This window comes from Nocardia sp. NPDC050718 (assembly GCF_040654235.1).
Classification (GTDB): Bacteria; Actinomycetota; Actinomycetes; order Mycobacteriales; family Mycobacteriaceae; genus Nocardia.
Window position 1 is genome coordinate 54,346 of record NZ_JBFAHQ010000009.1, and the last position, 55,738, is coordinate 110,083.

The 55,738-nt window shown below is 70.5% G+C and carries 51 protein-coding genes (2 of these 51 running past the window's edge); 24 read left to right on the forward strand and 27 right to left on the reverse strand.

Annotated elements, in window-relative coordinates; genetic code table 11:
- Both AB0H54_RS29775 and AB0H54_RS29780 read right to left on the reverse strand, forming a co-directional pair.
- A protein-coding gene (locus AB0H54_RS29775) for a hypothetical protein (protein WP_357349831.1) crosses the window boundary here: on the reverse strand, positions 1-730 show its 5' portion. It extends 278 nt beyond the left edge of the window; 730 of the gene's 1,008 nt are visible here — the first part of the coding sequence; it begins with the start codon at positions 728-730; its stop codon lies off the left edge, out of view.
- A 134-nt stretch (positions 731-864) separates the two neighbouring features.
- Positions 865-2,280, reverse strand: coding sequence for an amino acid permease (locus AB0H54_RS29780; protein WP_357349833.1), 1,416 nt, complete (start codon positions 2,278-2,280; stop codon positions 865-867).
- A 146-nt stretch (positions 2,281-2,426) separates the two neighbouring features.
- Here AB0H54_RS29780 and AB0H54_RS29785 point away from each other — a divergent pair, with 146 nt between their 5' ends.
- Complete coding sequence (locus AB0H54_RS29785) at positions 2,427-3,419, forward strand: LLM class flavin-dependent oxidoreductase (protein WP_357349835.1); 993 nt, start codon at positions 2,427-2,429, stop codon at positions 3,417-3,419.
- Positions 3,420-3,431: 12 nt separating this feature from the next.
- On the opposite strand, the gene AB0H54_RS29790 is transcribed toward AB0H54_RS29785, so the two are convergent.
- Positions 3,432-4,259 (reverse strand): NADPH-dependent oxidoreductase, encoded by an 828-nt coding sequence (locus tag AB0H54_RS29790; protein WP_357349837.1) that lies wholly within the window; start codon positions 4,257-4,259, stop codon positions 3,432-3,434.
- Between the two features lie 133 nt (positions 4,260-4,392).
- Here AB0H54_RS29790 and AB0H54_RS29795 point away from each other — a divergent pair, with 133 nt between their 5' ends.
- Complete coding sequence (locus AB0H54_RS29795) at positions 4,393-4,998, forward strand: pyridoxamine 5'-phosphate oxidase family protein (RefSeq protein WP_357349839.1); 606 nt, start codon at positions 4,393-4,395, stop codon at positions 4,996-4,998.
- Between the two features lie 9 nt (positions 4,999-5,007).
- Complete coding sequence (locus AB0H54_RS29800) at positions 5,008-5,754, forward strand: M50 family metallopeptidase (RefSeq protein ID WP_357349841.1); 747 nt, start codon at positions 5,008-5,010, stop codon at positions 5,752-5,754.
- Here the strand turns inward: AB0H54_RS29800 and AB0H54_RS29805 are convergent.
- Both AB0H54_RS29805 and AB0H54_RS29810 read right to left on the reverse strand, forming a co-directional pair.
- A complete protein-coding gene (locus tag AB0H54_RS29805) occupies positions 5,745-6,227 on the reverse strand; it encodes a gluconokinase (RefSeq protein ID WP_357350041.1) in 483 nt (160 codons plus the stop codon). The genes AB0H54_RS29800 and AB0H54_RS29805 overlap by 10 nt on opposite strands.
- A 122-nt stretch (positions 6,228-6,349) precedes the next feature.
- On the reverse strand, positions 6,350-8,389 hold the full coding sequence (locus AB0H54_RS29810) for a CocE/NonD family hydrolase (protein ID WP_357349843.1): 2,040 nt from the start codon (positions 8,387-8,389) through the stop codon (positions 6,350-6,352).
- A 254-nt stretch (positions 8,390-8,643) separates the two neighbouring features.
- Here AB0H54_RS29810 and AB0H54_RS29815 point away from each other — a divergent pair, with 254 nt between their 5' ends.
- Positions 8,644-9,444: a VOC family protein gene (locus AB0H54_RS29815; RefSeq protein ID WP_357349845.1), complete on the forward strand. Its 801-nt coding sequence runs from the start codon at positions 8,644-8,646 to the stop codon at positions 9,442-9,444.
- Positions 9,445-9,477: 33 nt separating this feature from the next.
- Here AB0H54_RS29815 and AB0H54_RS29820 read toward each other — a convergent pair whose 3' ends face one another.
- Positions 9,478-10,896 carry an O-antigen ligase family protein gene (locus AB0H54_RS29820; RefSeq protein WP_357349847.1) on the reverse strand — a complete coding sequence of 473 codons (1,419 nt, stop codon included), beginning with the start codon at positions 10,894-10,896 and terminating at the stop codon, positions 9,478-9,480.
- A gap of 216 nt (positions 10,897-11,112) precedes the next feature.
- Here AB0H54_RS29820 and AB0H54_RS29825 point away from each other — a divergent pair, with 216 nt between their 5' ends.
- The gene (locus AB0H54_RS29825) at positions 11,113-11,475 is read left to right on the forward strand and encodes a cupin domain-containing protein (protein ID WP_355281977.1); all 363 of its coding nucleotides are present in this window, start codon (positions 11,113-11,115) and stop codon (positions 11,473-11,475) included.
- A 4-nt stretch (positions 11,476-11,479) separates the two neighbouring features.
- Here the strand turns inward: AB0H54_RS29825 and AB0H54_RS29830 are convergent, their stop codons facing one another.
- Both AB0H54_RS29830 and AB0H54_RS29835 read right to left on the reverse strand, forming a co-directional pair.
- Positions 11,480-13,381, reverse strand: coding sequence for an alkyl sulfatase dimerization domain-containing protein (locus AB0H54_RS29830; protein ID WP_357350043.1), 1,902 nt, complete (start codon positions 13,379-13,381; stop codon positions 11,480-11,482).
- A 225-nt stretch (positions 13,382-13,606) separates the two neighbouring features.
- Entirely contained in the window at positions 13,607-15,229 is a 1,623-nt protein-coding gene (locus tag AB0H54_RS29835) for a helix-turn-helix domain-containing protein (RefSeq protein ID WP_357349849.1), read from the reverse strand.
- A 132-nt stretch (positions 15,230-15,361) separates the two neighbouring features.
- Here AB0H54_RS29835 and pruA point away from each other — a divergent pair, with 132 nt between their 5' ends.
- The 4 genes from pruA (at position 15,362) to AB0H54_RS29855 (ending at position 20,119) form a co-directional block, all read left to right on the forward strand.
- Positions 15,362-17,014, forward strand: coding sequence for an L-glutamate gamma-semialdehyde dehydrogenase (gene pruA / locus AB0H54_RS29840; RefSeq protein WP_357349851.1), 1,653 nt, complete (start codon positions 15,362-15,364; stop codon positions 17,012-17,014).
- A complete protein-coding gene (locus AB0H54_RS29845) occupies positions 17,014-17,973 on the forward strand; it encodes a proline dehydrogenase family protein (RefSeq protein WP_357349853.1) in 960 nt (319 codons plus the stop codon). Before pruA ends, AB0H54_RS29845 begins: the two co-directional genes overlap by 1 nt.
- Positions 17,974-18,045: 72 nt before the next feature.
- Complete coding sequence (locus AB0H54_RS29850; RefSeq protein WP_357349855.1) at positions 18,046-19,473, forward strand: amino acid permease; 1,428 nt, start codon at positions 18,046-18,048, stop codon at positions 19,471-19,473.
- Between the two features lie 34 nt (positions 19,474-19,507).
- Complete coding sequence (locus AB0H54_RS29855; protein ID WP_357349857.1) at positions 19,508-20,119, forward strand: helix-turn-helix domain-containing protein; 612 nt, start codon at positions 19,508-19,510, stop codon at positions 20,117-20,119.
- On the opposite strand, the gene AB0H54_RS29860 is transcribed toward AB0H54_RS29855, so the two are convergent.
- Positions 20,102-22,168, reverse strand: a complete 2,067-nt coding sequence (locus AB0H54_RS29860) for an AMP-binding protein (protein ID WP_357349859.1) — start codon at positions 22,166-22,168, stop codon at positions 20,102-20,104. The genes AB0H54_RS29855 and AB0H54_RS29860 overlap by 18 nt on opposite strands.
- Here AB0H54_RS29860 and AB0H54_RS29865 point away from each other — a divergent pair.
- Both AB0H54_RS29865 and AB0H54_RS29870 read left to right on the forward strand, forming a co-directional pair.
- Entirely contained in the window at positions 22,152-22,484 is a 333-nt protein-coding gene (locus AB0H54_RS29865) for a hypothetical protein (protein WP_357349861.1), read from the forward strand. The two genes, AB0H54_RS29860 and AB0H54_RS29865, sit on opposite strands and share 17 nt — an antisense overlap.
- Positions 22,481-25,063 (forward strand): ATP-dependent Clp protease ATP-binding subunit, encoded by a 2,583-nt coding sequence (locus AB0H54_RS29870; RefSeq protein WP_357349863.1) that lies wholly within the window; start codon positions 22,481-22,483, stop codon positions 25,061-25,063. Before AB0H54_RS29865 ends, AB0H54_RS29870 begins: the two co-directional genes overlap by 4 nt.
- Before the next feature lie 54 nt (positions 25,064-25,117).
- On the opposite strand, the gene AB0H54_RS29875 is transcribed toward AB0H54_RS29870, so the two are convergent.
- The 4 genes from AB0H54_RS29875 to AB0H54_RS29890 all read right to left on the reverse strand — a co-directional run bounded on the left by AB0H54_RS29875 (position 25,118) and on the right by AB0H54_RS29890 (position 29,171).
- Positions 25,118-25,510 carry a hypothetical protein gene (locus AB0H54_RS29875; protein WP_357349865.1) on the reverse strand — a complete coding sequence of 131 codons (393 nt, stop codon included), beginning with the start codon at positions 25,508-25,510 and terminating at the stop codon, positions 25,118-25,120.
- A gap of 120 nt (positions 25,511-25,630) precedes the next feature.
- Positions 25,631-26,407 carry a carbohydrate-binding protein gene (locus AB0H54_RS29880; RefSeq protein ID WP_357349866.1) on the reverse strand — a complete coding sequence of 259 codons (777 nt, stop codon included), beginning with the start codon at positions 26,405-26,407 and terminating at the stop codon, positions 25,631-25,633.
- 445 nt (positions 26,408-26,852) lie between these two features.
- The gene (locus tag AB0H54_RS29885) at positions 26,853-27,569 is read right to left on the reverse strand and encodes an N-acetylmuramoyl-L-alanine amidase (protein ID WP_357349868.1); all 717 of its coding nucleotides are present in this window, start codon (positions 27,567-27,569) and stop codon (positions 26,853-26,855) included.
- 363 nt (positions 27,570-27,932) lie between these two features.
- Positions 27,933-29,171, reverse strand: a complete 1,239-nt coding sequence (locus tag AB0H54_RS29890; RefSeq protein WP_357349871.1) for a cytochrome P450 — start codon at positions 29,169-29,171, stop codon at positions 27,933-27,935.
- Between the two features lie 200 nt (positions 29,172-29,371).
- Here AB0H54_RS29890 and AB0H54_RS29895 point away from each other — a divergent pair, with 200 nt between their 5' ends.
- Complete coding sequence (locus tag AB0H54_RS29895) at positions 29,372-29,920, forward strand: helix-turn-helix domain-containing protein (RefSeq protein WP_357349873.1); 549 nt, start codon at positions 29,372-29,374, stop codon at positions 29,918-29,920.
- A 7-nt stretch (positions 29,921-29,927) separates the two neighbouring features.
- Here the strand turns inward: AB0H54_RS29895 and AB0H54_RS29900 are convergent, their stop codons facing one another.
- Genes AB0H54_RS29900 through AB0H54_RS29920 form a run of 5 tightly spaced genes read right to left on the reverse strand, consistent with a single transcriptional unit; the run spans position 29,928 to position 33,836 of the window.
- The gene (locus AB0H54_RS29900) at positions 29,928-31,133 is read right to left on the reverse strand and encodes a cytochrome P450 (RefSeq protein ID WP_357349875.1); all 1,206 of its coding nucleotides are present in this window, start codon (positions 31,131-31,133) and stop codon (positions 29,928-29,930) included.
- Positions 31,130-31,732, reverse strand: a complete 603-nt coding sequence (locus AB0H54_RS29905) for an ATP/GTP-binding protein (protein WP_355281946.1) — start codon at positions 31,730-31,732, stop codon at positions 31,130-31,132. The genes AB0H54_RS29900 and AB0H54_RS29905 overlap by 4 nt, the downstream gene beginning before the upstream one ends.
- Positions 31,707-32,057 carry a DUF742 domain-containing protein gene (locus AB0H54_RS29910; protein WP_218717406.1) on the reverse strand — a complete coding sequence of 117 codons (351 nt, stop codon included), beginning with the start codon at positions 32,055-32,057 and terminating at the stop codon, positions 31,707-31,709. The genes AB0H54_RS29905 and AB0H54_RS29910 overlap by 26 nt, the downstream gene beginning before the upstream one ends.
- Positions 32,057-32,467, reverse strand: coding sequence for a roadblock/LC7 domain-containing protein (locus AB0H54_RS29915; protein ID WP_355281944.1), 411 nt, complete (start codon positions 32,465-32,467; stop codon positions 32,057-32,059). Before AB0H54_RS29915 ends, AB0H54_RS29910 begins: the two co-directional genes overlap by 1 nt.
- Complete coding sequence (locus tag AB0H54_RS29920; protein WP_357349878.1) at positions 32,445-33,836, reverse strand: sensor histidine kinase; 1,392 nt, start codon at positions 33,834-33,836, stop codon at positions 32,445-32,447. Before AB0H54_RS29920 ends, AB0H54_RS29915 begins: the two co-directional genes overlap by 23 nt.
- 283 nt (positions 33,837-34,119) lie before the next feature.
- On the opposite strand from AB0H54_RS29920, the gene AB0H54_RS29925 reads away from it, so the two are divergent.
- The 3 genes from AB0H54_RS29925 (at position 34,120) to AB0H54_RS29935 (ending at position 37,275) form a co-directional block, all read left to right on the forward strand.
- Positions 34,120-34,551: an SRPBCC family protein gene (locus tag AB0H54_RS29925; protein WP_357349880.1), complete on the forward strand. Its 432-nt coding sequence runs from the start codon at positions 34,120-34,122 to the stop codon at positions 34,549-34,551.
- Positions 34,552-34,673: 122 nt separating this feature from the next.
- Positions 34,674-35,606, forward strand: coding sequence for a family 2A encapsulin nanocompartment shell protein (locus tag AB0H54_RS29930; protein WP_357349882.1), 933 nt, complete (start codon positions 34,674-34,676; stop codon positions 35,604-35,606).
- Positions 35,578-37,275, forward strand: coding sequence for a family 2A encapsulin nanocompartment cargo protein cysteine desulfurase (locus AB0H54_RS29935; protein WP_357349884.1), 1,698 nt, complete (start codon positions 35,578-35,580; stop codon positions 37,273-37,275). Before AB0H54_RS29930 ends, AB0H54_RS29935 begins: the two co-directional genes overlap by 29 nt.
- 57 nt (positions 37,276-37,332) lie before the next feature.
- On the opposite strand, the gene AB0H54_RS29940 is transcribed toward AB0H54_RS29935, so the two are convergent.
- Positions 37,333-38,859, reverse strand: a complete 1,527-nt coding sequence (locus AB0H54_RS29940; RefSeq protein WP_357349886.1) for a DHA2 family efflux MFS transporter permease subunit — start codon at positions 38,857-38,859, stop codon at positions 37,333-37,335.
- Positions 38,860-38,921: 62 nt separating this feature from the next.
- A complete protein-coding gene (gene dapA, locus AB0H54_RS29945) occupies positions 38,922-39,815 on the reverse strand; it encodes a 4-hydroxy-tetrahydrodipicolinate synthase (protein ID WP_357349888.1) in 894 nt (297 codons plus the stop codon).
- Positions 39,816-39,885: 70 nt separating this feature from the next.
- On the opposite strand from dapA, the gene AB0H54_RS29950 reads away from it, so the two are divergent.
- Complete coding sequence (locus tag AB0H54_RS29950) at positions 39,886-40,779, forward strand: LysR family transcriptional regulator (RefSeq protein ID WP_357349890.1); 894 nt, start codon at positions 39,886-39,888, stop codon at positions 40,777-40,779.
- A gap of 63 nt (positions 40,780-40,842) precedes the next feature.
- Here the strand turns inward: AB0H54_RS29950 and AB0H54_RS29955 are convergent, their stop codons facing one another.
- The 4 genes from AB0H54_RS29955 to AB0H54_RS29970 all read right to left on the reverse strand — a co-directional run bounded on the left by AB0H54_RS29955 (position 40,843) and on the right by AB0H54_RS29970 (position 44,745).
- On the reverse strand, positions 40,843-41,760 hold the full coding sequence (locus AB0H54_RS29955) for an ABC transporter substrate-binding protein (protein WP_357349892.1): 918 nt from the start codon (positions 41,758-41,760) through the stop codon (positions 40,843-40,845).
- A gap of 31 nt (positions 41,761-41,791) precedes the next feature.
- A complete protein-coding gene (locus AB0H54_RS29960) occupies positions 41,792-43,231 on the reverse strand; it encodes an MFS transporter (RefSeq protein ID WP_357349894.1) in 1,440 nt (479 codons plus the stop codon).
- A gap of 180 nt (positions 43,232-43,411) precedes the next feature.
- Positions 43,412-44,023 carry a GntR family transcriptional regulator gene (locus AB0H54_RS29965; RefSeq protein ID WP_357349896.1) on the reverse strand — a complete coding sequence of 204 codons (612 nt, stop codon included), beginning with the start codon at positions 44,021-44,023 and terminating at the stop codon, positions 43,412-43,414.
- Positions 44,023-44,745, reverse strand: coding sequence for a GntR family transcriptional regulator (locus AB0H54_RS29970; protein WP_355281914.1), 723 nt, complete (start codon positions 44,743-44,745; stop codon positions 44,023-44,025). Before AB0H54_RS29970 ends, AB0H54_RS29965 begins: the two co-directional genes overlap by 1 nt.
- A 160-nt stretch (positions 44,746-44,905) precedes the next feature.
- Between AB0H54_RS29970 and AB0H54_RS29975 the strand changes: the two genes are divergently transcribed.
- Genes AB0H54_RS29975 through AB0H54_RS30000 form a run of 6 tightly spaced genes read left to right on the forward strand, consistent with a single transcriptional unit; the run spans position 44,906 to position 51,014 of the window.
- Positions 44,906-45,898, forward strand: a complete 993-nt coding sequence (locus AB0H54_RS29975) for a BMP family protein (protein WP_355281912.1) — start codon at positions 44,906-44,908, stop codon at positions 45,896-45,898.
- Between the two features lie 7 nt (positions 45,899-45,905).
- Positions 45,906-47,465 carry an ABC transporter ATP-binding protein gene (locus tag AB0H54_RS29980; protein ID WP_357349898.1) on the forward strand — a complete coding sequence of 520 codons (1,560 nt, stop codon included), beginning with the start codon at positions 45,906-45,908 and terminating at the stop codon, positions 47,463-47,465.
- Positions 47,462-48,607, forward strand: a complete 1,146-nt coding sequence (locus AB0H54_RS29985) for an ABC transporter permease (protein ID WP_357349899.1) — start codon at positions 47,462-47,464, stop codon at positions 48,605-48,607. The genes AB0H54_RS29980 and AB0H54_RS29985 overlap by 4 nt, the downstream gene beginning before the upstream one ends.
- The gene (locus AB0H54_RS29990) at positions 48,604-49,530 is read left to right on the forward strand and encodes an ABC transporter permease (protein WP_357349901.1); all 927 of its coding nucleotides are present in this window, start codon (positions 48,604-48,606) and stop codon (positions 49,528-49,530) included. Before AB0H54_RS29985 ends, AB0H54_RS29990 begins: the two co-directional genes overlap by 4 nt.
- A 30-nt stretch (positions 49,531-49,560) precedes the next feature.
- Positions 49,561-50,541: an ornithine cyclodeaminase family protein gene (locus tag AB0H54_RS29995; protein WP_357349903.1), complete on the forward strand. Its 981-nt coding sequence runs from the start codon at positions 49,561-49,563 to the stop codon at positions 50,539-50,541.
- Complete coding sequence (locus tag AB0H54_RS30000; RefSeq protein ID WP_357349905.1) at positions 50,538-51,014, forward strand: nucleoside deaminase; 477 nt, start codon at positions 50,538-50,540, stop codon at positions 51,012-51,014. The genes AB0H54_RS29995 and AB0H54_RS30000 overlap by 4 nt, the downstream gene beginning before the upstream one ends.
- A gap of 38 nt (positions 51,015-51,052) precedes the next feature.
- On the opposite strand, the gene AB0H54_RS30005 is transcribed toward AB0H54_RS30000, so the two are convergent.
- The 3 genes from AB0H54_RS30005 to AB0H54_RS30015 form a co-directional block, all read right to left on the reverse strand.
- Positions 51,053-52,408 (reverse strand): MFS transporter, encoded by a 1,356-nt coding sequence (locus tag AB0H54_RS30005; RefSeq protein ID WP_357349907.1) that lies wholly within the window; start codon positions 52,406-52,408, stop codon positions 51,053-51,055.
- Between the two features lie 111 nt (positions 52,409-52,519).
- Entirely contained in the window at positions 52,520-53,806 is a 1,287-nt protein-coding gene (locus AB0H54_RS30010; protein WP_357349909.1) for a DUF6596 domain-containing protein, read from the reverse strand.
- 8 nt (positions 53,807-53,814) lie between these two features.
- The gene (locus AB0H54_RS30015) at positions 53,815-54,234 is read right to left on the reverse strand and encodes a YciI family protein (protein WP_357349911.1); all 420 of its coding nucleotides are present in this window, start codon (positions 54,232-54,234) and stop codon (positions 53,815-53,817) included.
- A gap of 242 nt (positions 54,235-54,476) precedes the next feature.
- Here AB0H54_RS30015 and AB0H54_RS30020 point away from each other — a divergent pair, with 242 nt between their 5' ends.
- Entirely contained in the window at positions 54,477-55,256 is a 780-nt protein-coding gene (locus AB0H54_RS30020; protein WP_357349913.1) for a crotonase/enoyl-CoA hydratase family protein, read from the forward strand.
- A 5-nt stretch (positions 55,257-55,261) separates the two neighbouring features.
- A protein-coding gene (locus tag AB0H54_RS30025) for an SDR family oxidoreductase (RefSeq protein ID WP_357349915.1) crosses the window boundary here: on the forward strand, positions 55,262-55,738 show its 5' portion. The gene runs 360 nt beyond the window's last position; only the first 477 of its 837 coding nucleotides appear in the window; it begins with the start codon at positions 55,262-55,264; the stop codon falls past the right edge of the window.

Below are 55,738 nucleotides of genomic sequence, written 5' to 3' on the forward strand. Positions count from 1 at the left end.
TCGCGCCGAGCCCGCGTTCGGCGATGGTCCACCACACCGGCGCTTCCGGTTCGCCCGCGCCGACGCGCGTGTGCCAGGCCAGCACCCGGTCGCGTTCGGCCTCGGCGGCCGCGCGGGTCTCGTGCAGGGAGACCTGCCTGCGGACCGGGGCGTTGCGGGAGCGGGTGGTGCCCGCCGCGCCGTCGATCACCAGGATCCAGCGCGCGCCAACGGCGTCGTCGCGGCGGGCCGAGACCCGTTTGGCCAGAGCGAGTCCCGGTGTCGCGCCCAGCTGATCGGCCGCCTCCTCGATACTCGCGACCAGCCCGAGCGAGCGCAGCAGCTCGGCGGCCGACAGCTCCGAGGTCCCCAGTTCCTGCGCCAGCGCCGTCATCGGCGTGCGCCGGCGCCAGCCGATCCGCGCGCAGTGTTCGTGCCGGGTGAACCACAGGCCGCTGCGGGTGCGGCGGTGCTGATCGACCACCACCGCCCACCAATCCCATTCCGGCTCGGCCACCAGCCGACCGCGAATCCAGCGTTCCCGTTCGGCCGTCGGCACCCGGTCCTCGGGTGGCACGAAGTTGCGCAGGGCCGCGCGCACCGCGGATTCGGTGCGCCCCACCGTCTTCGCGGTGCGCGCCAGGTCGGCCCCCGCGCGCAGATCGTCGGCCAGGACCCGGTATTCCGATTCCCGCCAGGTGGTCCCATGCCTGCTCGGTGGCTGCAGATCGCCCCGGTCGTCGTCACTCATCCCCGTGCCCCCGTTCTCGCACCGCCCGGCCACACTCGCCCCGGGCTCGTTTGTGTGACCCTTCGACGATACCGGTGGGGTATGACAGAAAACGCTTGTCTGCCAGCGGCTTTCCAGCAAACAGGGGGTCGCGGTCAGCCGGTGTGCGCGACGCCGCGGCGGCCGAAGGCGTAGTAGCCCAGGCACACCAGCGCCGCCCAGACCGCCCCGACCACCAGCGCGGTGCGCCCGCCGTCGGTCCACAGCAGCAGCACCACGACCAGACCGAGGAAGCCCAGTGCGGCCCAGGTGGTCACGGGCGCGCCGGGCAGCCGGTAGTCACTGGCGGGCAGCTCGCCGGCCCGCACCTTGGCGCGATACTTCAGGTGGCACACCAGGATCACGCCCCACACCACGATGATGCCGACGGTACTGACCGAGGTGATGTAGGCGAACGCCTTGTCCGGCGAGACCAGGTTGACCACGACACCGATCACCATCGCCGCCGCCGAGGCGCAGATGCCGGTGAAGGGCACCGACTGCTTGCTCAGCTTCGCGAAACCGCCCGGCGCCTCGTCCCGCAGCGCGAGGCTGCGCAGCATCCGCCCGGTGGAGTAGATGCCGGAGTTGCACGACGACAGCGCCGCGGTGAGCAGCACGAAGTTGATGATGCCCGCGGCGGCCGGAATGCCGATCTGCTCGAACACCTCGACGAACGGACTGCGGCCCGCGTGGAAGGTACGCCAGCTCGCCACCGACATGATCACCACGAGCGCGCCGACATAGAACAGGCCGATGCGGAACGGCAGGGTGTTGATCGCCTTGCGCAGCGTGGCCTTCGGATCGCGGGCCTCCCCCGCCGTCACGCCCACCAGTTCGACACCCACGTAGGCGAACACGACGATCTGCAGCACCAGCAGGGTCTGCCCGAAGCCGTGCGGGAACACGCCGCCGTCGGCCCACAGGTTGGTCACCGTCGGGTTCGTGGCGTGGCCGAAGCCGAACACCAGCACGCCGATGCCGATCAGGATCATCGCCAGGATCGCGGTGACCTTGATGGCCGAGAACCAGAACTCGCCCTCACCGAAGATCCGCACCGAGATCAGGTTCGCGGCGAACAGCACCGCAAGCACCACCAGCGCGGTCACCCACTGCGGGATGTCGAACCAGTACTGCACGTATTTGCCAGCGACGGTGATCTCGGCCATGCAGGTCGACACCCACACCGCCCAGTACGACCAGCCGGTCGCGAAACCGGCGAAGCGGCCGAGGAATTCGTGCGCGTATTCGGCGAAGCTGCCCGACACCGGCCGATAGGTCAGCAACTCACCGAGCGCGCGCATGATGACGAAGATGGCCAGGCCCGCGGCCAGATAGGCCAGGATCAACGACGGCCCGGCCTGCTCGATCGCGGCGCCGGAGCCGTAGAACAGGCCGGTACCGATCGCGCCGCCGATGGCGATCATCTGGATGGTGCGCGGGCTCAGGCCGCGCGCGTAGCCCTCCGATTCGGTCGTCGGAGTGGGCGCCTGCACGGCTGCGGTGGATAGCCCGGGGCCGTCAGCTGACATGGATCGTGTCCTTCCGTCGCGTCGATCAGTCCTGCACGCTACCGCCCGGCAACCGTGGCACCGGTCACCCCCACCGGGGCGCGGAAATACCCGCCGTCCCGCCCGGGTTGCCTCTTGCGGGGGTCGGATCACTGTCGAGGAGGCTCATGAGCGCGGTCACGCTGTCGGTTCTGGATCTGGCGCCGGTACAAGCCGACGTGAGCGCGGGCGAGGCACTGCACGCGACGACGCGGCTGGCCCAGCACGCGGAGGAACTGGGCTTTCGCCGATTCTGGGTGGCCGAGCACCACAACATGCCCGGCATCGCCAGCTCCGCACCCGCGGTGGTGCTGGCCCATCTGGCCGCCTCGACCTCGCGTATCCGGCTCGGTTCGGGCGGGGTGATGCTGCCCAACCATCCGCCGCTGGTGGTGGCCGAGCAGTTCGGCACGCTCGAGGCATTGCATCCCGGCCGGATCGATCTGGGCATCGGCCGCGCGCCCGGCACCGATCCGGTGACCGCGCGCGCCCTGCGCCGCAGCGCCGAGGGGCTCGGTGGCGAATCGTTCCCGCGTGAACTCACCGCGCTGATCGGGTTCTTCCGCGGCGCCGACGCCGAAGGCATCGTCGCCAGTCCCGGCCGCGGCGCCGAACCGGAGGTGTGGCTGCTCGGCTCGAGCGGCTACAGCGCCCAGGTCGCCGCGGTGCTCGGGCTGCCGTTCGCGTTCGCCCATCACATCGCCCCGGAGAACACGGCCCCCGCGCTCGCGCTCTATCGCGACAACTTCCGGCCCTCGGACACGTTGAGCGAGCCCTACACGATCGTGGCCGCCTCGGCGATCTGCGCCGACACCGATGCCGAGGCCGACCGGCTCGCCGCGCCCCGCGATCTCGCCTTCGCCCAGCTGCGCGCGGGCCGCCCGCAGGCGCTGGCCACCCCGGAACAGGCCGCGGCCTTCCCCGGCAGCGACGCGGAGCGCCGCTTCGCCGCGCAGCGCAAGGCCGGTCAGCTCCAGGGTTCGCCGGACACGGTGCGCGCGCAGGCCGCCGCACTGCTCGCCGCCACCTCGCCCGACGAGCTCATGCTCAACACCCTGGTCTACGACATCGACGCCAGGATCCGTTCGCTCGAGCTGAGCAGCAAGGCGATCAACGGCTGAGCCCGGATCGGCTCAGAGCAGCCGGAATCCCCTGGTACGCAACGACTCCCGGAGCCGGTGGCGGCCGTTGAGCGAAGCCACCGTGGCGAGCCGGGCCAGCACCCGCTCGGTCCACGAGAACGGCAGACCCTGGTCGGAGTAGATCTCGCCGATGCGCTCCTCGTAGGCGTCGATCGCCGCGGGCTGACCGGCCAGGTCGTAGGTCTCCTGGTGCAGCACGGCGGCCTGCGGCAGGCGCGGCTTCACCCGGGTGCCCTCGGCAGGGTCGGGATGGCCGACGACCAGACCGAACACGGCGAAGACGTGGTCGGGCAGCCCCAGTTCGGCGGCCACTCGCTCGGGATCGTTGCGCAGCGCGCCGATGTAGACGGTGCCGAGCCCGAGGGATTCGGCGGCGACCACCGCGTTCTGCGCCGCGAGCGCCGCGTCGACGAAACCGACGTAGCTGGATTCGAGATAGTCGGCGCCCTCGAGCGGCACCCCGCGATCGTCGGCGAGCTGACGCAGCCGGGCGAAGTCGGCCGTCCACACCAGCAGCACCGGGGCCTGCACGATGTGCTCCTGACCGCCCGCGATCTCGGCCAGGCGGGCCTTGCGCGCCGGATCGCGCACCTCCACGACGCTCCACACCTGCAGGTTCGACGAGGTCGCCGCGGACTGCGCGGCCGAGACCAGCAGCCGGATCGTCGCGGGCGACACCGGATCTGGCAGGTACCGGCGCACCGATTTGTGGCTGTGCAGCACCTCCAGCACCGGGTTCCACTGTTCGGGAACCTCGGCCGCCGGATCGGCGTAGCGCTGCTGCACGAGGTGGACGGGGCTGGGGGCGGTCTGCGTCATCCCGCCATCGTCGCCGCACCGGCCCGGCGCGTCTGCGGTAACCCTCACCGTGAACCGAACGGAGGTCCCGGGACGGCCGATCGATACAGTAGGGAGGGGGAGCCCGCCGACGGGTGGGACGAGGGAGCGCGTCATGGGCAAGATCTTCGACCGGATCGACGACAAGTTACGGGCCTTCATCGGCGCGCAGCCGATCTTCTTCGTCGGCACCGCGCCCTCCGACGGCGGCCACGTCAACGTCTCCCCCAAGGGCTATCGCGACACCTTCGCCGTGCTCGACGAGCACACCGTCGCCTACCTGGACCTGTTCGGCAGCGGCGCGGAGACGATCGCGCACCTGCGCGACAACGGGCGGATCACCGTCATGTTCTGCTCGTTCGCCCGCACCGCCCGGATTCTGCGACTGTTCGGCACCGGCCGGATCGTCCGGCCCGACTCGACCGAATTCGACACGCTGCGTACGCGATTCGGCACCGAGCACCCGGGTATCCGGGCGATCGTCGTGATCACGGTGGACCGGATCGCCGACTCGTGCGGGTGGTCGGTGCCCTACCTGGAACTGGTCGAGGAACGGTCCATCCTGGACGAGGCGCACGCGCGCCGCACCGACGCCGATTTCGCCCGCCGGATCGCCGGCGACAACGCCACCAGCATCGACGGACTGCCCGCGCTGGAACCGGATCACCCGCTGCCGTCCCAGGTCACGCGGGAACGCACGCCGCACGCCGTGGACGGCTAAAGTGCGGCGGTGAACACCGGATCCGCCAGCTCGCTGCTCGACCGTCTCCTCGCCACCCAACCCGCGCCCGCCTGGTGGCTGGTGCTGGCCACCGCCGCCGTCGCGCTCGTCCTGGTCGGTTACCGGCCGCTGTGGCGGCTCACCAGGGCCGCGGTCACCGTGGCGCACGAGGGCGGGCACGCGCTGGTCGCCCTGCTCACCGGCCGCAGGCTGCACGCGATCACCCTGCACACCGACACCTCGGGCCTGACCGTGTCCAGCGGGAAGCCGACCGGTCCCGGCATGATCCTCACCGCGGCCGCGGGCTACCCGGCGCCCGCGCTGCTCGGGCTCGGCTACGCGGCGCTGCTCGGCTCGGGCCGGGTGACGCTGATGCTGTGGGCGACCCTGCTCATGCTGGCCGCCGTCCTGATCAAGGTCCGCAACATCTACGGACTGCTGACCGTCGCCGTACTCGGCGCGCTGGTGTTCGGGGTGTCCTGGTTCGGCACCGACCAGATGCAGGCCGCGTTCGCGTATCTGGCCGCCTGGTTCCTGCTGGCCGCGGCGGTCCGCCCGGTGATCGAACTGCAGCGCAGCCGCCGCAGGCAGCCCGGCCACACCGCCTCCGACGCCGACCAGCTGGCCCGGCTCACCCATCTTCCCGCCCTGCTGTGGGTGGGGCTCTTCACCGTCCTGTGTCTGGCCGCGCTGGTCGTCGGCGGAGCGCTGCTGCTGGCGCCGGTGCAGCAGCTGCACCCGCTGCTTCAGCGGTGAGCGGCGTGCCAGGCCGCGACGGCCTCGGTGACGAGGAGGGTCGGCGGTTCGAGCGCGTTCAGGGTGATGCCCGCTTCGTCGGGCTGTAGCGGTTCCAGCGTGTCCAGCTGGGAGTCGAGCAGGGCCGTCGGCATGAAGTGGCCGAGCCTGCCGGTCATCCGGCGCAGCAGTTCCTCACGGCCCGCGGCCAGGTGTACGAAGTAGGTGTTCGGCGCGCCACGGCGCAGCCGGTCCCGATACGCGCGACGCAGCGCCGAGCACGCGGCGACCCCACCGGATTCCTGATGCTCGCCCAGCCAGCCCGCGACGATATCGAGCCACGGGGCGCGATCCTCGTCGGTCAGCGGGATGCCCGCCGCCATCTTCTCGATATTGGCGATGGGATGGAAGTCGTCACCCTCGGCATAGGGCACCCGCAGCCGTTCGGCCGTGAGCGCGCCGACGGTCGTCTTGCCACACCCGGACACGCCCATCACCACGATGACGGGTTGCACCACACCGACCTCCTCGTCCGAGCCACTGCCCTCCAGGCTCACACACCGGGCCGGAACCGGGTCAGGGAAACGCCGAACCGGTGATCGATTCCAGCGCAGGCTCAGGGAATGGGACGGTCGGTGGGCAGGTTGACGAAGCTCGGCGCGGCCGGGTCCAGCCGCAGGTGCTGGGGTTCCATCCCGCTGGCGTTCAGCATCGGCCGGAACGGCAGCGCCTTGGGCGCGTTGCCCGCGTAGACATCGATGCGCAAGCGGTGTCCGGGCGCCAGGACCGCCTGGGTCGGGATGACAGCGACGTCGAGATCGGTGGGCGCGCCCGGCACCACGGGCAGCAAATGGTCGACGGTGAGCGGGTTGAACGGTGCGGTGAGGTCGCCGTTGACCGAGCGTGCGCTGCGCCGTTCGTCGATGGCGCGCATCGACGTGGTGAGCTGGCCGGTGGTCAGCACGGTCGAGGTGCCGTCGGGCGCCACATCGTTGACGGTGACGTTCCAGAACCCGTCGGTGGTGTCGTGCACCGTGTTGAGCCGCACGTTGATCGGACCCGAGATCACCGTCTGCTCGGTGAGCGGGGCACTGGTGAAGGTGAGCGCGTTGCGTTCGGCGATCCGGGAGTCCTTCGCGCAGGTATCCAGCGCCGCGGCCATCCCCGCCGAGCCCTGGGCCGCGTCGCGGGAGCACATCGTGCTCAGACCCGGCGCGACGGTGAGGTTCTCGGTGCCCGACGGCCCGGTGGCACTGAGCGATCCGTCGTGCAGGCTGTCCTCGGTGCTGCCGCTGGGCGCCGCCGAGAAATAGACGCGGCGGTGCGTGACGCCCGGCATCGGGAACTCCGGCAGCGTGATCCAGCTGCCGCCCTGCTGTTTCACCGTCACCGGGCCGAAGCCGTCCACGCCGCTGTCGATGTCCTTGAGCCACTTGTCGAACCATGCCCGCTGCAGCACGTCCAGTCGCGGCGGCGCGCCCGGAACACCGGTTCCCGCACCGGGATTGGCGTGGTAGGTGTCGCCGACGACGAGCTGCTTGCGGCCCGCGGGCAGCGGGATCTGCTCGTAGAGTTTGGTCGCGCTGTTGGCGAAGATGTCGTGCCAGCCGCCGTAGACGAACGTCGGCACGGTGACCTGCTCCGGACGCCCCATGATCGCCTCGCGGAACGCGGAGGTGTCGTCGAGGGCGCCGTCGAGCGCGGGCGGCATGTTCGACAGCGACGGGGTGAGCAGCGACTGGGCGAGCAGGTCGAAATTGGTGGTCGGATCGGCGAGACGATCGTGGAACCAGGTCCAGTCGAAGGTGCCGTCGGCCATCGAGGCCACATCGGGCACGAGCTTGAGCTGGTTCACCGAGTTCAGCCACAGCGGCAGGAAGGTGGTGCCGACACCGCCGCCGGGCGCGACCACATCGCGCATCAGGTCGCTGCCCGGTTCCACGGGGAAGATGGCCTGCAGCGCGGCGGGCGCGTTCTCGGCCGCGCGCAGCTGGTTGATGCCGGAGTAGGAGCCGCCGCTCATCCCGATCCGCCCGTTCGACCACGGCTGCTGGGCCGCCCAGTCGATCACCTCGCGGGTGTCGAGTTGTTCGCGCGCGCCGAGGGTGTCCCATTTGCCTTGCGACAGCCCGGTTCCGCGCACGTCGGCGACGACGACGGTGTATCCGCTGCTGATCAGCTTGCGGTCGACACCGAGCATGGTCTGGATCATGCCGCCGTCGAGCGCCTGCATCAGGTCGCCGAACCCGCTGATCGGCGTGGCCGACAGGTTCAGCCTGCGCACGATGTCGACGGCGGTGGCCTGCAGGCCGGGGACGGCGGCGGCGGATTCGATCAGGCCCGTCATCAGTTTCGAGTAGGGCGTCAGGCTGACGATCGTCGGCAGCGGCCGCTGCTCGATCTCGCCCGACGCGTTCGCGGGCCGGTAGATGTCGGCCTTGAGCACGACACCGTCGCTCATGGTGATCTGCGTGCCGCGCTCCACCCGCACCTCGGGGTAGGCGGCAGGCCCGTCGTGCAGGGCCGTCCAGCGCGCCGCGGGCGGTTCGGCCGGCTCACCCGCCGCCGGACCGCCGCCACATCCGAGCACGACCGTCACCGCGAGGATCGTCACCAGCATCCGGACGAGCCCGCGTTCGGAACCTCTCACTGCCATTGTGTGTCGCTCCCCGACCGGTTCGTTCGTCTCCACTGTTGACCTAGCCGCCGCACGATCGAGCGCGGAAACTGTAACAGGGGTAACGACCCGAGGCGGCCAGCGTCGGCCCGCTCGGACTGTCGCAGTGAAGACGTGTTGTTCCAGTTCAGCGCGTCGCGGGGTCCACGCGGCTGTCGGTGGCCGGTGGTTGACTGTCACCTGCCGGCGCGGATCCGGCCGGCTTCCATCCATCGCCGAGGAGGACGTTCGACATGCCCACACGTGACGAAGCTTGGCCGCAGGGCACGCCCTGCTGGATCGACTGTCAGGTCGACGACACCACCGCCGCCCGCGACTTCTACAGCGCGCTGTTCGGCTGGGACATCCAGGACAGCCCGGCGGAGGCGGGCGGGTACCTGATGGCCATGCTCGACGGCAGGCCCGCCGCCGGGATCGGACCGAAGCCCGACGGGATGCCGATGCCCTCGGCCTGGACCACCTATTTCGCGGCCGCGCGCGCCGACGAGATCGCCGAGAAGGTGAGCAAGGCGGGCGGCCAGGTGTTCATGCCGCCGTTCGACGTGCTCGACGTGGGCCGCATGTTCATCGGCGCCGACCCGACCGGCGGGGTGTTCGGCGTCTGGGAAGCCAAGGCGCACACCGGCGCCGGGGTCTACAACCAGCACGGCGCCTACTGCTGGAACGAACTGCACACCGGCGGCTACGACCGGGCGCACGACTTCTACAACACGGTGTTCGGCTGGCACTACACCGAGATCGGTGACGGCGAGAACTTCGTCTACTCCACCTTCGCGCTGCCCGGCGAGACGCACACCATCGGTGGAGTGATGGACGCGTCCGCGCTGGGCACTCCCACCTACTGGCTCACCTGGATCCAGGTCGACGGTGCCGACGCGGCCCTGGCCAAGGCCACCGAGCTGGGCGCGAAGGTGATCATGGGCCCCGACGACAGCCCGTTCGGGCGGATGGGCATCGTGCAGGCACCCCAGGGCGAGGTGTTCGGCGTCATCGATCCCGCCGAGGCCGTGGGTGAGGTCCCCACCGGTTCCTGAGGCCGGAGACCGGGACCGCGGCGCCCGCCGCGGTCACCAGGTGCCACGGGGAGTGGGCACGAACCCCGGGCCCGCGCGGCCCCGGTCCGGTTCGGGCGCACGGGCTCTCGGCAGGGTCCGGGTGATGTCGCGGGGCAGCGGCATCGTCTCGTCGAACAGCGACACCGCGCGCCAGGGTTGCGCGTCGATCGCCGGTTGCGCCTGTCGTCGCCGGGTCTCGTCGGTGACGAGGACGGCGGCGATCGCGGCCGCCGCGAACGCGATCCGCTGGGTGTTGGCGGGATGGTCGCCGAGGCTGATCACCAGGAAACCGCACAGTCCGGCCGCCGTGGCGGGCGCCGTCATCGATCCGGCGGCGCTCGCCGTCACGGCCGTCCAGGTACCGACGACGGTGATCGCCAGCATCGCCAGGAACCCGCCGACGCCGGCCTCGACCGCGAAGTTCAACCACAGGTTGTGCGCGTGCTGGAACTGCTCCGTGCTGTCGACCGCCGCGGTGAGGTGGGCGCCGGCGCGGGCCGGTCCGACACCCTGCGGACGGTCGGCGGCCAGCCGCGCCGCGGCCGTCCACACGTCCGCCCGCACGCCGACCTTCCCGCGGGTCACGAGGGCGACCAGGACCGGCCCGGCGACGAGCGCGGCGCCGAGCGGGATCATCCACGGCACCCAGCGATCGGTCGTCGCGTGCCTGCCGGGCCGCAGCCGCCGCAGGAAGACGTACACCGCCAGCCCCGCGATCGCCGCGATCACCCCGCCACGCGATCCGGTGAGCAGCACCCCCAGGTACCCCAGCACGACCAATCCGCCCGCGACCAGCCGCGACCGCATGTCCGCCAGCGAGGCGGCGCCCGCGGCGGCCACCGGCAACAGCAGCACCAGGTAGGCGGCCAGCAGATTCGGGTTCGCGAAGGTGCCGACCGCGCGGATCATGGTGTCGGGACCGCAGATGTCGGCGGATCCGTCGATCGCGCCACGGCAGAAGCCGGTCGGGGTCTCCTGCACGATCTGCTGCAACGCGACGATGCTCGCGATCGTGGTGCAGGCCAGCGCTAGCAGGGCGATCGCGGGCCAGGAATCGGGCACCACCCGGCGCACACCGACCGCCAGGTAGTAGACCGCCACCACGGTGAGCAGGCCGCGCCACGACGACCACGGTTGTCCCGCCAGCTGATTGGCCACCGCCGAGGCGACGAGCAGCAGCGCGATCGGCAGGTCGAACGCGGTGCGGAACCGGGATTCGCCGGTCAGCGCCACCGCCAGCAGCCCGACGAGGACGACCAGCCGGGTCGGGGTCACGATCCAGGTGATCGGTTCGTCGGGCAGGATGTCGGCGACGCATTCGAGTGCGATCGCCGCCAGGCACAGCAGCGCGGTCGCGCGCGCGGCGACGACGTGCGGGGCCGCGCGCGGGGCGGGCCGCGCGACGTCGGCCGCGGCGCGGGGATAACTCATCCGTCAGGTGTCCCGCACCGGAGTTTCGGGACGGCCACGGACAGGCGTTGTCCGGATGACAGTTGACGCCGGGTCAGCTGAACCGACGTTTCGCTTGCGAACGGTCCCCCACCGGCGAACCATTGACTGTGCGGTGGCTGCCGTCGTGGGCCGAGCGCGCACACGCGCCCGGTGGACCCGACCCGTCGGCCACCTCCGACGACCCAGGAGCCGATGATGTCCGCCCTGACGCGCAAGAATTTCGACGCACCCGAGGAAACCAGGCCCTTCGAGCAGGACAAGGGCAAGCTCGATCTCGTGAATCTCGACAGCGGACCGGTGGGCCGGGCCGTGTTCGAACCGGGCTGGCGCTGGTCGCTGCACGTCAAGCCGATCGCGGGGACCGAGAGCTGTCAGGCACCGCACATGGGCTACTGCCTGTCGGGGCGGATGGTGGTGGTGATGGACGACGGCGAGCAGCAGGAGTTCGGGCCGGGCGACCTGATGGTGGTGCCGCCCGGTCACGACGCCTGGGTGGTCGGCGACGAAGCCTGCGTGATGCTCGATTGGCAGGGCGTCGCCGACTACGCCAAGCGGTAACCGCTCACGGCGTCACGATGGCGAAGTTCGGGTCCGGCTTGTCGATCAGGCCGGGCAGCTTCGTCAGCGCGGTGATGTCGCCCTCGATGACGATGTCGCCGCTGAGCACTTCCTTCTTCAGATCGCCGCCGCCGGCCAGGCTGCGGATCAGCACGGGCCTGGTCAGGGTGAGGGTGGCGTCCGGCGCGGGCAGTTCGTCGCCGGGGAACCGGTCGTAGTGCACGAGCACGCCGTTGCGCAGTTCCACGCGATGGGTTCGGTTGCCCTCGTCGCTGATCCGCCAGTCGCTGGTGGTCCGGACGTCCCAGGCCTTGGGCCCGTCGATGCGCAGCGCCATCGCGTCGAACACCTGCTCCACGCTCAGCGCCGCCGCCAGCGCCGCCGAATTCGCCGCGGTCGGGGTGCCGAAGGAGCCGTTGCGCAGTTCGTAGGCGCCGCTGAGGTAGAAGTTGCGCCAGGTGGCGTTCTCGGCGCCGTAGGCCAGCTGTTCGAACGCGCTCGCCTGCAGGGCTTTCGCGGTGCCGTTGTCGGGATCGGCGAAGATCGCGTAGTTCAGCAGCTGCACCGCCCAGCGGAAGTCCGCGGCGTCGTAGGCCCGCTGCGCCTGCTGGAGCACCGCGGCGGTGCCGCCCATGGCGTCGACGTGACGGCGGGCGTTCTCCACCGGCGGATGCTCCCAGAGGTGGGCCGGGTTGCCGTCGAACCAGCCCATGTAGCGCTGGTAGACGGCCTTCACGTTGTGGCTGACCGAGCCGTAGTAGCCGTGCGTCGACCAGGCGGCGGTGAGCGCGGGCGGCATCGTCATCATCTCGGCGATCTCGGCGCCGACGTAGCCCTTGTTCAGCAGCCGCAGCGTCTGATCGTTGAGGTAGGCGTACAGATCGCGTTGCAGGGACAGGAATTCCACGACCCGGTCGGTGCCCCAGATCGGCCAGTGGTGGGAGGAGAACACCAGCTCGCAGCGGCGGCCGTAGCGGTTGATCGAATCGGTGAGGTACTTCGCCCAGACGTGCGGGTCACGGACCAGCGCGCCGCGCAGGGTGACGATGTTGTGCATGGTGTGCGTGGCGTTCTCGGCCATGCACAGGATGCGGCGGTCGGGGAAGTAGATGTTCATCTCCGCGGGCGCCTCGGTGCCCGGCGTGAGCTGGAAGACCATCCGCACGCCGTCGACCGTCTCGGTCTGATCGGTGTGGGTGATGTCGCGGGTGGGCGGGATGAGACTGACCGTTCCGGTCGAGGTGGTCTGCCCCAGACCCGAACCGATCTGGCCCTTCGGTCCGCGGGGCAGGGCGGCGCCGTACATGTAGGCGGCGCGGCGGGCCATCGCGGTACCGGTGTAGATGTTCTCGGCGACCGCGTGTTCCAGGAAGCCGGCCGGCGCGAGCACCGGGCAGCGCCCCGCCGTGACATCCTGCGGGGCGAGGACGCCGTAGCTGCCGCCGAAGTGGTCGATGTGGGAGTGGGTGTAGATCAGGCCGGTCACCGGCCGGTCACCGCGGTGCTTGCGGTACAGCGCCAGGCCCGCCGCCGCGGTTTCGGCGGAGACGAGCGGGTCGATCACCACGACGCCGGTGTCGCCCTCGATCAGGGTCATGTTCGACAGGTCGAGGCCGCGGATCTGGTAGTAGCCGGGCGCGATCTCGTAGAGCCCCTGCTTGACGGTGAGCTGGGACTGCCGCCACAGGCTCGGGTTCACCGATTGCGGACAGGCACCGGCGAGGAACTCGTAGGAGTCGGTGTCCCACACCACCTTTCCCGCCGCGTCGGTGACCTTGCCCGGCTCGAGCGAGGCGATCCAGCCGCGATCGGCGTCGGCGAAATCGGCGGTGTCGCCGAAGGGCAGGGTGTCGGTCAGCGCGCGATTGGCGTCGGCGACGGACTTCGTCGGGTCGGTCTGCGTCATCGACGGGCTGACCTCGCCGCTGTCGTCGCCGCAGCCGGTGACGGTGAGGCCGACGGCCAGCGCGGCGGCCGCCCCGGCTCCGACGCCGAGCATCCCGCGGCGCGACACCTCGAACCGATCCGTGTTCGTCCCGTCCACCACTACATCCTCACTCAGGTGATCACTTCCCCGCCGCACGAGCGGTGCGACCGGCGCCGCTATTGCAGCATAACTGCAATAACTGAGTTACGGCTGAGCAATCGGCACAGCGGCCAGCTGGATCTCGAGCAGCAGCCGGTCGGCGGGGTCGGTCAGGTCGATCCCGAGCACGGCCTCGGCCCGGCGCAAGCGGTAGCGCAGCGTGTTCGGATGCACGCGCAGCGCGGCCGCCGCGGCGCTCACCTCACCGTGCGCCCGCAGATAGGCCAGGACCGACCCGCGCAGCTCGGCGGCGTGTTCGCGGTCGTAGGCGTCGAGCGCGGCCAGCCGGGGATCGTACAGATGCGGCCGGTCCCGGACCAGCTCGACGATCTCGGCCAGCAGCACGGCCGTCCTGGCCTCGGCCAGCGTGGCGACCCGGCTGCCCGACGCCGCGGCCGCCGGGCTGTCCAGCACGCGATCGACTTCGGCGCGGGCACCCGCGACGGCCGTCAGCCCCGCCACCGGCGCCGCGACGGCCGCGCGCACCACCAGCCCGCGCGCCTGTTCCAGCTGCGCGACGAGCTTGCGCAGCCAGGAGCCGACGCCACGCTCGGAGTGATAGGACGGCAGCAGCACATACACCCGGTCACCGATCGCCTCGGTCACCGAGTCGTCGCGAAAGGCGCTGGCGTGCAAGCGGATCAGGCCGCTGGAGGCGGTGAGGTCGGCGACCGGGCCGACCGGGGCGAAGCCGATCACCGCGGCGGGACCCGCGGTCGGCAGGTGTAGCGCGGCGGCGACGGACGGGACGTCGACACCGTCGCCGTGGGCGCCGAACAACCGGCGCACCAGCAGGGCCTCGGTCGACGGCGCGTCCAGCCCGCGCGCGATGATCCGCGCCGCGACCGCCGACGCGCCACGCAGCACCTGCGCCGCGTCCGGCCGCAGCGGGCGGTCGCCCTGCTGGAGCCAGATGGTGCCGAGCACCCGCTCGGGGGTACCGCGCCGGATGCCGACCACCAGCCTGCGCCGGATGTCGAGTTCGGGGTGTTCGGGCACGTCGACGACCTCGTCGCTGCGCCACACCCGGTCGAAGACCCCCCATTCCCGCAGGATCCGCAGGTAGTCGCCCGGTCCTTCGCGACCGAGGATGGACCGGATGCGCAGCTGGTCGGCGGAGGCGTCGGAGGCGGAGTAGGCCAGCACATGCGACTGCGGGTCCTCGATGGACACCATGCCGCCGGTCTCCTTGGCGACCACCTGCGCGAGGCCGAACAGGTCGGTGTCGGGGGCGAGCAGGTCGTGCTCGTCGGCCGCGGCGCGCTGGCCGGGCGAGCGTGCCAGCATCCGGCGCACCAGCGCGAACACCTGGTCCCAGCGGGCCTGCCGGTGCACGTGCACCAGCGCCAGCCCGGCCGCCGACGCCGCGGCCCGCACGGCGGGCGAGTCGTTGGCGCTCTTGGTCATCAGCACGCGGGGGCGCTGGCCGGGATCGCGGGCGGCCACGCCCCGCAGCCAGCGCACGGTCGCCTCGGCATCGACACCGACCAGCAGATACACCGTCGGCAGCGCCCCCTCGGTCTCGAGCTGGTCGGGCAGATCGGCGGGCTCGGCGAGCGCGACCGAGCGCAGCGGCACCGACTCCCCCGCCGGCGCGTCGACCAGCGTGGCGACGGTGTGGTCGAGGGCGGCGATCAGCTCGCCCAGCGTCGTGGCGTCGTCCGGCATCACAGACCTCCCGGCTTTGTCCGATCGGATGAACCGGCGCGGCGTTCTTCGTCCGATCAGCCGATTATGCCGCGTCACCGCCGGTGTTGACTACGTCACATCCCGCCACCACTCGACGCAGGAGCCGCCCTCATGGACGCCATCGCGACCACTCCGCCGCCGGTCAACGAACCGGTCGGCAGCTTCGCCCCGGGGACCCCGGAGCGTGCCCGGCTGCGCACCGCCCTCGCCGATCTGTCCGCGACCCCCACCGACATCCGGCACGTCATCGACGGCCGCCACCTGCCCGGCGACGGCCCGGCCGTCGACGTCGTCCAGCCGCACCGGCACGCCGCCGTCCTCGGCACCCTGCACGACGCGACCGCCGCCGAGGCCGCCGCCGCGGTCGAGGCGGCTACCGCGGCGGCACCGGCCTGGCAGGCGATGTCGTTCGACGATCGCGCCGCGATCTTCCTGCGCGCCGCGGATCTGCTGGCGGGACCCTGGCGCGAGACGATCGCGGCCGCGACCATGCTCGGCCAGTCCAAGTCCGCCTACCAGGCCGAGATCGACGCGCCGTGCGAACTGGTCGACTTCTGGCGCTTCAATGTCTCCTTCGCCCGCCGCATCCTGGCCGAACAGCCGATCTCCGCGCCCGGGGTGTGGAACCGGATGCAGTACCGGTCGCTGGAGGGTTTCGTCTACGCGGTCACGCCGTTCAACTTCACCGCCATCGCGGGCAACCTGCCGACCGCGCCCGCGCTGATGGGCAACACCGTGGTGTGGAAACCGGCCCGCACCCAGGCGGTCGCCGCCTACCTGACGATGCGGCTGCTCGAGGCGGCGGGACTGCCCGCCGGGGTGATCAACCTCGTCCACGGTGCGGGACCGGCGATCTCGGAGGTCGTCCTCGCCGATCCCCGGCTGGCGGGCGTGCACTTCACCGGCTCGACGGCCACCTTCCAGCACCTGTGGCGCGAGGTGGCGCAGCGGATCGACCGGTACCGCACCTACCCGCGGCTCGTCGGTGAGACCGGCGGCAAGGACTTCGTGCTGGCCCACCCCTCGGCCGACCCCGCGGTCCTCACCACCGCCCTGCTGCGCGGCGCGTTCGACTACCAGGGGCAGAAGTGCTCGGCCGCCTCGCGCGCGTTCGTCCCGCGCTCGGTGTGGGCGGCGATGTCGGAGGACCTGATCGAGCGGACCGCCGCGCTGCGCTACGGCGACGTCGCCGACTTCACCAATTTCGGTGGGGCACTGATCGATCGACGCGCCTTCGACCGCAATACCGCCGCGCTGGAGCGAGCCAAGGCGACACCCGGACTGACCGTGGTGGCCGGGGGCCACAGCGACGACAGCGTCGGCTGGTTCGTCGAACCGACCGTCGTCGTCGGTGACGATCCCGCCGACGAGATCTTCCACACCGAATACTTCGGCCCGATCCTGGCCGTGCACGTCTACGACGACCGCGTCCCCGACGGCTTCACCGCCGCCATGGATCTCGTCGACCGGGGCAGCGCCTACGGGCTGACCGGCTCGATCATCGCCGAGGACCGGGCCGCGATCACCGCCGCCACCGAGCGGCTCACCTTCGCCGCGGGCAACTTCTACATCAACGACAAACCGTCCGGCGCCGTCGTCGGCCAGCAGCCGTTCGGCGGCGGGCGCGCCTCGGGCACCAACGACAAGGCGGGCTCGGCGCAGAACCTGCTGCGCTGGACCTCCGCGCGCACCATCAAGGAGACCTTCACCCCGCCGACCGAGCACCGCTATCCCCATCAGGCACCCGACCCGGAGGTCCGCTGATGTCCGCCGTCCTGCGCTCGACCCTGCTCGCCGCCGCCCGCTCGCCGCGACTGGAACGCGCCGTCACCCGGCTGCCGGTCAGCCGGGACGTGGTGGCCCGCTTCGTCGCGGGCACCACCGTCGACCAGGCAGTGCGCGCGGCCGAAACCCTGCTGCGCTCCGGCCGTTTCGTCAGCGTCGACTATCTCGGCGAGGACACCACCGATCTGGCGAGCGCGGAATCGACCGTCGCCCAGTACCGCACACTCATCGCCGCGCTCGGCCGGCTCCCCCAGGCCGAGGTGGCGGCGGGCGCCGTGCGGCCGCTGGAGGTGTCGGTGAAACTGTCGGCGCTGGGCCAAGCCCTGCCCCGCGACGGACACGCGATCGCCCGCGAGCACGCGCACCGGATCTGCGCGGCCGCCGAGGCCGCGGGCCTGTGGGTCACCGTCGACGCCGAGGACCACACCACCACCGACTCGACCCTCGAGATCGTGCGCGAGCTGCGCGCCGACTACCCGTGGCTGGGCACCGTCCTGCAGGCCTACCTGCGCCGCACCGAGGACGACTGCCGCGCGCTGGCCGGTCCCGGCTCGCGGATCCGGTTGTGCAAGGGCGCCTACGACGAACCCGAATCGGTGGCCTTCCGCGACCGCGCCGAGGTCGACGCCTCCTATCTGCGCTGCCTGGCGATCCTGACCGCGGGCGCGGGGTATCCGATGATCGCCTCGCACGATCCGGCGGTGCTCGCCGCCGCCGGGGTCGCGGTGCAGTCGGCGCAACGCAAGACCGAGGAGTACGAGTTCCAGATGCTGTTCGGCATCCGCGCCGACGAACAGCAGCGACTCGCCGACGCGGGCAACCACGTTCGGGTCTATGTCCCCTACGGTGACCAGTGGTACCGATATTTCATGCGCAGGCTGGCCGAACGGCCCGCCAACCTGGGGTTCTTCCTGCGCGCGCTGGTCGGCGGGCGCTGAACAATATTCACTCTCGGCGCCCGCGGCCCCGACGTGGCGGTGTACTGGTGTGCGTCGACGGAAGGAACGCGAATGTCTTTCGCAGAGTTGCGCGCCCAGATGCTGCGCCGCAAACCCCTCGTCGAGGTCGAGGACGAGATCCCGAGCGACGAGCGGCTCGCCAAGTCGCTCGGGCTGTGGCAGCTGACCGCGATCGGCGTCGGCGGCATCATCGGCGCGGGCATCTTCACCCTGGCCGGGTCGGTCGCCCACTCGGTCACCGGTCCCGCGGTCTTGATCTCGTTCCTGATCGCCGGCGTGGCCAGCGCGGCGGCGGCGTTGTGTTACGCCGAGTTCGCGGGCATGGTGCCCAAGGCGGGATCGGCCTACACCTACGGCTACGTCTCGCTCGGTGAGCTGGCGGGCTGGTTCATCGGCTGGGACCTGCTGCTGGAGTACATCGCCGTGGCGGCGGTGGTCGCGATCGGCGTGTCCGGCTACTTCGGGTTCCTGCTCGACCAGATCGGCCTGACCCTGCCCGAGTGGATGCTGGGCGCGCCCGACACCGGCGACGGGCGGGTCGTCGACCTGTTCGCCGTGCTGTTCTGCCTGGGCACCGCGTGGGTGCTCTCGCGCGGGATCGGCAGCGTCGGCCGGTTCGAGACCGTCGCGGTCGGGATCAAGGTCGCGCTGGTCGTGCTCATCGTCGTGCTCGGTGTGTTCCACATCGACAGCGCCAACTACGACCCGTACTTCCCGTTCGGCGTCGGCGCGGTGTGGACGGGCGCCGCGACGGTGTTCTTCGCCGTGTTCGGCTACGACGCCATGAGCACCGCGGCCGAGGAATCCGTCGACGGGCGCAAGCACCTGCCCAAGGCGATCATCTACTCCCTGGCCATCGCCATGGTGCTCTACGTGCTGGCCACGCTGGTGCTCACCGGGATGCAGAAGTACACCGAGATCAGCCCGACCAGCGGGTTCTCCACCGCGTTCGAGGCGGTCGGGATGCCGGGCGTCGCCAACATCATCGCCGTCGGCGCGATCGTCGGCATCGTCACCGTGGTGCTGACGTTCATGCTCGGCGTCACCCGGGTGTGGTTCGCGATGAGCCGCGACGGGCTGCTGCCCGCGTGGTTCGCCAAGACCCACCCGACCCGCAAGGTGCCGACCAGGGTGACCTGGATCGTCGGCGTCGGCGCGGCGATCCTGGCCGGCGTGCTGCCGATCAACACCGTCGCCGAGCTCACCAACATCGGCATCCTGATGGCCTTCATCGTGGTGTGCGTCGCGGTGATCGTGTTGCGCCGCACCAGGCCCGACGCGCCGCGCTCGTTCCGGCTGCCGTTCATGCCGGTGATCCCGCTGGTCGGCATCGGGTTCTCGGCGTACCTGATCTACTCACTGCCGTGGGAGACCTGGCTGCGGTTCCTGGCGTGGCTGGTGGTGGGTCTGATCGTCTACTTCGGCTACTCGCGCACGCATTCGGTGATGAACCGCACGGCGGTGCCGCCGAGCGAGTGACCCGGGGCCGGGCGGTCTGTGCTGTGATGGGCCGATGAGTTCAGGGCACGAGGCCGCGGCGGCGGGCGAGCACACGGCGCGCCCGCCGCGTCGGCGCCGCGATCCGGAGAAGACCCGCGAGGCCATCATCGACGGGCTCCTCGCCGCCCTCATCGACGGCGATTTCGCGCCGACCACGCGCACGATCGCCGCCAGGGCGGGCACCTCCGAGCGCAGCATCTTCGTGCACTTCGCCGATCGGGAGGCCCTGCTCGTCGCCGCGGTCGAGCGCCAGTCGGCGACGGTCGAGGCCTGCCTGGTCACCCCCGACCCCACCCTGCCACTGGCGGAGCGGATCACGCTGGCGGTCCGGCAGAGCTCGGCCATCTTCGACCTGCAGCGGTCCCCGCGCCTGCCCGGTCTGCAGGAATCCCGCTCGGTCGCCGCGATCGACGCGCGGATGCGGCGCACCGACGACCGTATCCGCGACACCCTGGCGGCCCTGTTCGCTCCCGAGCTGGCCGGTGACGACGAACTGCTCGACCTGGTCGAGGGCGCGCTGGCCTGGCCCGCCCACCACCACCTGCGGGATCGGCGCGGCCGCTCGCGCGAACAGGCCGCGGCCGCGATCGAGCGGGCGGTGCGGCGGCTACTCGCTCAGGGCTGACTCCGGGCGCACCAGCACCCGCTTGAGGATCTTGCCGGTCTCCCCGCGCGGCAGCGCGGACAGGAAGGTGACATCGCGCGGGACCGAGAAGCGGCTGAGCCGGTTGCGGATGTAGGTCCGGACCATGTCCGAATCCAGGCCAGCCCCTTCGCGTTTCACCACGAACGCGGCCAGCCGCTGCCCGAACTCCCGATCGGGCACGCCGACCACGGCCACCTCGGTGATCTGCGGCAGATGGGCCAGCGCCTCCTCGACCGGCCGCGGGAAGACGTTCTCGCCACCGGAGATGATCATCTCGTCGTCGCGGCCCGCGACGAACAACCGGCCCGCGGCGTCGAGATAGCCGAGATCGCCGGTGTCGAGCATGCCGTCGGCCTCCTCCGGCGGCGCGGCGTTGACATAGCCGTCGAAGAGCATGTGGTTGGCGACGAAGATGTGCCCGGTCGCGCCGACCGGCACCGGGCGCAGGTCGGGACCGAGCACGGCCACCCGGGTGCCCAGCGGCGGGCGGCCCGCCGTGGTCGGCGAGACCCGCAGGTCGGCGGGCGTGGCGACGCTGGCCCAGGACACCTCGGTCGAGCCGTACACGTTGTAGAGCACGTCGCCGAAGGTGTCGAGGAAGCGCAGCACGGTGGCCCCGGCCAGCGGCGCGCCGCAGCTGACGACGTGACGCAGGCTGGACAGATCGAAGCTCGCGCGCACCTCGTCGGGCACGTCGAGCAGCCGCTCGACCATCGTCGGGACGACGATCAGCGTGGTGATCCGGTGCTCGACGATCGCGCGCAGGCAGGCGAGCGCGTCGAAGCCGTCGGTCAGCACCACGGTCGCGCGCAGGGCCGTGCTCAGCTGCAACCCGGCCAGGCCCCAGGTGTGGAACAGCGGCGCCGGGATGAGTACGACCTCCTCGACCCGCATCGGGATCCGCGAGAGCAGGGCCGCGATGGTGCCGAAGCCCTTGGGGTGCGGGCGGCGCGCGCCCTTCGGTGAGCCGCTGGTTCCGGAAGTGAGCACGATCAGCCTGCCGGGATGGGCGGGCACCGGAAAATCGTTCTGCGCCAAGGTGATCAGGCCGTCGATGGTGGTGCGTTCCGGGTCCGGCGGCTGGTCGTCGGTGGTGAACCGGGGCACGTCGCTGTGCAGGTAGCGGATCAGGGTCTCCAGCTGCCCGTCGACGTAGACCGCGCTGAGGCGGTGCCGCTGCACGATCTCCTCGATCCGCCGCCCCGACAGCCCGGCGTTGAGCAGGGCCACGTCGACACCGAGTTTGCCCGCCGCGACCATGGTTTCGACCATGCCCGCGTGATTGCGCGCGAGCAGGCCGATCGCGTCACCCGCGCGCAGGCCGAGGGAGTACATCGCCCCGGCCAGCGCGGTGGACCTTTCGTCGACCTCGGCGAAGGTGCGTGTGCCGTGCGGATCGATCACCGCGAGGCGCGTCGGCGTGTGCGCGGCGCCCGCGGCGTAGCCGCCGGCCAGGTTGAAGCCCCACTTCGCCAGGGAGCGAAGCTGTTTCACGATCGAGACGGGTTCCGGGCGCATCAGCCCGGTGGCCGCGATGCTGCGCACCACCCCGGTATTGCGGCGCACCACCGAGCGCTCGGCGTTGATCACGATCGAGGATCTGGTGCCCGCGATGATGTCGGCGGTGCGGCGCAGTCCGGCCTTCACCCAGTCGGTGACCGCGGAGTTGCTGCGCGCGCCGAGCATCGGGTGCACCCTGGCCGCGGCGAACAGGGTGATGTCGAGGCGGGTGCGCTGCTCGTCACCGCGCAGGCGGATCGCGGCGAAACTGCCCAGCGCGGAGCTGCGCAGCTCGAAACTCTCGTACCAGCGCCCGATCTCGAGCACGAACTCGTGGGTCTCGATCCCCGTGCTCGCCGAGCCGACCCGCACCTGCCAGACCACCGAACCGTCGGGGCGCTCGACCCGTTCGCAGCTGCCGATGCCGGTGAACATCCGCGGATAGCTCTGGGGGTCCAGCAGGACGTCCCACAGTGATTGACGCGAGATCGTGAAATCCGCGGTGACATCGATGACGTCGGTGACCAAACTCCGTGCTCTTCCCGTCGGCCTGTTCGACCAGTCGGTCGGCGGGCAAAAATGGGCGCCACGGTCGATACCGCCGCGCGGGTCGTCACGCTACCCGCCCGTGCCGTTCCTCGATCAAGAATCAGACAAAACCGGTGGTTTCGGGCCGCTTCGGCCGGACTTTGGTTTGCGCGCCACACCTCACGACATTGCAGATGTGAAACTGTCCAATCGCTTGCACCCCATCGGAGGATGCCGAAGTATTGCTAGCAGTACCGACCCGATCTGCATGAGTCGCCGCGCGAGCGGCACGACGAGCGAAGAGGTGTGGACATGACAGCCAGCTGGCCAGGTAGTTCGATGAACTCGTTCGATGACATCTTCCAGCGATTCTTCGGCCCCGGGATGTCGGCCAAGCCCCCCGTGCAGCGCATCGACCTGGGCAGACTGATGACCGACAACGCCAAGTTGCTCATCGGTTCGGCGCGCGAGGCGGCCCAGGAATGGGGCAATCCGGAGATCACGCCCGAGCATCTGCTCTACGCCGCCACCGAATCCGAGCCGGGCCGCAGCATCGTCGCCGAGCTCAGCCTCGACCCCGACCAGGTTGCCGAGCAGATGCAGGACTTCCTCGACACCGGTTCGCCCAGCGAGAACGACCTCGCCGACATCACCCTGAGCCCCGGCACCAAGATGGCGCTGCGCGCCGCCCAGCGCCAGGCCGCCCAGTCCGGCAGCAGCTACATCGGCCCCGAGCACATCCTGCTCGGCATCGCCTCGCTCCCCGACTCGGTCGCCGCGCAGGCCCTGATGGCAGGCATCGCCGCCACCCAGAGCGGCAACTCCTCCGGTCCGGCCACCACGGGCGCGCCCACCAAGCGGCAGCAGCAGACCGACACGCCGACGCTGGACGAATACGGCCGCGATCTCACCGCGGAGGCCCGCGAAGGACTCGTCGACCCGGTGGTCGGGCGGGCCGAGGAGATCGAGCAGACGATCGAGATCCTCTCGCGGCGGCGCAAGAACAATCCGGTGCTGATCGGTGACCCCGGTGTCGGCAAGACCGCCATCGTGGAGGGCCTGGCGCAGCGGATCGTCAACAACGATGTGCCGTCCACGCTCGCCGACCGCCGGGTCATCGCGCTCGATGTCGGGACGCTGGTGGCGGGCAGCAAGTATCGCGGCGAGTTCGAGGAGCGGCTCACCAAGATCCTCGACGAGGTCCGCGCGCACAAGGACGAACTGATCGTCTTCATCGACGAACTGCACACCATCGTCGGCGCCGGTGGCGGCGGCGAGGGCTCGATGGACGCGGGCAATCTGCTCAAGCCCGCGCTCGCCCGCGGGGAACTGCACGTCGTCGGCGCGACCACCATCGACGAGTACCGCAAGTACATCGAGAAGGACGCGGCGCTGGAGCGCCGGTTCCAGCCGGTGATGGTGTCGGAGCCCTCGGTCGAGGACACCATCGAGATCCTGCGCGGCCTGGCCGACGTCTACGAGGAGCACCACCAGGTGCGCTACTCCGACGAGTCGCTGGTCGCGGCGGCCCAGCTCTCCGACCGCTACATCACCGATCGGTTCATGCCCGACAAGGCGATCGATCTGATCGACCAGGCGGGCGCGCGGGTCCGGCTGCGCTCGGGCACCCCCGATCCGGAGGTGAAGGCCAGGGACGAGGAGATCGCGCGGCTGTACCGGGAGAAGGACGCCGCCGTCGACAACGAGGACTACGAGAAGGCCAACGCCATCAAGGCCGATATCGCGGCCAAGGAGGAGGAGCTCGAGGAATCCGGGGTCCGCTCCGGCGAGCCCGAGGTGGCGGTCGTCGACATCGCCGAGGTGATCTCCCGGCAGACCGGCATCCCCGTCGCCGACCTGACCGCCGAGGAGAAGCAGCGCCTGCTCCAGCTCGAGGACGTCCTGCACAAGCGGGTGATCGGGCAGGACGAGGCGATCGTCGCGGTGGCCGAGGCGGTGCGCCGGGCCAGGGCCGGGCTCAAGGATCCGAACCGGCCGATCGGCTCGTTCCTGTTCCTCGGCCCGACCGGTGTCGGCAAGACCGAACTCGCGAAAGCCCTGGCGGAGGCCGTCTTCGGCGACGAGGACCGGCTGATCCGGTTCGACATGAGCGAGTTCCAGGAGAAGCACACGGTCTCCCGGCTCGTCGGCGCGCCGCCCGGATACGTCGGCTACGACGACGCCGCCCAGCTCACCGACAAGGTGCGCAGGCAGCCGTACTCGGTGATCCTGTTCGACGAGGTCGAGAAGGCGCACCCCGATGTGTTCAACGTGCTGCTGCAACTGCTCGACGACGGCCGGGTCACCGATTCCAAGGGCCGCACCGTCGATTTCAAGAACACCATCGTGATCATGACCTCCAACATCGGCTCCGACCTGATCCTGAAGGCACCCGAGGGCGATCTGGATTCGATCGTGCCCGAGCTCGAAGAGCGGCTGCGCGGGCACTTCCGGCCCGAGTTCCTCAACCGCATCGACGAGCAGATCGTGTTCCATCGGCTGGACAAGACGCAGCTGGAACGGATCGTGAACCTGATCCTGGACAAGACCCGGCGCATGCTCGCGGCCCAGGACATCGGGCTCGAGATCAGCGACTCGGCGGTGGACTGGCTGGGCGATCGCGGGTTCCAGCCCGAGTTCGGCGCCCGGCCGCTGCGGCGCACGGTGCAGAAGGAGCTCGACAACCGGATCTCGCGGCTGCTGCTCGACGGCGGGCTGGATCCGGGGGCGACGGTGCTGGTCGACACCGCCGGTGACGATCTCGTCGTCACCGCCCAGGCCCCGGCGAACACCGCGGATACCAACGGATCGGCCCCGAAGCAGCAGGCCGCGAAGCCCGCCAAGAAGTCGGCGAAGAAGGGCGGGGACAAGAAGCTCGCCTCGTCGAAGAAGTAGCGGAGACGACGATGGCCCGGTCCGTGCGGACCGGGCCATCGTCGGTGTCGCGGGTCAGCCGCCGGTGACCACGCAGGATTCCCCGAAGCGGTAGCCCTTGCCGACGTGCACGTCGGCGCCGCGGCCGACCCCGCCCTGCAGGGCCGCCAGGCTGTGCGGACCGCCGCCGGCCGGGATCCAGTCGATGCTGGCGGTGCCGTCGAGCGGAACGACCACGGCCAGCAGCACGCCGTTGTCGTAGAAGGAGACAGGTTCGAGGTCGACGCTGAGCCGGGCCACCAGATGATGGGTGCAGCCGGTGCCGTAATTGGTTGCCAGCCCGAAGCTGAGTCCGGGATCGACCGTCAATTGCGAGACCACCGCGGACGCGGACGGGGTACCAACGGTCATGGCCAGCAACGCCGTCCCGGTGGCCGCGATGGCGAGGGCGAATTTCCTGTCACTCATATCTCACGTCCTTGTGCTGCGGGGCCGGCCGAACGCGAGGCCGGCGAGTCGAGGTCAATCCTCGCCCCATCGCGCGACCGATGGTGGGAGAACACACGAAACGTTTCCCGGCCCGGGGTGCTATATCCGCGACCAGAGCGCGGGGGTGTTCGGCGGGGTCCAATTCGGGTCGTGCACGGTGTGCGCCTGCCTGCAGCTGTAGGTGGTGCCCTGGTAGGTGACCTTGTCGCCGATCGCGTAGGTGGCGCCCTGTCGCCACGCTGACGCGGCCGGGGCCGTGGTGGTCGGGTGCTGATGGGTGGTCGTGGCCGGGGGTTTGGTCGTCGTGGCGGGCGGTGTCGTCGTCGGGGGTTTCGTCGTGGTGGCTGGCGGCGTGGTCGTTGTCGGTTTCGGGGTGGTCGTGGTCGGCGTTCCGCCACCACCGCCGCCGATCTCGAGGTCGACGCAGCTGTAGAAGGCGGCCTCGGTATCACCGATATTCCAGACCGCGCGCAATTTCTGGCGGCCGGAGTACTGCGACAGGTCGAGGGTGTGGCTGACCTCCATGGGCGGCTGCTCGTTGCGGCCGTCGATCACCGCGATCCGGGTGTCACCGAGGAAGTATTCCCAATTCAGGGTGCGGTGATTGGCGGTGTTCTTCCAGGTGAAGGTGGTGCGCCCGGAGACTTTCTGGGGAACCCAGCCGAGACTGTCGTCGTCGAGTTCGGGATATTTGTTCGCGCTGCAATTCTTCAGCCCTTTCGGACCTTCGACACTCTGTGGTTCGTATTTCACCGCACCGCAGGAAACGAGTCCGCGGGCGCATTGTTCCTGCCTGCTGGCCGGTCCGGCGACCCAGCCGTGGGCTTCGGCGTTCACGGCGGGGACCAGCAAGGTGACGAGGGGCGTCAGGGCCATGGCTCCGGCGACGGACAGAATTCGGCTTCGCACTATCGATACTCCTAGGAAACGCACACGGAGGACGGCAGGGGCCGGCGTGCCATCCGGGGGGAAACATTTCGAGCGATGTCACGAACACTTCGATATCGAACTGTGACAGGGACAGTAGGGCGGCGAAGATCACCCGTCAACCATCGGAATAGCGAAAAATACGGCTACTCACCGGTATTCGGCACCGTTGTTCACACGGTGCGAATACGGTGAATGTTCCGAGTTTCGAACCGACCGGTTCGCATCAGCCGCAAGCAATCGGCTAACAGTCCAGCTCCGGGGTTTCCGGATGTTTGCCGAATGTTGCCGGAATGACGTCCAGTTGACAACAAGGACACTTACCGAGAGCGGCGCGCGGCGCCGCCGAACGGGACCGGCGAACGTTGCGCGACTTCCTCGAAATTCGTGTCGCTCAGCCGAGGAAGGCCAGGATCCCGGCGGTGATGAGTTCGGCGTAGCGGGCCCGGCCCGCCGGTGTCTCGATGAGTTCGGCATCGATATCGGAGCGCATGTTGCCGCATTCGACCAGGGCGGACGGACGCTGCGCGAGATTGAGACCGGCGAGGTCGGCGCGCGGGTCGAGCCCGGCCGAACCGACATAGGTGGACGGCACCGCGCCACCGCGCATCATCGCGTCCCGCAGGGCGGTCGCCAGTCGTACGCCCGCGTCGGCCTGCACCGGATTCAGCGGCGGGTCCGAGTAGGCGATGTGGAAACCGTGCGCGCCCGCTCCGGTATTGCCGTCGGCGTGGATGGAGACCACCGCGTCGGCCGCCGCGTCGTTGCCGATCGCCGCGCGCCGGTCGACACACGGTCCGACGCCGGTGTCGTCGTCGCGGGTCAGGATCACCCGCACGCCCCGGGCGACGAGCGCGTCGCGCACCCGCTGGGTGACATCCCAGGTGAACTCGTGCTCGGTGTACCCACTCGCCGCAGCGGTCCCGGTGGTGTTGCACGCCTTGACACCACCCCGGCCGTCGGGCACCCGCGCGTCGATCTGCGCGAGATGCGTGGCATTGCCGCCGTTGTGCCCGGGATCGAGGACGACCGTCCGGCCCGCGACCGGCGGTACGACCGACGACACCGGCGAGGCGGATGGAACCGCCTGGGCGGACGCGGATTTCGTCACGGACTCCACTGTCGCCGGAGCAGCCGTTGGTCCCGGGGTGGTGGTGCACCCGGCGAACAGCACAGTGGCCGGGAGCAGACAGACAGGCAGAAGCAGCGTGGTGCGCACCCCGCCACCGTGCCACACGCGATATCGCCGACACCGGTCACCTCCACCGCAGGCATCCGGCGTTGCACGCGCCCTCCGTTGCGGGCCATCCAGCGCTGCACCCGCCCGCCACGGCGACAGCCAGCCCAGCACCCACCCACCGGCCGCTGCGAGGGGCACCCGACGTCATGCGCGCCGTCCACTGTGGGCACTGGGCGTAGCGCCCAGCCGTCGCCGTGCGTCCGGCGCGGCGCTTGCGCACCGGCGACCGGTCGATCAGCGGAGGACTACCCGTAGCGGCAGACTCGCATGTCGGCGGACGAACAGGCTCGGCACCCAGCGTGGCGGCGCGTCCTCGACGAGGGTGAACCGTTCGGTGCGTTCGAGCAGCAGGGTGATGGCGGCGGTGGCCTCGAGGCGGGCCAGGGCGGACCCGATGCAGAAGTGTGCGCCCGCGCCGAAGGCCGCGTGCGTCCGGCCGCGTGGCCGGGCCGGGTCGACGACGTCCGGCGTCGCGAACATGGCCGGATCGCGATTGGCCGCGCCCCAGAGCAGGAGCAGGTGGCTGCCCGCGGGCAGGGCCACTCCCGCCAGTTCGGTGTCGGCGACGACGTGCCGATGGTGTCCGCGGAAGGGCGATTCCACCCGCAGCGCCTCGTCCAGGAACGCGGGGATCAGCTCGGGACGGTCGCGCAGCGTGTCCTGCAACTCGAGGTCGGTGGCCAGCAGGCGGGCCGCCGAGGCGATCAGGCCCGCGGTCGACTCACCGCCCGCACCGATCAGCTGGACCACGATCAACACGGCCTGCTGTTCGTCGATCCGGCCCGCCGTCACGGCCGCGGCGAGCACATCGATCAGTGCCTCCGGAACCTCCTGCGCGTCGGCCCGTGCGATCGCCGCGTTCACCGCGAGGTAGGCGTAGTGGGCCAGTTCGGCGGCCGACGTGACAAGGTCGGTCATCCGGCCGTCGGCGACGACGCCGCCCAGCATCTCGGTGGAGTCGTAGGCCAAGGCCAGCAATCGCGGCACGTCGGCGCGGGGGAATCCGACGAGTTCGGCGATCAGCGCCAGTGGCAGCCGGTCGGCCATGCCGCTCGCCCAGTCGATCCGGTCACCGTCGAGTTCCTCCGCCCACAGCTGTTCGGTGAGCTCGGTGACCACGGGACCCAGTGTCCGGACCCGCTTGGCCAGGGCGGGGCCGACGACGCCGCGATGCGCGGCGTGCACCGCGCCGTCCGCGGTCGCGAGCACGTGCACGGCCTGTCCGGTCGCGTCGAGGTCGAAGGTGACCGGTGCCGCGCCCGGCTGGGCGACGAGCACGGCGGTCAGATGGGAGGAGAAGTCCTGGGTCCGCGCGGTGGCCTCGGTGACGGCGGCCCACGACGCGACGAGGAAGAAGTCGGTGCCGGGCACCCGATACACCGGCGCGTGCTCGCGCAGCGCCGCGTAGAGCGGGTAGGGGTCGTCGAGTACTGCCGCGTCGAAGAGATCGATCGCCCCGAGGTCCGTGGTCATCGTCGCCGCCTTTCCTGATCAGGTTGTCGGCGCTCACGGTCCCCCGGGGTGACGAGAGGGTCAACAACCGTCTCGTGATGAGACAGAAGGTCTCAAGAGCTGAGCAGCAGACGATTCCCAAAAATGAGGTTCTGCCTGGGAGGAATGAGGTAGACAGATTACCGAAACCGTCTCACATCGAGACACCGAAGGACACCGGGATGAGCACCGACTGGCTGGCGGGCGGCGACCGCCGCGCGGTCGCGATCGACCGGATCGAACGGGCCGCGCTCACCCTGTTCCTCGACCGCGGCATCGACGCGGTCACCGCCGACGACATCGCCGCGGCGGCGGGCTGCTCGCGCGCCACGATGTACCGCCATGTCGGCGGGAAGCCACGCCTGGTCCGCGCGGTCATGGTCCGGGCGGCGGGCACCGTCGCCGCTCGCGTCGAGGCCGCGGTCGCTCAGGTCCCCGCAGGCCGACGCCCGGTCGAGGCGATCCTGGCCGCGGTCGCGGCGATCCGCGCCGATCCCGTGCTGCGGCAGTGGCTGGTCCGGCACCGCTCCCCCGACACCGACGAAGTCCTCGCCGACGCACCGGAACTGGGCCGGATCGCGACCGCGCTCACCCACATCGCCCCCGACGACGCGGCCGCGGGCTGGATCGTGCGGGTGGTGCTCTCGCTGCTCACCTGGCCGCTGCCCGACGCCGCGGCCGAACGGCAGCTGGTCGAGCGGTTCGTCGGCCCGGCCCTGCGCCCGCGCTGAACGCGGGTCAGGGCAGCGGCAGCGGCGGCGTCTGCGGGAACTCGACCGGCAGGGCCGCCAGTGAACGGTGGAACGGGCCGGGTCGCCACACCAGGTCCTCGGCGGGCACGGCCAGGCGCAATTCCGGCAGGGCGTCGAGCAATTGGTCGATCGCGTCCTGCACGATCAGGTACGCCACCGACTTGGCCGGGCACCCGTGCGGGCCCGCGCTCCACGCCAGATGCGCCCGGTTGTCGACCACATCGCGCCCGGCGATGGCCGGGTCGTTGTTGCAGGCCGACATGCTGATCACGACCGGTTCGTCGGCGGGCAGCCACATCTCGTCGACCAGGATCGGCTGGCGCGGATAGGTCATGCAGAAGTTCGCCAGCGGCGGGTCGGTGAACAGCACCTCGTCGAGCGCGTCGCGGGTGGACAGGCTCCCGCCCAGGACGTTGCCGGCGAAGCGATCGTCGGTGAGCATCAGCCGCAGGGTGTTGACCACCAGGTTCAGCATCGGCTCGATACCGGCGCCGTAGAGCACCAGCAGCTGGTGCACCATCTCCTCGTCGGTGAGGGCGGCCGGGTGGTGCAGCAGCCGGGTGGCGACGTCGTCGCCCGGCTCGCGCTGCCGCAGTGCGACGAGGTCGGTCAGCGCGGACGCGAGCAGGTTGTTGCCCGCCTCGGCGTCATCGCCCTCGAAGATCTGCGCCATGCCGGTGGCCACCTGCTGACCGATCTCGGGCGTACAGCCCAGCATCGAGTTCAGCGCCTGGAACACCAGCGGAAACGCGTACTGGCTCAACAGGTCCGCCGAGCCGGTCGAGCAGAAGCTGTTGATCAGCGGGATCGCGAACTGCTCGATCGTGGCGTGCATCGCGTACAGGTCCACGCCCGCGATCCCGGCGACATTGGCCTGCCGGTACCGGACGTGTTCGGCACCGGTGGTGCGCAGCGCGGCCGGGCGGAACTGCAGCATCGGCAGCACCGGACAGTCCTGCGGGATGTTGCGCTGCCACATCCGCGGGTCGGCCGGGAAGTGCTCGGGATCGTTGAGGATCCGCACCGCCGTGTGATAGCCGATGACCAGGGTGGCGTGGATCCCCGGCGACAACTCCACCGGGACCACCGACCCGAACCGGCGCCGCATCTCCTGGTAGGCCGCCTGGGGATCGGCGGCGAACTCGGGGGCGTACATCGGGACCCGCTCGGCCACCGCGAGGTCGACCGTCATGACGCTGTCGCTTCCTGCCGCTGGAACAGGTACTCCGCCAGCGTGATCAGCGCGCGCAGGCCGTGGTCGCGGCGCCGGGCGTCGACCGCGACGACCGGCGTCTCCGGCGACAGGTCGAGCGCCTCACGCACTTCCTCGAGCGGGTAGCGGCGGAAGCCCTCGAACTCGTTGACCGCCACCGCGTACGGCACCCCGCGCTGTTCCAGCGCCGAGAGCACGTCGTCGGCCTTCTCGATGCGGCGGGTGTCGACGAGCACCAGCGCGCCGAGCGCACCGCGGGCCAATTCCTCCCACAGCGGCGCGAAGCGCTCCTGGCCCGGCGTGCCGAACAGGTACAGCGCCAGTTGCGGATTCAGGGTGAGCCTGCCGAAATCCAGGGCGACGGTGGTCTGCACCTTGCTGCCGAGCCCGGCCATGTCGTCGACGCCGATGCTGGCCTCGGTGATGGTCTCCTCGGTGCGCAGCGGCCGGATCTCCGACACCCCGCACACGAAGGTCGTCTTGCCGACCCCGAAGTTGCCCGCGACCAGGATCTTCACCGATCGGGTCACGGTCTCCGCGACGTAGTCGACCTCACCCCGCGATGGCACGGAGACCATGCAGCACCTCCTTGATCAACGCGAGTTCCGGCTTCACCTCGGCCGGAGTCGGGCACTGTAGATGACCGCTGTCGAGCAGATCGGACACGATGATCTTCACGACCGACGCGGGCAGATCCAGATACGCCGACAGCTCCGCGATCGAGAGCGCACCGCGGCGGCTGGTGAGCGCGAGAACCCGGCGCTCGTCGGGACGGTGATCGGGTCGCGCGTCGGCGACCGAACGGACCAGGGTCACCAGGTCCAGCTCATGGGCGGCCCGAACCCGGCCGCCGGTGCGCACATACGATCTGACCAGGTCGGGATCGCGCCTGCCCCGGCTCATTACCTGCCACCGTGCCGCGGCGCGCTGCCGATCTCGTGGCCGACGCGCGAGGCGAGCTCGTTCATCCGGTGCGCCACCAGCGCGACGTCCACGTCCGCGGTGGTGGCGACGCCTAGCAGCGCGCCCGCACCGGCGGCGGTGATCATGATCATGCCCTCGTCGTACTCGGTCATGTTCTGGCGCACGGTGTTCGCGGGACCTCCGCAGAACTCGCCGAGTGCCTTGCCGAGCGAGCGCAGGCCGGAGGCGGCCGCGGCGAAGCGCTCGGCGTCGTCCTTGGCCACGCCCCGGGAGTGCGCGATCCGCAGGCCGTCGTCGGAGAGCAGCACCGCGAAGCGGACGCCGGGGATCTCCAGGTCCTCGAGCAGCCATGCCAATCGGTTCGTGCTATCGGCTACCGGTGTGCTCATCGGCGGTTCCTTCCGTGGTTCGCTCGGCCGCAGCGAGGCGACCGCTGCGGGAGCCGCTGTGCCAGGCAGCGGCGAGGTCGGGGCGAGCTTGCCCCGCGTCGTCGGCGGGCACTCCCGCCGAATCCGGCGCGACCGGCCTGCGGCGGCGCTTGGGTAGTCCCCCACTGGTGATCTCGTGTACCTCGGCGTGCGGCGCGTCGACCTCGACCAGCGTCGGCACGGGCACCGGAAGGTGCGCGGGCGCGGCGAGTTCCGGCTCCGGCAGCCGCGGCGCGGCGCCGCTGACCAGCAGCGCCGACGGCACGTAGACCATCGCCCGCATACCACCGAAGATGTTCGGCCCGTCGACGTGGACGGAGAACCCGTAGCGCCGCGCGAGCGCCGCGATACCGGGGAAACCGACCTTCGGCGCGGGACCGAGATCGTGGATGTCGACGGCGCGTTCGCCGCTGAGCACCTGGCGCGCGTCCTCGAGCTGCTCCGGGCTCATCCGCATGCCCGCGTCGTCGATGATGACGGTGACGCCGTGATGCCCCTCCTGGAACCCGACCTCGACGAACGACGACGGCGGCGAATACCGCAGCGCGTTGTCCAGCAGCGTGGCCAGGGTGTGCACCAGCGGTTCGACCGCGCGGCTGATCACCACCCGGTCGGACTGCCCCGAACGCACCCGCAGATATTCCCGCACGCGTCCGGTGGCGCCACCGGCCACATCGGTCAGCGACTGCTGCGGCCAGCGCCTGCCGGGCAGACCACCGGAGACGATCACGTAGGACTGCGCCTGCCGGATCATCTGCTGCACGGTGTGGTCGATCCTGGTCAGCGTCTCGTAGATCGCGTCGTCGCGGTGCTCGCGCAGCGCCGCGCTCACCACCTGGCCGAGGTCGGTGCCCAGGCTCACCACGGAGGTACCGAACGAGCGCACCGCGGCGCTGGTCGCGGCCCGCGAGGTGGCCGACAGATCCGCGCGCGCGGATTCCTGCGCGGCCTGCACCTCGCTGGTGCGCCGCTGCTCGCCGTAGCGCTCGACCATCGCCCTGGTCTCCTCGGTGACCACCCGCAGGTCCTCCGCGTGACCGGTGGCGATCATCTGCAGCACCTGGCCGACCTGTGTCCCCTGCAGTTCGGCGGGCAGCTCGATGGCGACCGCGGGGATCTCGTGCCTGCGCACGGCCGCGGTGATCCCCGGGAGTGTCGTCTGCGCCAGCTGGATCAGCGCGTTCTCACACGCGACCCGCTCGCGGATGGCGGCGTCGGCCCGTAGTCGCTGCTGGCGCTCGTTGCGCATGGCGAAGACCGTCACGGCCAGCGCGAGCAGTAACAGCGGCGCTCCGATGACGAGTAACAGCACCGCGATTCCTGAGTTCATCAGATCTTTCGTCGTCGTCGACCACACCACGCCCTGGCCGGTGGGCCCTCACCGGCCCGCCCGGGAGGCATTCGCCCGGGAGCGCGGTGGCTTCGGATATCCGATCGACACGCCCCGCTTCCAGCGACCCGCACACAGTAGCAGCACCATGATCGACTCCGGCGCGGATCGTCCTGTCCGGCATCAGAATTCCCGCACGTCCAGCTGGGCAGTTGATCTATTCTGGTTTGCTATGCCGCGATCCGGTCGAGGCGGAACCTCGGGTACCGGATACCATCCGGGCGTGGCGAAACTGAAGCTCTCCGTCGATGTCCCCGTCCCGCCGGACCAGGCGTGGGCGCACGCTTCCGACCTCCCCGCGCTCGGCGACTGGCTGACCATCCACGAGGCGTGGCGCGGCACCCTGCCCGACGATCTCACCCCGGGCACCGTGCTCGTCGGCATCGCGCGGGTGAAGGGATTCCGCAACAAGGTCACCTGGACCGTGCGCACCGCCGAGCCCCCGCGTCGGCTCGCGCTCACCGGGGCGGGCATCGGTGGCACCAAGTTCGGGCTGGCCATGCTGGTCGAGCCGAAGGGCAGCGGCTCGAAGGTGAGCGTCGACATCGACCTCGGCGGCGCGCCGCTGTTCGGCCCGATCGGCTCGGCCGTGGCCAAGGCGCTGCGCGGCGACATCGAACGCTCGCTCGAGGCATTTGTGAAGCTTTACGGTTGAGATCGCGTTTCCGCGTGTGAACAGCGGTCGGACACGGGCGTTCCGGCACGACAGGCGATCCCGGCGGAGTTAGGCTGACTCCGCCGGTTAACCGTCGATTTGCCTATACGCAAGGTGGTTCGATGACCAACGCTGTACCGCGCCCGGTAGCCCTCGGCGATGTCGCCGCCCGGACACTGGCCAACGCGACCAAGACCGTCCCCCAGATGGAGTCGATCACTCCACGGTGGCTGGTCCATCTCCTCAACTGGGTACCGGTCGAGGCCGGTATCTATCGACGCAACCGCGTCACGCACGAACAGACCGTCGATATCCAGTGCGACAACTTCGACGAGTCGCCCCTGCCGGAGACCTTCATCGACTACGAGAAGGAACCGCGCGAGTACCGCCTCAAGGCCGTCAACACGATTCTCGACGTGCACACCCGGGTCTCGGACCTGTATTCGAGCCCGCACGATCAGATCGCTCAGCAGTTGCGGCTGACCATCGAGGCGATCAAGGAGCACCAGGAAGGCGAGCTGATCAACAGCCCCGACTACGGGCTGATCGCCAATACCGTGCAGCGCCAGCGCATCACGACGCTGGCCGGGCCACCGACCCCCGACGACCTGGACAATCTGATCACCAAGGTCTGGAAAGAACCCGGCTTCTTCCTCACGCATCCGCAGGGTATCGCCGCCTTCGGCCGGGAATGCACCCGGCGTGGAGTGCCGCCACCGACGGTCAGTCTGTTCGGCTCCCAATTCATCACGTGGCGCGGGATTCCGATCATTCCGTCGGACAAGGTGCCCGTGGTGGACGGCAAGACGTCGTTCCTGCTGATCCGCACCGGCGAATCCCGCCAGGGTGTGGTCGGGCTGTATCAACCGGGGCTGGCCGGGGAGCAGGGGCCGGGCCTGTCGGTGAAGTTCATGGGCATCGATCGCAGCGCCATCGCCTCGTACCTGGTGTCGCTGTACTGCTCGCTGACCATCCTGACCGACGACGCGGTGGCTCTGCTCGAGGGTGCCGACGTGGACAAGTTCCATGACTACGCCCCGTCCTACCGGGCCTGAGGCGGGCGGCGGCGACGGACTCCCGGACGAGGCGACGCTCGCGCGCCTCGCGGGCGAGTTCTTCGCCGCGCTGCCGACCGGAGCGGCGGGCACACCGGGAGTGTCCCTACTGCAACCGGACGCCCCGTCCGCGCCGGTCACGCCACCCGCGCCCGCCACGAAGGCACCGCCGGTCTTCCAGCCCGCACCTCCGATGGGGGCGTCGAGCAGTGCGGTGCCCGGCGGTCCGACCACCGCGCCCGCGGTGCCGGGCTGGGGTGCCGAACACGTTCCGTCGAGCCCGCCGGTGCGGGCCGACGCGGTGCATGTCGATCCGTTCCTCGCGGTGCTGCCGTCGTTGCGCGACATCCTGTCGCCGCCGCGTGCTCCGGTGGCACCGGCCCCGCCCGGCGCGCCGTCGTTCTATTTCCTCGACGGCGGGCCGGTCCCGCCGGTCGCGGCCGATCCGCATCCGGCCTTCGACGTGCACGCCGTGCGCGCCGATTTCCCGATCCTGGCCGAGCGGGTCAACGGGCATCAGCTGGTGTGGTTCGACAATGCCGCCACCACGCAGAAGCCGCGCGCGGTCATCGATCGGCTGGCGTCGTTCTACGCGCACGAGAACTCCAACATCCACCGGGCGGCACACGAATTGGCGGCCCGGTCGACCGATGCCTACGAGCAGGCGCGCGAGACCGTCGCCCGCTTCCTCGGCGCGGGGTCGCCGTCGGAGATCGTGTTCGTGCGCGGCGCGACCGAGGGCATCAACCTGATCGCCCAGACCTGGGGTCGCAAGAACCTGCGCGCGGGCGACGAGATCCTGATCTCGCACCTCGAGCACCACGCGAACATCGTGCCGTGGCAGTTGCTGGCCGCGGAGACGGGCGCGCGGATCCAGGTGATCCCGGTCGACGATCGCGGTCAGCTACTGCTCGACGAGTACACCCGGTTGCTCACCGACCGTACGAAACTGGTGTCGGTGACCCAGGTGTCCAACGCGCTGGGCACCATCACCCCGGTGCGGGAGCTGACCGCCCAGGCACGCCGGGTCGGGGCCACGGTGCTGATCGACGGCGCGCAGTCGGTGCCGCACACCCCGATCGATGTGCGCGACATCGACGCCGATTTCTTCGTGTTCTCCGGGCACAAACTGTTCGGGCCCACCGGAATCGGCGCCGTCTACGGCAAGTCCGCGGTGCTCGAGGACATGCCGCCGTGGCAGGGCGGCGGCAATATGATCGCCGATGTCACGCTGGAACGCTCCACGTTCCAGCCACCGCCGGGCCGGTTCGAGGCGGGTACCGGCAATATCGCCGACGCGGTCGGCCTCGCCACGGCCATCGATTACGTCTCGCGCATCGGCATGGACGTCATCGGCCGCTACGAACACGAACTGCTCGCCTACGCGACCCCGCTGGTCGCCGCGGTGCCGGGCGCCCGGCTCATCGGGACCGCGGCGGAGAAGGCGAGCGTGCTCTCGTTCGTGATCGAGGGATGCGATCCCGTCGACATCGGCAGGGCGCTCAACGAACGCGGCATCGCGGTGCGGGCCGGGCATCACTGCGCGCAGCCGATCCTGCGCAGGCTCGGTGTGGAGGCGACGGTGCGGCCGTCGTTCGCCTTCTACAACACCGTCGACGAGATCGATCGGATGGTGCGGGTCCTGCACGAGATCACCGGTCGGCGCTGAGATACCGCGAAAGCCCGGGTGGAACACCGTGTTCCACCCGGGCTTTCGCGAGTCGGATCAGACCATGATCGACGCTTCGGCGTCGACCGGGGCGTCCGGCTTGGTGCGCGGCAGGAAGAACGCCGGGATCAGGGTCAGGCCGGCGAGGATCACCGCGACCCAATAGGTGTGGCTGAACGCCTCGGCGGCCAGGTCCAGGCCCTGCTGGATCAGCTCGGGCGGGAACTGCGCCGCGAGTTCGGGCTTGGCGTTGGAGGCGATGCCGATCTTCGTCGCCGGGTGGTCGTTGAGCTGGGCGGCCAGCACCACCGACATCGTCGCGGTGCCGATCGAGGCCGCGGTCTGGTTGATGATGTTCATCAACGTCGAGCCGCGCGCCACCTGGGCGTGCGAGAGCGTCTGGATGGCGGCCGTCATCACCGGCATCATGGTGCAGCCCATGCCCAGACCCATCACGAACAGCGCGCCGCCGATCATCAGGTAGGACGTGTCGGCCTCGAGCTGGGTGAAGCCGGCCAGGCCGACGGTGATGAAGGTGATGCCGAACAGCACGATCTTGCCGGGACCGATCTTGTCGACGAGGAAGCCGGCGATCGGCATCGTCAGCATGGCGCCGATGCCCTGCGGGGCCATGAGCAGACCGGAGTCGAACGCCGTCTCACCGCGCACCTGCTGCAGGTAGTTGGGCAGCAGGAAGCCCGCGCCGAAGAACGCCGTCGCGAACAGCGACATGGTCAGCACCGAGAAGCGCAGCGACGGGTTGCGGAACAGGCGCAGGTCGATCAGCGGATGCTCGGTGCGCAGCGCGTGGAACACGAACGCCACCAGCAGGACCGCGCCGATGATCGCGGGGACGAGTACGCGCGCGGCGAGCACCGTGCCCTTCTCCGGGATGGAGGAGACGCCGAACAGGAACAGGGCCAGGCCGGGCGAGGCCAGCAGCATGCCGAGGAAGTCGAACGATTCCGAGGGCTTGGGCTTGTCGGGCGCGAACACGATGTAGGCCAGGACCAGCGCGACCAGGCCCAGCGGCAGGTTGATCAGGAAGATCCAGTGCCAGCTGAAGGAGTCGATCAGCCAGCCGCCGAGGATGGGGCCGCAGATCGGGCCGAGCAGCATGGGCACACCCAGGACCGCCATCACCCGGCCGATCCGCTGCGGGCCCGCGGCGTGGGTCATGATCGTCATGCCCAGCGGCATGAGCATGCCGCCGCCGATGCCCTGGATGACGCGGAAGGCCACCAGCGATTCGATACTCCACGCCATCGAGCACAGCACCGACCCGATGATGAAGAAGGACAGTGCCGCCATATAGAGGCGTTTGGTGCCGAAGCGGTCGGCGGCCCAGCCCGTCATCGGGATGACCGAGGCCAGGGCCAGGGTGTAGCCGGTCATGGTCCAGGCGACGACCTCGACGGAGGCGTTGAAATCCGCCATGAACGTCGGAATCGCCACGGTGACCACGGTGATGTCGAGAATCGACATCACCGCGCCGAGCACGACTACGCCCGCCACTTTGAGTACGGCGGCGTCCAGCTTGTCGGAGGTGGGATCGGCGGCGCCGATATCCGGAGGTTTCGTCACCGCTTGAGCCTGGCACCTTTCGCTCCCGAAGACCAGTGAAATTTACTGTTCGTGATCTCGGGTCACACCGGCGTCACCGCCGCCGCCTCCGCCGCCCGCAGCGCCGCGATCGTGGACTCGGGCGAAGCGGACAGCAGCGGCAGCCGGACAGCCGCGCTGGGGATCAGGCCCCGGTCGGCGAGCACCGCTTTGATCACCGTCGGATTGGGTTCGGCGAACAGCGCGGCGCCGAGCGCGTCGAGGCGATGCCCGAGCGCGCGGCCCCGGGCGACGTCACCGGCGAGCCAGGCGGCGATCAGCTCCGCGTAGGCGGCGGGCGCGATATTGGCCGCCGCGAGGATGCCGCCGCGCGCGCCGAGCGCGAGCAGGGCCGAGGCGAAGCGGTCGTCGCCGCACAGCACCGTCGTCGTCTCCCCCGCCCGCGCCAGCAATTCGACGCTGGCCGCGTCGACACCGCCGACGGAGTGCTTGAACCCGGCGACATTCGGAATGCCGGCGAGCCGCACGAGCGTGTCACCGCCGAGCGGGCGCGCGGTGCGATAGGGCACGTCGTAGACGTAGAGCGGCGCCGGGCTGGCGGCCGCCAGCGCCGTGAAGTGCGCGATCACGCCCTCCTCGCTGGGCCGCACGTAGTACGGCACCACCGCGAGCACGCCCGCGATCGGCTGCCGCAGCGCGCCGACCGCCCGGACCGAGTCGGCGGTGGCGTTGCCGCCCGCGCAGACGATCAGCGGTGCGTCCCGCTCGGCGCAGACGCCGGCGCAGCGGTCCAGGACCAGCGCCCGTTCCTCGACCGTGAGGGCCGACGGCTCGGCGGTGGTGCCCAGGGCGACCAGCCCGGTCGCGCCGGCGTCGAGCACCCGGTGGGCGTGCTGTTCCAGGGCGGTGAGCGCGAGTTCGCCGTCGGCGGTGAACGGGGTGATCATGGGGACGAACAGTCCCTGCAGCGATGTCATGGGTCCATCGTCGGGCCACGAATACATCAGGTCCAGTTCACGTTCCTGACGACAAATGTAAGCTGAACTGATGCTGGATGTCCGCAAACTCCGCCTCCTGCGCGAACTCGCTCATCGCGGCACCATCGCCGCGGTCGCCGACGCGCTCAGCTACACACCGTCGGCGGTGTCCCAGCAGCTCACCGCGCTCGAACGCGAGGCGGGCGTGCCCCTGCTCGAACGCACGGGGCGACGCGTCCTGCTCACCCCCGCGGCGCATCTGCTCGTCGGCCACACCGAGACGGTGCTGGCCGCCCTCGAACGCGCCGATGCCGAATTGGCCTGTGCCCGAGACGAACTCGTCGGCACCCTGCGTATCGGCGCCTTCCCCACGGCCGCCCGCACCCTGCTCTCCCCCGCCCTGGTCACCCTGAGCACCGACCATCCGCGCCTGGAACTCACAGTGACCGAGATCGACCCCGCCGAGGTCCCCGACGCCCTGCGCGCCGGCACCCTCGACATCGCCCTCACCCACGACTACGACCTGGTCCCCGCCACCCCCGACGCGGCCCTGCGCACCGAGCCCCTGCACTCCGAGACGGTCCACCTCGCCACGCGCACCCCGGCTCGCACACCGGATCCGCTCCGCGCCCAGGTCGAATCTCCGTGGATCGCGGGCACTCCCGGCACGCTGTGTCATACCGTCACGCTGCGCGTCTGCCAGGCCGCGGGCTTCACCCCGCGCATCCGCCATCACGCCGACGATTTCACCACCGTGCTGGCACTGGTCGCGGCGGGCGCGGGTGCCGCAATCGTTCCCGCGATGGCCCTGCACTCCCCGCCCGCCGCGATCACGCTGACCCCCTTGCCGATCCGGCGCCACACCTATCTGGCCCACCGCAACGGCACCGATGCCCACCCGGCGGTCCAGGCCGCGCGAACAGCATTGCGCGCCGCCGCGGATCGCACCGACTCGGCCGTCTGAGCACGGGGTTGCCGAACGGCGGGGGCCGTCGCCGGACCAGGCGCAGGCCCCCGCCGGTTGGGTTCAGCGGGGCGAGCCGGTCAGCGCGATGCTGTCCACGATGCCGGTCTCGATCAGGTCGGCGAAGGGCGGCGCCGTGCGCACCATCCCCGCTTCCGCCAGCATCCGCATCCACCGATCGCTGGCGGCGGCGTCGATGCGGACCGTCTCCCAGGTGCGCGATGCCCGGATGCGCTCGCAGGACCGCAGCAGCGTCGACGTCGCCACCTCCGGCCAGTGGGCGGCGAGCAGCGGTTCGAGCTCGGCGACCGCCGTCGTCCGCAGGCGCCGCATGGCCAGGTCGAGGGCCGAGGTGAACCGCACGAGACGATCCGACAGTTCCTCGAACCGATCGGTGCGCAGGTAGTACACGCTGTTCGGACCCAGTCCCCCGGCTTCGGTGTAGTCGATCGCGATGACGCCGGTTCCCCTGTCCTGCAGGATCTGCGCGGTCGTCAGGTCGAGGATGATCGCGTCGCCCAGACCCGCCTCGAACAGCTCGACAAACATCGGCGTCGACAGATCGCGCAGGAATTCGATGCCGGCCGGATCGACGCCGGCCTCGCGGATGAGCCCCGCGGTGAAGGCGTACGGCGCGCTGCCACCGATGCCCGGCGCCAGCACGGTCCGGCCGACCAGATCCGCCCAGCCGAAGCCATCGTGGGTGTCGCGGACCACCAGCGCCTTGGGGAACTGGTGGTTCAGCTGAGCGAAGACGGTCAGTTCCCGTGGTGTGCCCCAGTACATTCCGGGAACCCACAGGCCGCCGAGGGCGATGTCGGCGGCGCCGCTGTCCAGGTCGTCGAGGACGCCGGTCCAGGGATCCTTGGCGGTGGCGGTCACCGCCAGGTCGTGCGCGGCGAACAGACCGGTATCGGCGGCGACATACTCCGGCAGATAGTTCAGTCCGTGCGCGGTGGCGGAGATCTTCAGTTCGTCCATGATCGGGCTCCTCTGCTCGAACGTTCGGGGACTAGGCGGAGGCCGCAGCGGTTTCCCCGCTGACGACCTCCAGGGGCTTTCCGAAGGTTTCGGGGCCGAAGCGGGCGGCGATCACCAGCAGCGCGTACATCGCGGCGATCATCGCGAAAACGCCGGGGACACCGGCGATGTCGAAGAAGAACAGGGCGGGAAAGGGCATCACGGCGCCCGCGACATTGCCGATCCCGTTGACCACCGAGGCGCCCATCGCGCGGACCGAGGTCGGGAACAGCTCCGGCGACCACACCGAGAGCATGGTGTTGAGCAGCATCGTGAAGAACTGGAAGATCATGCCCAGGGTCAGCAGGAGCAGCGTCGAGTTCGCGAACAGGGCGAAGGCGATCGCCGAGACGCAGCCGAGCACGGCCGCCGCCATGACCGTCACCCGGCGCGGCGCGCGTCCCGCGAGATAGCAGGCGGCGCAGGCACCGAACAGGCTGCCGATGTTCATGATCATGGTGAAGGCGAGCGAATCGGTGAGCGAGTAGCCCCGCGACACCAGCAGGATCGGCATCAGGAACAGCAGGGTGACCTGCGCACCGAACGACATCCACGAGGCGGCGCCCACCGCGGCGACCCGACGCAGATTGCGGCCCTTGAAGACTTCGGCGTACGAGGACTTGGTCTTTCGCGGGATATCGGCCTCGGTGACATAGCGAACCGTGGCGCCCGGGTGCCGCAGCCCGGCGATGCTGCCGCTCCCGAGCCGGGTGAGGCTCAGATTGGCCTCGTCGATCCGCCCCTTCGACAGCAGGAAGCGCGGCGATTCGGGCAGATACCTGCGGAAGTAGACGACCAGGACCGCGGGAACGGCCAGGATCACATACGTCCAGCGCCACGAGGTGTCGTCACCGCCGAGGACGCCGCCGAGCGGACCGAGCACCAGGGCGAAGAAGCCGAAGGACGCGATGTTGCCGATGCCGCCGGAGGAGATGTTGAGCGTCGCCAGCAGCGACCCGCGGTGCCGGGTGGCCACCAGTTCGGCCAGGATCGCCAAGCCGACGGTGAACTCACCGCCCAGGCCGACGCCGACGACGAACCGGCTGGCCAGCAGCATCTCGTAGTCGACGGCGGCGGCACTGATCAGACCGCCGAGGGTGTAGACGAGCAGGTTGAGGCTCAGCGCGGTGCGGCGGCCCCAGCGGTCGGCGAGATAGCCGCCGACGAGCCGGCCGACCAGGCCGCCGATCACGGTCACCGTGTTGATCAGGGTGAGCTCGGCATTGCCGATGCCGAAGGCGTCTTTCAGCAGCGGGCCCATGGCGCCGGTCGAGTTCTGTTCGAGCGAGTCGAAGAACAGCCCGGCCATCAGCAGGGCGATGACGACGACCTGCACCCGGCCGAAGCCGATGCGATCGAGCGCGGCGGCCAGGCCGGGGGACGCGGCGGGCGCGGAGGTGGTGGACGGAGTGTCAGAGGAGGTGAGGGACATCGCGGACTCCGGGGACGGGAGCGACACCGACAGCGTTCGCATCGGCGAGCTGCCTCAGCAGCACTGGAAGCAAGCTGCCTACTTTGTATGCAATCCCGTTGACCTACACGTTTCGACCACATCTAATCACGTTAACTGATCGATATATCCCCCCAGATTGAATGCAATCTTGATCGGGACTCAGGAGGAGAACGTGCCCGCGAAGTACACGTCGTCGCGGCGCAGGTGTTCGTCCATGAGGTAACCGGCCTGCACGACAGCGCCGTTGAGGACAGCGATCGCCACCGCGCGGTGGTCACTCGCCGACACTTCCGGATTGTGGCCGAGCGCCCAGCGCACCCGCGCGTTCACATCACCGAGCAGCCTGCGCAGCTCGTCGTTGCCGGAGGCGCGCGCGATCAGATCGTGGAACGGCGATCCGGCGCCGCCGGATTCGGCGCTCTCGCCGTCCACGTAGCCGGACAGCTCGCCGGCCACCGCGCCACCACGATTCTCCGCGGCCAGCTGCGCCGCCAGCACTTCCATTCCCCGCCGCACCTGGAGCAACTGCCGCGCGACCGACACCGGCGGCTCCGCGACCGTGGCACCGCGATGCCGGACGATCGTCACGAAGCCCTCGGACTGCAACCGCGCCAGCGCCTCCCGCACGGGAATCCGCGACACACCGAACCGCTGGGCCAGCGCTTCGGCGACCAGCCGCTCCCCCGCGGGCAATCGGCCCGACAGGATCTCCGCGCGCACCGCGCGCGCGATCGTCTCCCCCGACGAATCCTCCGCCTGCTCCGGAATCATCACGCGCTCTTCTCGCGCTGCGACGTCCGCTGGCGGGTGCGGGTGGCGGAGACCGGGTCGATGGCGGGCATGGACCACTGGGCCGAGAGCGCGAGGCTGGGTTCGCGGCCCGAGGCGACGTGGCGGTAGGCGATCTCGGCGGCGGCGTCCGGATCACCCGCGGCGATAGCGGCGTAGAGGGCTTCGTGTTCCTCGCACTGGGTGCCGGGGTCGCGTTCCTTGGTGAGGTGGAACAGCCAGCGGACCCGGGATTCCAAGGGGCGCAGCAGCGAGTGCAGCAGCGGGTTGCCGGAGACCTCGACGATGAGGGTGTGGAAACCGGCGTTGGCGGCGGCGATCGCGGCCTGGTCACCGGCGGCGGTGGCGCGGCGCGCGGAATCGAGCTGGTCGCGCAGCGCCGTGAGGTCGGCGGGTTCGGCGCGCTCGGCGGCCAGCCGCGCCGCGAGCACCTCCAGGCTCTCGCGGACGTCGAACAGGTCGCGCACATCGGTGACCGTGAACGGCGCGACGATCGCCCCCTGCCGCGGCACGATGACGACCAGGCCCTCGCGCTCGAGCATCTGCAACGCCTCGCGCAGCGGGATCCGGGAGATCGCCAGCTCGGTCGCGAGATCGCGTTCGACCAGCCGCTGCCCGGGGCTCAGCCGCAGGTCGATGATCCGGTCGCGGAGCTCCTCATAGGCCCGATCCCGCAGCGACTTCTTCGCCGGTTCCTCCGTCACCGCACCATCCTTCCGCGCCTGCACAGCCCCCACGGTAGTACCGCGAGCCGGGAGCGACCGTTTCTTACGTTTCGGTAATCCGCCCGTCATCTGCGGGCACCAGGCTGACACTTAACGGTATACCGCTAAGTGAGCGGTTCGTTCGATCAAGGAGTACCCCGTGCACAAGTCCACTCGGCGCGCGATCGCCGTCGGCTCGGCCGCTCTCGCCGCCGCCGCCCTGCTGTCGGCCTGCGGGTCCTCCGATTCCGCCGCGTCGGGCGGCAAGCTGAAGGTCGGCGTGTTCTTCCCCGGCTCGCTGTCGGACACCGGCTTCATGCAGTCGGGGTACCTCGGCTACCAGCGCATCGCCGACACCCTCGGCGACAAGGTGGAACTGAGCAAGGTCGAACAGGTCGCCGCCAGCGACTACCAGCAGGCCCTGGTCCGTTTCGCCTCCACCAACGACCTGGTGATCTCCCTCGGCGGCCAGACCGACGCCGACGTGCGCAAGGTCGCCCCGCAGTTCCCGAACGTGAAGTTCGTCGAGATCGGCGGGCCTGCCGACGCGAAGCCGATGGCCAATCTCGCCTACTACGACCCGCAGCAGGCCGAGGCCGAGTTCCTCAGCGGCGCGGTGTCGGCGGCGGGCGCGAAGACCGGCGCGGTGGCCTTCGTCGGCGGGGTCGAGCTGCCCGCGATCGTCAACGCCGCCAACGCCTTCGGCAACGGCGCCCGGTTCGCGAAGCCGGACGTGAAGGTGCTCACCCCGCAGTACGTCGGCGACTTCAACGACCCGGCCAAGGCCAAGCAGGCCGCCCTGGCCGACTACGGCGCGGGCGCGGGCGCGCTCGGCCAGATCGTCAACCTCGGCAAGGCGGGCATGGAACAGGCCGCGACCCAGTCCGGCGCGGCCATGGTCGGCGGCCCGATCCCCGGTGACTGCACCAACCCGGTCTACCTGGGCTACGTGCACACCGACATCGGCGCCGAGGTCGAGTACGCCGTGAACGCCGCGCTCGACAACTCCTGGAAGGCCGAGAACGTCCGCTTCGGGCTCACCTCACCCAACCACGGCACCGATTTCGTGTTGTGCAGCAAGGACCCCGCGGTCGCCGACGCGCTGGCCAAGGCGACGACGGCCCTGTCCACCGGCGCGGTCAAGCCGTACTGAGGCCGGCATGAGCGCTTCCGCACTGACCCTGCAGGGATTGGGTAAGAGCTTCGGTGACGTGCAGGCCCTGCACGATGTGGACGTCACCGTCGAATCCGGCACCGTCCATTGCGTGCTCGGCGAGAACGGCGCGGGCAAGTCGACGCTGTGCAACCTGGTCTTCGGCGGCTACCGGCCCGACACCGGCCGGATGACGCTGGGCGGCACCGAGTTCCGGCCCGACTCCCCCGCCGCCGCGATGGCCGCGGGCGTGGCGATGGTGCACCAGCACTTCAGCCTGGTCACCACGATGACCGTCGCGGAGAACCTGCTGCTCACCCAGCGGGGCGTGCGGATGCGCCGGGCGGAGCTGACCGACCGGCTCGACGAGATCGCGCGGCGCTACCGGCTGCGGATCGATCTCGACCAGCGGGTGGCGACCATGCCGGTCGGCGCGCGCCAGAAGGTCGAGATCGTCAAGGCGCTGCTGCGCGATCCGTCGCTGATCCTGCTCGACGAACCGACCGGCGTGCTCGACCCGGCCGAGATCGACGCGCTCATCGACACCTGCCGCGCCGTCGCCGCCGACGGCAAGGCGGTGGTGCTGGTGACGCACAAGCTCGGCGAGGTCGCCCGGGTCGCCGACGCCGCGACCGTGCTGCGCCGCGGCACGGTCGCCGGAGGTGGGCGGATGTCGAACACCAGCATCGCGCACCTGCTCACGGCCATGGTCGGACGCACCGCCGCCGATCTCGACCCGACCGTGGCCGCCACGCTCGGCCTCGACCCGACGGCCGAACCCGTGGTGCGCGCGGCGGCACCCGACCTCGGCGAGGTCGCGCCGGTGCTCTCCGTCGACGGGGTCAGCGCGCAGCGCCCGGACGGCAGTGTGGCGCTGGACGAGGTCCGGCTCGCGGTGCGGCCGGGCGAGATCGTCGGGATCGCCGGGGTCGAGGGCAACGGCCAGAGCGAACTCGTCGCCGTGCTGGCCGGCGGTGTCGCGGCCACCGGCGGCACGGTCACCCTCGACGGCACCGACATCACCACCGCGCGTCCGGCCACCCGCACCGGGCTCGGACTCGGGATCGTCCCCGAGGACCGGCACCGCGACGCGATGGTGGCCGACATGACGATCGCCGAGAACCTCTTCCTCGGACAGCTGGGCCGGTTCCGCCGGTTCGGTCTGCTCGACAAGCGCGCGATGGGCCGGGCCGCGCAGGCCGAACTCGAGCGGTTCGACGTGCGCGCGGCGGGACCGTGGGTCCGGATGGGCGCGCTCTCGGGCGGCAACCAGCAGAAGGTGGTGCTGGCCCGCGAGCTGTCCACCGCGAACCTGCGCTGCCTGGTGGCCGCTCAGCCCACCCGCGGATTGGACATCGGCGCGGTCGATTTCGTGCTGACCCAGTTGCGCGCGGCCGCCGCCGACGGCTGCGGAGTGCTTGTGGTGTCCAGCGAGGTCCCCGAGCTGCTCGCCCTGTGCGACCGGGTGTTCGTCGCCTATCGCGGCGCCCTCACCGGCCCGGTCGAGACGTCCGATCCGACGGCGGCCCAGCAGATCAGTGAACTCATGATGGGAGTCGCGGCATGACCACACCGCTCGCGCACCGAATCCCCCTGCGCCGGTGGGCGCATCAGCCGGTCGTCGTGGCCGTGGCGGCGATGCTCGCCGCCGGGGTGATCGGGCTGATTCTGGCCGCCGCGGCCGGTGCCGCCCCCGCGGCGACCATGACCGCCCTGTGGGAGGGCATGTTCGGCAGCGACTACGCGATCGGCGCCTCGCTCAATGTCGCGGCGACCCTGATGCTGGTGGCGGTCGGCTTCACCATCGCGCACCGGGCCGGGCTGGTGAATGTGGGTGGGGAGGGCCAGATCTGCGCGGGCGGCATCGCCGCCACCGCCATCGGCACCACCCTCACCGGCGCGCCCGCCGCCGTCACCCTGCCCGCGGTCATCGTGGGCGCAGGCGCGGCGGGCTGGCTGTGGGCCGCCATCGCGGCCTACCTGCGGGTGCGGCGCGGGACCAGCGAGATCATCACCACGCTGCTGCTCAACTTCGTCGGCCTGGCGATGGTGCTGCTGGTGGTGCACGAGCCAGCGCTGCTGCGGCAGCCGGTGACGTCCTCGGAGACATTGCCGCAGTCCGAACCCCTCACGCCCGCCGCGCATCTGCCGCTGCTCGGCATCGAGCGTTCCCCCGCGACGATCGCCCTGTGGATCGCGGTGGTGGCGGCGGTCGGCACGGCGATCCTGGTGCGCCACACCGCGCTCGGCACCCGGCTGCGGGCGGTCGGGCTCAATCCCGACGCGGCGGCCAGGCTCGGATTGCCGGTGCCCCGGCTGCGCTTCCTGAGCCTGTCGGCGGCGGGCGCGTTCGCCGGTGTCGCGGGCGGATTGCTCGTCGCCACCGCACCGTTCGTGCTGGCCGAGGGCTTCTCCTCCGGGTACGGCTTCTCCGGCCTGGTGGTCGGCCTGCTGGCCCGTGGCTCACTGTCCGCCGTCGTCGCCGTGTCGCTGCTGCTCGGCTTCCTCGTCTCCGGCGGGATCAATCTGCAGCTCGCGGCGAACGTGCCCGCCTCGACCATCTCGGTCGTGGAGTCGCTGATGATCGTGTTCATCGCGGGTGCGGCCCTGTGGACCCGATCGGCCCGCGCCGCCGAACCCGCCACGCCCCCAACGGTTTCCGCGATCGATACAACCGATTCCCCCGACCTGGCAGGAGCGCAGCGATGAGCCTCGACACGGTCACCGACATCGCCACCAGCGGTATCGGTTTCACCCTGCCCATCCTGGTCGCCGCCAGTGGCGAGCTGGTCAGCGAACGCGCCGGCGTGCTCAACCTGAGCCTGGAGGCGATGATGCTCACCGGCGCGTTCGCCGGTGTGCTCGGCGCCGTCACCACCGGATCACCGGTGCTCGGCGCGCTCACCGCCGTCGTCGCCGCGCTGATCTTCGGTGTGGCGCAGGCGATCTGGAGCATCGGTCTGCGCGCCGACCAGATCGTCGTCGGCATCGCGAGCAACGCCCTTGCCCTCGGCGCGACCACCTACGGCGCGCGGCTGCTGCTGGCCGACGGCAAGGGTCACTCCGTGCCGGGCTTCGACCCGCTGCGGATTCCGCTGCTGCACCGGATCCCGGTGATCGGTCCGGCCCTGTTCGGTCAGACCGCGCTCGGCTATCTGTGCCTCGCCCTCGTGGCCGCGCTCGCGATCGTGTTCTCCCGCCGCACCAAGCTCGGCCTGGTGATCGACGCCATCGGCGAGGACGCCGTCGCCGCCGATCGCACCGGCCTGTCCGTGCGGGCCGTCCGCTACGGCTGCGTGCTGCTGGCCGCGGTCGCCGCCGGTCTCGGTGGTGCGCAACTGGCGCTGTCGGAGGTGCATTCGTTCAGCGACAACATGACCGGCGGCATCGGCTATCTCGCCGTGGTCGCGGTGATCGCGGGCCGCTGGCGCGCGCTCGGCGTGATCTGGGCCTCGGTGTTCTTCGGTATCGCGCAGGCGCTGCAGTTCGCGCTGCCCGCGCTGGGCGTCGACGTGCCGTTCGCGCTGCTGGTGATGCTGCCCTATCTGATCGCGATCGTCGCCGTCAGCGGCCTGGTCGGCAACAGCCGCTCGCCGCGCGACCTGACCGTCGCCTTCGCCCGAACTTCCTGACCCGTCCCCGCTTTTCGAGGAGTACCCGCGTTGACTCTGATCCTGTCGCATTCCGATGTGGCCGCCGTCCTCGACCGTGCCGAGGTGCTGGCCGCGGTCGAACGCGCGCACGCCGACCTCGCGCTCGGCACGGCGCTGGTCCCCGCGCCGCCCGCCGTGGCCCTCGGCGGCGCGGCCTTCGTGCCGATGGTCGCCGCCGCCGAGGCCGCCGGCGCCGCCGTGGTGAAACTGCTCGCCGACCTGCCCGCCAACCGCGAGCGCGGGCTGCCGGTGCAGCGCTCGGCCATCCTGGTGACCTCGGCCACCGACGGCGGCTGCGAGGCACTCATCGACGGGCGGCTCGTGACCGCGGTCCGCACGGCCGCCGCCAGCGCGGTGGCGACGAAATATCTGGCGCGCCAGGACAGTTCGGTTCTCGGCCTGATCGGTGCCGGCGGGCTGGCCGTCGAGCACACCCGCGCGATCGTCCGGGTGCGCGCCCTGGACACGGTGCTGGTCTGGTCGCGGTCGAGCGCGACCATCGAACGGTTTCGCGCGGCCGTCGCCGACCTCGGCCTCGAGGTGCGGGCGCAGCCGTCGCCGGAGGCGGTCACCCGGGCCGCCGACATCCTGTGCACGCTCACGCCCTCGCGGGAGCCGATCGTGCACGGCGCCTGGTTCGGCGACGGGCTGCACGTCAACGCGGTCGGCGCGCCACCACGGGCCGATCACCGGGAGGTCGACGGCGCGGCCATGCGCCGCGCGCGGGTCGTCGTAGACTCGGTCGGTACCACGCTCACCAAGTCCGGTGACACGCTGCTGGCCATCGCCGAGGGCGCGATCACCGAGGCGGCGGTGGGCACCGAGCTGGGTGAGGTCGTCGCGGGGCGGACACCGGGCCGCACCGGCGATCGCGACATCACCCTGTTCAACTCGGTCGGCATCGGCCTGCAGGACCTGGCCGCCGCCCGGCTGCTCATCGACAAGGCTCGCGCCAACGGCATCGGAACGGAAGTGGACCTCAGCGCATGACCACACTCACCGAGAACGACATCACGCATCTGCGTCGCGCCATCGAGCTCGCCGGCCTGGCCTCCGCGCGCGGTGACCGCCCGTTCGGCGCGGTCGCCGTCGACCGCGACGGCCGGGTCGTCGCCGAGGGCGAGAACGCGGTGAGCAGCAGCGGCGACGTCACCACGCACGCCGAGCTGGTCGCCATCACCACGGCCACCGCCGCGGGGAAGGCCGAGGCGCTGCGCGGCGCCACCGTGTACGCCAGCGGCGAACCGTGCCCGATGTGCGCGGCCGCGATGGTGTGGGCGCAGGTCGGGCGGATCGTGTTCGCCGCCGCGTCCGCCGAGTTCGGCAAGATCCTGACCGGCGGCCCGAGTTTCGCGCTGACCTGCGCCGACCTGGTCGCCACCTCGAATGTGCCGGTGCAGGTCAGCGGGCCGCATCTGGGCGAGGAAGCGCTCGCGGTCTTCCGCGCCGCGGTCGCGGGCTGACCGGGATGCCGGTCGCCACACGGCGACCGGCATCCGCCTCAGCGGACCGGGACGGGATCGTCGCCCAGGTCGCGCTGTTCCTCGATCGCTTCCGGGGTGCCCGGCACCTGGGTGCCACGCAGCGAGACACCCTTGGTCTCGATGAGGAACCAGGCTGCCACCAGCCCGACCAGGCAGGCGCCGAACATGTAGTACGCGGGGAACAGGTGATCGCCGGTGGCGTCGATGAACGCCTGGTTGATCACCGGAGCGGTACCGCCGAACAGCGAGGTGGCCACGTTGTAGCCGATCGCCACGCCCGCGAAGCGCACGATCGTCGGGAACATGGCGGGGAAGGTCGCCGAGATGGTCGCCAGCTGCGGCGCGTAGAGCAGGCCCAGGATCGCGAAGCCGACGATGGCGCCGGTCAGTGAGCTGCCGATCAGCTTGTAGACCGGGATGACCATGATCATCAGCGCCGCGCACGAGAACAGCCACATGGGCCTGCGGCCCACCCGGTCCGAGAGCGCGCCGAGGAACGGCAGGGTCACCAGCATGGCGATCTGGCCGATCAGCGGAACCAGCAGCGCGTCGGATTCCGCCATGCCGAGGGTGTTGCCGAGATAGGTCGGTGTGTAGCTGAGCAGCGAGTAATTCACCACATTGAGCGCGATCACCAAACCGAACAGGGTCAGGACCGGGCGCAGATATTTGGTCACCAGGTCGCGATAGACGCCGATGGTTTCCTCGGTCTCGTCATTGCGTTCGACCTCGCGGAAGACCGGCGTATCCTCCACCCGGCTCCGCAGATACATTCCGACCAAACCCAGCGGCGCGGCGATGAGGAACGGAATTCGCCAGCCCCACGATTCCATGGCCGGATCGTCGAGAATATTCACCAGCAGCAGGGCCACCAGATTGCCGAGCGTGAATCCGGCCAGCGTGCCGACCTCCAGGAAACTGCCGTAGAACCCGCGCTTGCGGTCGGGCGCGTATTCGGCCATGAAGGTCGCGGCACCGCCGTATTCGCCGCCCGCCGACAGGCCCTGCACCATCCGCAGCAGGTAGAGCAGGATCGGCGCGCCGATCCCGATGACCTCGTAGCTCGGGATCAGGCCGACGGCCAGCGTCGACGCGGCCATCAGCACGATCGTCGTCGCGAGCACTCGCTTGCGCCCGATCCGGTCACCGAGCGGGCCCCAGATCATGCCGCCGATCGGGCGGATCAAAAAGGAAACGGCGAATCCGAGCAGTGTGTAGACGACGCTCGACCCCTCGCCGTCACCGGGAAAGAGCGATGCCGCGATATACGTCGCCAGATAGGCGTAGACGCCGTAGTCGAACCATTCGACCGCATTGCCGATCGCCGAAGCACCGATCGCGCGATGCAGCACCGATTTCGATTCCTGTGACATCTACACAAACCTCTCGTCGTCGCCTCTACGGGCTACCCGACAATTAGCCGAGCAAACTTTACGACTGTGCGACGATTCCCGCGCGACCCCGGCGGCCGGAAACGTCGTACCTCACTCGAGAGCGGTGAGTTTGCCTGTGAGAACGGTCTTTTCGCGTTCGTTGCCGCACAGGCGGATCGCCTCGGTGAACGCTTCGCGCGCTTCGGCGACCCGCCCGAGCCGGGTGAGGAGTTCACCGCGCACACTCGGCAGCAGGTGCGACCGCGCCAGCGCTCCCCCGGCGGCCAGCTCGTCGACGATCGGCAGCGCGGCCGCGGGCCCGTCGGCCATCGACACCGCCACCGCCCGGTTGAGGTCCACCACCGGCGAGGGGGCGAGCCTGCCCAGCGCCTCGTAGAGCAGGACCACCCGCTCCCAGTCGGTCGCCTGGACCGACGGCGCGACGGCGTGACATTCGGCGATCGCGGCCTGCAGTCCGTAGGCCCCGAGGCCGCGACCGGCCTGCGCGGCCTTGGCCAGCGCCGCCCGGCCGCGCCGGATCGCGGACGGGTCCCAGCGGCGGCGGTCCTGCTGCTCGAGCAGCACCGGCTCGCCGTCGGGTCCGGTCCGGGCGGGAAACCGCGCCGCCGTCAGCTCCAGCAGCGCGAGCAGCCCGTACACCTCGGGCTCGCCGGGCATCAGCCGCGCGAGTACCCGGGCCAGCCGCTGCGCCTCGCCCGCCAGGTCGAAGCGGATGAGATCGTCGCCCGCGCTGGCCGACGACCCCTCGGTGAAGATCAGGTAGATCACCCCGAGCACCGAGCCGAGGCGCGCGCCGCGCTCGGCGGCGGGCGGCACCGCGAACGCGACCTCCGCCGCACCGAGGGTCTTCTTCGCCCTGGTGATCCTGGCCTGGACGGTCGCGGTCGGCACCAGGCACGCCTTGGCGATCTCGTCGCTGGTCAGACCGCCGACCACGCGCAGCGTCAGGGCCAGCCGCGCCTCCCGGGAGAGCACCGGGTGACACGAGATGAACATCAGCGCCAGCACGTCGTCGTCGATCTGGTCGGGATCCCAGAGCACGGCGTCGGCCGTGCGCATCGGGTCGGCCGCCTCACCGCCGGTCAGCACGCCACCCTCGCCGAGATGTCCGGCGAGGGTGGCGTAGCGGTCGTCGAGCGCGGCGCGCCGCCGGTAGGCGTCGATCGCGCGGCGGCGGCCGACGGTGAGCAGCCAGCCGGCCGGTTGCCGCGGGACTCCGTCGCGCGGCCAGGTCACCAGCGCCTCGGCGAGCGCCTCCTGCGCGAGATCCTCGGCCATCGCGAAGTCGCCGGTGTAGCGGGCGAGCGCACCGACGATTCTGGCCGATTCGATCCGCCAGACCGCGGCGACCGCCTCGCGGCCGGTGTCCTGGGTCATCGTCGGGTTCAGAGCTGGCCGGTGTCCTCGCGCCAGGCCCGCTCCTTCAGGATCCACTTGTTGTCCTGCGGGAACTCTTCGATGCTGGGGACGCGGCGGATCTCGGTCTTGACGCCGGGGCCGGTCATCGGCATCCGCTTGGCCCACTCCACTGCCTCCTCTTTGGAGGTGACATCGAGGATGTAGTACCCGCCGAACAGTTCCTTGGTCTCGCCGTAGGGGCCGTCGGTGACGATCGGCGGTTCCGAGGCGTAGTCGACGACCACCGTCTCGGCGGGGTCGTCGAGGCCCTCGGCGGCGACCAGCACGCCGGCCCGGATCAGCTCGTCGTTGAACTTGCCCATGGTTTCCAGCATCTCGTCGAAGTCGAGCTCGGCGGCCTTGGCCCAGGCGTCGTCGGTCGCGCGCATGATCAGCATGTACTTCATGGTCTGTCTCCTCGGGTAGGTGTGGACCCGGGTGGGTCCCTGTTCATCCCTAGGTCGAACGGGCGACGACACCGATCGACAACCGACCGAAAATTTCTTCCCCGAGTTTTCCACAGTGTCCGGCGACCGCGCGAGAACCGGTGAGTAGCCCGATCCGGGGACCCACCGCGCCCCGGCGTGATACATCTCGAGGTGACCTGTCACGCGACACGGCGGACAGGCGGAGAGTCAAGGAGTTCCTCGTGAGCGCAGTCCTCGTCGAGCAACGCGAGCACGTGCTCGTCGTCGTCATCAACCGGCCGCAGGCCATGAACTCGGTCGACGCCGAGGTCAGCACCGGTGTGGGCGCGGCGCTCGAGCAGGCCGAGGCCGATCCGCAGGTCCGCGCGGTCGTGCTCACCGGTGCCGGCGAGCGCGCCTTCTGCGCAGGCGCCGACCTGAAGGCGCTCGGTCGCGGCGAGAACATCCTGGCGCCGGGCAACGAGCAGTGGGGCCTGGCCGGCTACGTCCGCCACCCGATCAGCAAGCCGACCATCGCCGCGGTCAACGGCTTCGCCCTCGGTGGCGGCACCGAACTCGTCCTGGCCAGCGACCTCGCCGTCGCCGCCGAGACGGCCACCTTCGGCCTGCCCGAGGTCGCCCGCGGCCTGTTCGCGGCCGCCGGTGGCGCGTTCCGGCTGCCCGAGCAGCTGCCGCGCAAGGTCGCCATGGAGATGATCCTGACCGGCGAACCGATCACCGCCGCCCGGGCGCTGGAGCTCGGGCTGGTCAATCGGGTGGTCCCGGCCGACCTGGTCCTCGACGCCGCGCTCGAGCTGGCGGGCCGGATCGCCGAGAACGCGCCGCTGGCGGTGCAGGCGAGCAAGCGGGTCGCACTGGGGCTGGTCGACGGCAAGATCGACGACGACGCCGCCTGGGATCTCACCAACCGCGAGATCATGAGCGTGGCCCGCACCGCGGACGTGCGCGAGGGCACCCTCGCCTTCGCCGAGAAGCGCAAGCCCAACTGGCAGGCCCGCTGACCACGATGCGGATCCTGGTTCTCGGCGCCTCGGGCTTCGTCGGCGGCGCACTGTTCGCGCAATTCGGCGCGCGCCACGAGGTCGTCGGGACCAGCCGCCGCGGCGGATCCGGGCTGGTCCCACTCGATCTCGCCGACGCCGACGCGGTCCGCGCGCTCGTCGCGGACTACGTCGACGTGGTGATCCACACCGCGGGCATCGTGGATCTGGCCGCCGCCCAACGTGATCCGGACGCCGCCTTCGCGATCAACGTGGCGCCGATGGCCGCCCTGCTCGACGCGGTCGAGGACGCGGGCGCCAAGCTCGTCTACCTGTCGACCGACAACGTCTTCGACGGCACCCGCGACACCTACGACGAAACCGCGCTGCGCACCCCGATCAACGTCTACGGCTGCACCAAGGCCGCCGCCGAACACCGGGTGCTGGCCCGCGCCGGGCACCTCGTCGTCCGGCTCCCGCTCGTCTACGGCCGCAGCCCCCGC

Excerpts from the sequence above, each read along its gene's own strand:
- AB0H54_RS29955 (WP_357349892.1), bottom strand. The coding sequence starts at position 41,760 with ATGGACGAACTGAAGATCTCCGCCACCGCGCACGGACTGAACTATCTG.
- AB0H54_RS29850 (WP_357349855.1), top strand. The coding sequence starts at position 18,046 with ATGTCTTTCGCAGAGTTGCGCGCCCAGATGCTGCGCCGCAAACCCCTC.
- AB0H54_RS29990 (WP_357349901.1), top strand. The coding sequence starts at position 48,604 with ATGAGCCTCGACACGGTCACCGACATCGCCACCAGCGGTATCGGTTTC.
- AB0H54_RS29960 (WP_357349894.1), bottom strand. The coding sequence starts at position 43,231 with ATGTCCCTCACCTCCTCTGACACTCCGTCCACCACCTCCGCGCCCGCC.
- AB0H54_RS29935 (WP_357349884.1), top strand. The coding sequence starts at position 35,578 with ATGACTACGCCCCGTCCTACCGGGCCTGAGGCGGGCGGCGGCGACGGA.
- AB0H54_RS29915 (WP_355281944.1), bottom strand. The coding sequence starts at position 32,467 with ATGAGCACACCGGTAGCCGATAGCACGAACCGATTGGCATGGCTGCTC.
- AB0H54_RS29985 (WP_357349899.1), top strand. The coding sequence starts at position 47,462 with ATGACCACACCGCTCGCGCACCGAATCCCCCTGCGCCGGTGGGCGCAT.
- AB0H54_RS29795 (WP_357349839.1), top strand. The coding sequence starts at position 4,393 with ATGGGCAAGATCTTCGACCGGATCGACGACAAGTTACGGGCCTTCATC.
- AB0H54_RS29875 (WP_357349865.1), bottom strand. The coding sequence starts at position 25,510 with ATGAGTGACAGGAAATTCGCCCTCGCCATCGCGGCCACCGGGACGGCG.
- AB0H54_RS30005 (WP_357349907.1), bottom strand. The coding sequence starts at position 52,408 with ATGTCACAGGAATCGAAATCGGTGCTGCATCGCGCGATCGGTGCTTCG.
- AB0H54_RS29790 (WP_357349837.1), bottom strand. The coding sequence starts at position 4,259 with ATGACGCAGACCGCCCCCAGCCCCGTCCACCTCGTGCAGCAGCGCTAC.
- AB0H54_RS29895 (WP_357349873.1), top strand. The coding sequence starts at position 29,372 with ATGAGCACCGACTGGCTGGCGGGCGGCGACCGCCGCGCGGTCGCGATC.
- AB0H54_RS29785 (WP_357349835.1), top strand. The coding sequence starts at position 2,427 with ATGAGCGCGGTCACGCTGTCGGTTCTGGATCTGGCGCCGGTACAAGCC.
- AB0H54_RS29825 (WP_355281977.1), top strand. The coding sequence starts at position 11,113 with ATGTCCGCCCTGACGCGCAAGAATTTCGACGCACCCGAGGAAACCAGG.
- AB0H54_RS29900 (WP_357349875.1), bottom strand. The coding sequence starts at position 31,133 with ATGACGGTCGACCTCGCGGTGGCCGAGCGGGTCCCGATGTACGCCCCC.
- AB0H54_RS29810 (WP_357349843.1), bottom strand. The coding sequence starts at position 8,389 with ATGGCAGTGAGAGGTTCCGAACGCGGGCTCGTCCGGATGCTGGTGACG.
- AB0H54_RS29865 (WP_357349861.1), top strand. The coding sequence starts at position 22,152 with ATGACGTCGGTGACCAAACTCCGTGCTCTTCCCGTCGGCCTGTTCGAC.
- AB0H54_RS29835 (WP_357349849.1), bottom strand. The coding sequence starts at position 15,229 with ATGCCGGACGACGCCACGACGCTGGGCGAGCTGATCGCCGCCCTCGAC.
- AB0H54_RS29880 (WP_357349866.1), bottom strand. The coding sequence starts at position 26,407 with ATGGCCCTGACGCCCCTCGTCACCTTGCTGGTCCCCGCCGTGAACGCC.
- AB0H54_RS30010 (WP_357349909.1), bottom strand. The coding sequence starts at position 53,806 with ATGACCCAGGACACCGGCCGCGAGGCGGTCGCCGCGGTCTGGCGGATC.
- AB0H54_RS29965 (WP_357349896.1), bottom strand. The coding sequence starts at position 44,023 with ATGATTCCGGAGCAGGCGGAGGATTCGTCGGGGGAGACGATCGCGCGC.
- AB0H54_RS30015 (WP_357349911.1), bottom strand. The coding sequence starts at position 54,234 with ATGAAGTACATGCTGATCATGCGCGCGACCGACGACGCCTGGGCCAAG.
- AB0H54_RS29870 (WP_357349863.1), top strand. The coding sequence starts at position 22,481 with ATGACAGCCAGCTGGCCAGGTAGTTCGATGAACTCGTTCGATGACATC.
- AB0H54_RS29820 (WP_357349847.1), bottom strand. The coding sequence starts at position 10,896 with ATGAGTTATCCCCGCGCCGCGGCCGACGTCGCGCGGCCCGCCCCGCGC.
- AB0H54_RS29905 (WP_355281946.1), bottom strand. The coding sequence starts at position 31,732 with ATGGTCTCCGTGCCATCGCGGGGTGAGGTCGACTACGTCGCGGAGACC.
- AB0H54_RS29950 (WP_357349890.1), top strand. The coding sequence starts at position 39,886 with ATGCTGGATGTCCGCAAACTCCGCCTCCTGCGCGAACTCGCTCATCGC.
- AB0H54_RS29845 (WP_357349853.1), top strand. The coding sequence starts at position 17,014 with ATGTCCGCCGTCCTGCGCTCGACCCTGCTCGCCGCCGCCCGCTCGCCG.
- pruA (WP_357349851.1), top strand. The coding sequence starts at position 15,362 with ATGGACGCCATCGCGACCACTCCGCCGCCGGTCAACGAACCGGTCGGC.
- AB0H54_RS29890 (WP_357349871.1), bottom strand. The coding sequence starts at position 29,171 with ATGACCACGGACCTCGGGGCGATCGATCTCTTCGACGCGGCAGTACTC.
- AB0H54_RS29980 (WP_357349898.1), top strand. The coding sequence starts at position 45,906 with ATGAGCGCTTCCGCACTGACCCTGCAGGGATTGGGTAAGAGCTTCGGT.
- AB0H54_RS29805 (WP_357350041.1), bottom strand. The coding sequence starts at position 6,227 with ATGGGCGTGTCCGGGTGTGGCAAGACGACCGTCGGCGCGCTCACGGCC.
- AB0H54_RS29815 (WP_357349845.1), top strand. The coding sequence starts at position 8,644 with ATGCCCACACGTGACGAAGCTTGGCCGCAGGGCACGCCCTGCTGGATC.
- AB0H54_RS29930 (WP_357349882.1), top strand. The coding sequence starts at position 34,674 with ATGACCAACGCTGTACCGCGCCCGGTAGCCCTCGGCGATGTCGCCGCC.
- AB0H54_RS29855 (WP_357349857.1), top strand. The coding sequence starts at position 19,508 with ATGAGTTCAGGGCACGAGGCCGCGGCGGCGGGCGAGCACACGGCGCGC.
- AB0H54_RS29780 (WP_357349833.1), bottom strand. The coding sequence starts at position 2,280 with ATGTCAGCTGACGGCCCCGGGCTATCCACCGCAGCCGTGCAGGCGCCC.
- AB0H54_RS29910 (WP_218717406.1), bottom strand. The coding sequence starts at position 32,057 with ATGAGCCGGGGCAGGCGCGATCCCGACCTGGTCAGATCGTATGTGCGC.
- dapA (WP_357349888.1), bottom strand. The coding sequence starts at position 39,815 with ATGACATCGCTGCAGGGACTGTTCGTCCCCATGATCACCCCGTTCACC.
- AB0H54_RS29920 (WP_357349878.1), bottom strand. The coding sequence starts at position 33,836 with ATGAACTCAGGAATCGCGGTGCTGTTACTCGTCATCGGAGCGCCGCTG.
- AB0H54_RS29830 (WP_357350043.1), bottom strand. The coding sequence starts at position 13,381 with ATGACGCAGACCGACCCGACGAAGTCCGTCGCCGACGCCAATCGCGCG.
- AB0H54_RS30000 (WP_357349905.1), top strand. The coding sequence starts at position 50,538 with ATGACCACACTCACCGAGAACGACATCACGCATCTGCGTCGCGCCATC.